This is a genomic window from Bradyrhizobium sp. USDA 4474, assembly GCF_054057515.1.
Genome location: NZ_JBSRZJ010000002.1, coordinates 7,260,446 through 7,318,116 on the forward strand (window position 1 = coordinate 7,260,446; position 57,671 = coordinate 7,318,116).

43 protein-coding genes and 1 tRNA gene (2 of these 44 running past the window's edge) are annotated in these 57,671 nt (G+C 64.1%); 23 read left to right on the forward strand and 21 right to left on the reverse strand.

Annotated elements, in window-relative coordinates; translation table 11 throughout:
- On the reverse strand, positions 1–13,571 hold the 5' portion of the coding sequence (locus tag ACVW16_RS35800) for a VCBS domain-containing protein (RefSeq protein ID WP_456802605.1). The gene continues 4,555 nt to the left of window position 1, outside the view; only the first 13,571 of its 18,126 coding nucleotides appear in the window; it begins with the start codon at positions 13,569–13,571; its stop codon lies beyond the left edge, outside the window.
- Here ACVW16_RS35800 and ACVW16_RS35805 point away from each other — a divergent pair.
- From ACVW16_RS35805 to ACVW16_RS35825, 5 genes are all read left to right on the forward strand, one after another.
- Positions 13,537–13,749, forward strand: a complete 213-nt coding sequence (locus tag ACVW16_RS35805) for a hypothetical protein (protein ID WP_456738334.1) — start codon at positions 13,537–13,539, stop codon at positions 13,747–13,749. The genes ACVW16_RS35800 and ACVW16_RS35805 overlap by 35 nt on opposite strands.
- An 842-nt stretch (positions 13,750–14,591) precedes the next feature.
- Positions 14,592–15,992: an SLC13 family permease gene (locus tag ACVW16_RS35810; RefSeq protein WP_456735139.1), complete on the forward strand. Its 1,401-nt coding sequence runs from the start codon at positions 14,592–14,594 to the stop codon at positions 15,990–15,992.
- 26 nt (positions 15,993–16,018) lie between these two features.
- A complete protein-coding gene (locus ACVW16_RS35815) occupies positions 16,019–17,296 on the forward strand; it encodes a CaiB/BaiF CoA transferase family protein (RefSeq protein WP_456735140.1) in 1,278 nt (425 codons plus the stop codon).
- Between the two features lie 15 nt (positions 17,297–17,311).
- Positions 17,312–18,145 (forward strand): citryl-CoA lyase, encoded by an 834-nt coding sequence (locus ACVW16_RS35820; RefSeq protein ID WP_456735141.1) that lies wholly within the window; start codon positions 17,312–17,314, stop codon positions 18,143–18,145.
- The gene (locus ACVW16_RS35825) at positions 18,142–19,194 is read left to right on the forward strand and encodes an amidohydrolase family protein (protein WP_456735142.1); all 1,053 of its coding nucleotides are present in this window, start codon (positions 18,142–18,144) and stop codon (positions 19,192–19,194) included. Before ACVW16_RS35820 ends, ACVW16_RS35825 begins: the two co-directional genes overlap by 4 nt.
- Here ACVW16_RS35825 and ACVW16_RS35830 read toward each other — a convergent pair.
- Positions 19,148–20,140, reverse strand: a complete 993-nt coding sequence (locus ACVW16_RS35830) for a LysR family transcriptional regulator (protein ID WP_456735143.1) — start codon at positions 20,138–20,140, stop codon at positions 19,148–19,150. The two genes, ACVW16_RS35825 and ACVW16_RS35830, sit on opposite strands and share 47 nt — an antisense overlap.
- A gap of 136 nt (positions 20,141–20,276) precedes the next feature.
- On the opposite strand from ACVW16_RS35830, the gene ACVW16_RS35835 reads away from it, so the two are divergent.
- Entirely contained in the window at positions 20,277–21,575 is a 1,299-nt protein-coding gene (locus tag ACVW16_RS35835; RefSeq protein WP_456735144.1) for an MFS transporter, read from the forward strand.
- A gap of 1,045 nt (positions 21,576–22,620) precedes the next feature.
- On the opposite strand, the gene ACVW16_RS35840 is transcribed toward ACVW16_RS35835, so the two are convergent.
- Both ACVW16_RS35840 and ACVW16_RS35845 read right to left on the reverse strand, forming a co-directional pair.
- Positions 22,621–23,025, reverse strand: a complete 405-nt coding sequence (locus tag ACVW16_RS35840) for a phage integrase central domain-containing protein (RefSeq protein ID WP_456735145.1) — start codon at positions 23,023–23,025, stop codon at positions 22,621–22,623.
- Between the two features lie 159 nt (positions 23,026–23,184).
- Positions 23,185–23,274, reverse strand: a tRNA-Ser gene (locus ACVW16_RS35845).
- A gap of 247 nt (positions 23,275–23,521) precedes the next feature.
- Between ACVW16_RS35845 and ACVW16_RS35850 the strand changes: the two genes are divergently transcribed.
- On the forward strand, positions 23,522–23,704 hold the full coding sequence (locus ACVW16_RS35850) for a hypothetical protein (RefSeq protein WP_456735146.1): 183 nt from the start codon (positions 23,522–23,524) through the stop codon (positions 23,702–23,704).
- An 853-nt stretch (positions 23,705–24,557) separates the two neighbouring features.
- Positions 24,558–24,761 carry a hypothetical protein gene (locus ACVW16_RS35855; protein ID WP_456703588.1) on the forward strand — a complete coding sequence of 68 codons (204 nt, stop codon included), beginning with the start codon at positions 24,558–24,560 and terminating at the stop codon, positions 24,759–24,761.
- A 1,195-nt stretch (positions 24,762–25,956) separates the two neighbouring features.
- Here ACVW16_RS35855 and ACVW16_RS35860 read toward each other — a convergent pair.
- From ACVW16_RS35860 to pncA, 7 genes are all read right to left on the reverse strand, one after another.
- Entirely contained in the window at positions 25,957–26,592 is a 636-nt protein-coding gene (locus ACVW16_RS35860) for a phosphatase PAP2 family protein (RefSeq protein ID WP_456735147.1), read from the reverse strand.
- Between the two features lie 148 nt (positions 26,593–26,740).
- Positions 26,741–26,959: a ribbon-helix-helix domain-containing protein gene (locus ACVW16_RS35865; RefSeq protein WP_456703590.1), complete on the reverse strand. Its 219-nt coding sequence runs from the start codon at positions 26,957–26,959 to the stop codon at positions 26,741–26,743.
- Positions 26,960–28,564: 1,605 nt separating this feature from the next.
- A complete protein-coding gene (locus ACVW16_RS35870) occupies positions 28,565–28,891 on the reverse strand; it encodes a hypothetical protein (RefSeq protein WP_456703591.1) in 327 nt (108 codons plus the stop codon).
- Between the two features lie 240 nt (positions 28,892–29,131).
- A complete protein-coding gene (gene ilvD, locus ACVW16_RS35875) occupies positions 29,132–30,982 on the reverse strand; it encodes a dihydroxy-acid dehydratase (protein WP_456703592.1) in 1,851 nt (616 codons plus the stop codon).
- A 598-nt stretch (positions 30,983–31,580) separates the two neighbouring features.
- Positions 31,581–33,614, reverse strand: a complete 2,034-nt coding sequence (locus ACVW16_RS35880; protein WP_456703593.1) for an NAD(+) synthase — start codon at positions 33,612–33,614, stop codon at positions 31,581–31,583.
- Positions 33,615–33,741: 127 nt separating this feature from the next.
- Entirely contained in the window at positions 33,742–34,860 is a 1,119-nt protein-coding gene (locus tag ACVW16_RS35885; RefSeq protein ID WP_456735148.1) for an alpha/beta fold hydrolase, read from the reverse strand.
- A 13-nt stretch (positions 34,861–34,873) separates the two neighbouring features.
- On the reverse strand, positions 34,874–35,512 hold the full coding sequence (gene pncA, locus ACVW16_RS35890) for a bifunctional nicotinamidase/pyrazinamidase (RefSeq protein WP_456735149.1): 639 nt from the start codon (positions 35,510–35,512) through the stop codon (positions 34,874–34,876).
- 258 nt (positions 35,513–35,770) lie between these two features.
- Between pncA and glk the strand changes: the two genes are divergently transcribed.
- The 3 genes from glk (at position 35,771) to ACVW16_RS35905 (ending at position 37,390) form a co-directional block, all read left to right on the forward strand.
- Entirely contained in the window at positions 35,771–36,739 is a 969-nt protein-coding gene (gene glk, locus ACVW16_RS35895; RefSeq protein ID WP_456705283.1) for a glucokinase, read from the forward strand.
- Between the two features lie 146 nt (positions 36,740–36,885).
- Positions 36,886–37,089 (forward strand): hypothetical protein, encoded by a 204-nt coding sequence (locus ACVW16_RS35900; RefSeq protein WP_456735150.1) that lies wholly within the window; start codon positions 36,886–36,888, stop codon positions 37,087–37,089.
- Between the two features lie 151 nt (positions 37,090–37,240).
- Positions 37,241–37,390, forward strand: coding sequence for a hypothetical protein (locus ACVW16_RS35905; protein ID WP_456741708.1), 150 nt, complete (start codon positions 37,241–37,243; stop codon positions 37,388–37,390).
- Between the two features lie 101 nt (positions 37,391–37,491).
- Here ACVW16_RS35905 and ACVW16_RS35910 read toward each other — a convergent pair whose 3' ends face one another.
- Both ACVW16_RS35910 and ACVW16_RS35915 read right to left on the reverse strand, forming a co-directional pair.
- Positions 37,492–37,869 carry a response regulator gene (locus ACVW16_RS35910; protein WP_456703598.1) on the reverse strand — a complete coding sequence of 126 codons (378 nt, stop codon included), beginning with the start codon at positions 37,867–37,869 and terminating at the stop codon, positions 37,492–37,494.
- Between the two features lie 111 nt (positions 37,870–37,980).
- Positions 37,981–38,802: a Spy/CpxP family protein refolding chaperone gene (locus tag ACVW16_RS35915; RefSeq protein ID WP_456735152.1), complete on the reverse strand. Its 822-nt coding sequence runs from the start codon at positions 38,800–38,802 to the stop codon at positions 37,981–37,983.
- Between the two features lie 474 nt (positions 38,803–39,276).
- Here ACVW16_RS35915 and ACVW16_RS35920 point away from each other — a divergent pair, with 474 nt between their 5' ends.
- The 6 genes from ACVW16_RS35920 (at position 39,277) to ACVW16_RS35945 (ending at position 45,430) form a co-directional block, all read left to right on the forward strand.
- Positions 39,277–40,617 carry an ABC transporter substrate-binding protein gene (locus ACVW16_RS35920; RefSeq protein ID WP_092237175.1) on the forward strand — a complete coding sequence of 447 codons (1,341 nt, stop codon included), beginning with the start codon at positions 39,277–39,279 and terminating at the stop codon, positions 40,615–40,617.
- 140 nt (positions 40,618–40,757) lie between these two features.
- A complete protein-coding gene (locus tag ACVW16_RS35925) occupies positions 40,758–41,696 on the forward strand; it encodes a carbohydrate ABC transporter permease (RefSeq protein ID WP_456703600.1) in 939 nt (312 codons plus the stop codon).
- Entirely contained in the window at positions 41,696–42,601 is a 906-nt protein-coding gene (locus tag ACVW16_RS35930; RefSeq protein ID WP_456735153.1) for a carbohydrate ABC transporter permease, read from the forward strand. The genes ACVW16_RS35925 and ACVW16_RS35930 overlap by 1 nt, the downstream gene beginning before the upstream one ends.
- Positions 42,602–42,621: 20 nt before the next feature.
- On the forward strand, positions 42,622–43,722 hold the full coding sequence (locus ACVW16_RS35935; RefSeq protein WP_456703601.1) for an ABC transporter ATP-binding protein: 1,101 nt from the start codon (positions 42,622–42,624) through the stop codon (positions 43,720–43,722).
- A gap of 34 nt (positions 43,723–43,756) precedes the next feature.
- Positions 43,757–44,746: a hydroxyacid dehydrogenase gene (locus tag ACVW16_RS35940; protein WP_456735154.1), complete on the forward strand. Its 990-nt coding sequence runs from the start codon at positions 43,757–43,759 to the stop codon at positions 44,744–44,746.
- 168 nt (positions 44,747–44,914) lie between these two features.
- Entirely contained in the window at positions 44,915–45,430 is a 516-nt protein-coding gene (locus ACVW16_RS35945) for a hypothetical protein (RefSeq protein ID WP_456735155.1), read from the forward strand.
- Here the strand turns inward: ACVW16_RS35945 and ACVW16_RS35950 are convergent, their stop codons facing one another.
- Positions 45,431–45,928, reverse strand: a complete 498-nt coding sequence (locus ACVW16_RS35950) for a DUF1993 domain-containing protein (protein ID WP_456705284.1) — start codon at positions 45,926–45,928, stop codon at positions 45,431–45,433. It lies immediately after the preceding gene.
- A gap of 114 nt (positions 45,929–46,042) precedes the next feature.
- On the opposite strand from ACVW16_RS35950, the gene ACVW16_RS35955 reads away from it, so the two are divergent.
- From ACVW16_RS35955 to ACVW16_RS35965, 3 genes are all read left to right on the forward strand, one after another.
- Entirely contained in the window at positions 46,043–46,825 is a 783-nt protein-coding gene (locus tag ACVW16_RS35955) for a transporter substrate-binding domain-containing protein (RefSeq protein WP_456703604.1), read from the forward strand.
- Positions 46,826–46,981: 156 nt separating this feature from the next.
- Positions 46,982–47,881 carry a DUF2147 domain-containing protein gene (locus ACVW16_RS35960; RefSeq protein ID WP_456735156.1) on the forward strand — a complete coding sequence of 300 codons (900 nt, stop codon included), beginning with the start codon at positions 46,982–46,984 and terminating at the stop codon, positions 47,879–47,881.
- 177 nt (positions 47,882–48,058) lie between these two features.
- Positions 48,059–48,415, forward strand: coding sequence for a hypothetical protein (locus ACVW16_RS35965; protein WP_456735157.1), 357 nt, complete (start codon positions 48,059–48,061; stop codon positions 48,413–48,415).
- Between the two features lie 13 nt (positions 48,416–48,428).
- On the opposite strand, the gene ACVW16_RS35970 is transcribed toward ACVW16_RS35965, so the two are convergent.
- The gene (locus ACVW16_RS35970; RefSeq protein WP_092237153.1) at positions 48,429–48,833 is read right to left on the reverse strand and encodes a (R)-mandelonitrile lyase; all 405 of its coding nucleotides are present in this window, start codon (positions 48,831–48,833) and stop codon (positions 48,429–48,431) included.
- An 18-nt stretch (positions 48,834–48,851) separates the two neighbouring features.
- Positions 48,852–49,550, reverse strand: coding sequence for a ribonuclease activity regulator RraA (locus tag ACVW16_RS35975; protein ID WP_456703607.1), 699 nt, complete (start codon positions 49,548–49,550; stop codon positions 48,852–48,854).
- Between the two features lie 232 nt (positions 49,551–49,782).
- Here ACVW16_RS35975 and pxpB point away from each other — a divergent pair, with 232 nt between their 5' ends.
- Genes pxpB through ACVW16_RS35990 form a run of 3 tightly spaced genes read left to right on the forward strand, consistent with a single transcriptional unit; the run spans position 49,783 to position 52,347 of the window.
- On the forward strand, positions 49,783–50,514 hold the full coding sequence (gene pxpB, locus ACVW16_RS35980; protein ID WP_456735158.1) for a 5-oxoprolinase subunit PxpB: 732 nt from the start codon (positions 49,783–49,785) through the stop codon (positions 50,512–50,514).
- The gene (locus ACVW16_RS35985; RefSeq protein ID WP_456735159.1) at positions 50,511–51,548 is read left to right on the forward strand and encodes a 5-oxoprolinase subunit C family protein; all 1,038 of its coding nucleotides are present in this window, start codon (positions 50,511–50,513) and stop codon (positions 51,546–51,548) included. Before pxpB ends, ACVW16_RS35985 begins: the two co-directional genes overlap by 4 nt.
- Positions 51,549–51,576: 28 nt before the next feature.
- Positions 51,577–52,347 (forward strand): LamB/YcsF family protein, encoded by a 771-nt coding sequence (locus tag ACVW16_RS35990; protein ID WP_456735160.1) that lies wholly within the window; start codon positions 51,577–51,579, stop codon positions 52,345–52,347.
- Here the strand turns inward: ACVW16_RS35990 and ACVW16_RS35995 are convergent, their stop codons facing one another.
- From ACVW16_RS35995 to ACVW16_RS36015, 5 genes are all read right to left on the reverse strand, one after another.
- Positions 52,348–52,521: a hypothetical protein gene (locus tag ACVW16_RS35995; protein WP_456703611.1), complete on the reverse strand. Its 174-nt coding sequence runs from the start codon at positions 52,519–52,521 to the stop codon at positions 52,348–52,350.
- Positions 52,522–52,709: 188 nt separating this feature from the next.
- Positions 52,710–54,320, reverse strand: a complete 1,611-nt coding sequence (locus ACVW16_RS36000; RefSeq protein WP_456703612.1) for a sulfite reductase subunit alpha — start codon at positions 54,318–54,320, stop codon at positions 52,710–52,712.
- Positions 54,317–56,113, reverse strand: a complete 1,797-nt coding sequence (locus tag ACVW16_RS36005) for a NirA family protein (RefSeq protein ID WP_456735161.1) — start codon at positions 56,111–56,113, stop codon at positions 54,317–54,319. The genes ACVW16_RS36000 and ACVW16_RS36005 overlap by 4 nt, the downstream gene beginning before the upstream one ends.
- A 13-nt stretch (positions 56,114–56,126) precedes the next feature.
- Complete coding sequence (locus ACVW16_RS36010; protein ID WP_456735162.1) at positions 56,127–56,957, reverse strand: formate/nitrite transporter family protein; 831 nt, start codon at positions 56,955–56,957, stop codon at positions 56,127–56,129.
- 349 nt (positions 56,958–57,306) lie between these two features.
- A protein-coding gene (locus ACVW16_RS36015) for a CmpA/NrtA family ABC transporter substrate-binding protein (RefSeq protein WP_456735163.1) crosses the window boundary here: on the reverse strand, positions 57,307–57,671 show its final stretch. 799 nt of this gene lie beyond the right edge of the window; 365 of the gene's 1,164 nt are visible here — the last part of the coding sequence; its start codon lies off the right edge, out of view; its stop codon occupies positions 57,307–57,309.

Sequence of the window (57,671 nt, forward strand, 5' to 3'; positions counted from 1 at the left end):
CTGTCGGGGCTCGTCGAGCCGGTCTGCCCCGTCAGCTCGCTCAGCGCCGCGCCCTGCGCGCTCGAGGTGATCACCGGCTGATCGTTGGTCCCGGTGATGGTGATCACCACGTTCTGGCTGGTGGTCCCGCCATGGGTGTCCGCCACCTGCACCGTGTAGGTCAGCGTCACGCTCTCGCCCTGGGCCAGATAGTCGAAGCTCTTGTCCTGCGCCGCAAAGCTCCAGCCATCCGAGCCGGTCACCCCGCCCGTGGCGTCGCTCAGTGCGCCGAGCGACAGCCAGCTTTTCACGGTGGCGTTGTCGGCAAGCCCGCTGGTCACCCCGCTCGACGTCACACCCGTGATGGTCACGCTGTGCGTGTCCGACAGATCCGCGTCGCTGAACGTCACCGCGCCGCTCGCGGTATCGTTGGTGGTCGAGCCGGTCTGGCCCGTCAGCTCGCTCAGCGCCGCGCCCTGCGCGCTCGAGGTGATCACCGGCTGATCGTTGGTCCCGGTGATGGTGATCACCACGTTCTGGCTGGTGGTGCCGCCATGCGTATCGGCGACCTGCACCGTGTAGGTCAGCGTGACCGTCTGACCGGCCGCCAGATAGTCGAAGCTCTTGTCCTGCGCCGCGAAGCTCCAGCCATCCGAGCCGGTCACCCCGCCCGTGGCGTCGCTCAGTGCGCCGAGCGACAGCCAACTCAGAAGCGTGGCGTTCGTCGGCAGGCCGGAGGTCGTGCCGGAGGTGGTCACCCCGGTCACCGTCGCGATGTGGGTATCGCTGAGATCGGAATCGGTGAAGGTCACCGCGCCGCTCGCGGTATCGTTGGTGGTCGAGCCGGTCTGGCCCGTCAGCTCGCTCAGCGAGGCGCCCTGCGCCCTCGAGGTGATCACCGGCTGATCGTTGGTCCCGGTGATGGTGATCACCACGTTCTGGCTGGTGGTGCCGCCGTGGGTGTCCGCCACCTGCACCGTGTAGGTCAGCGTCACGTTCTCGCCCTGGGCGAGATAGTCGAAGCTCTTGTCCTGGGCCGAGAAGCTCCAGCCATCCGAGCCGGTCACCCCGCCCGTGGCGTCGCTCAGCGCGCCGAGCGACAGCCAGCTTTTCACGGTGGCGTTGTCGGCAAGCCCGCTGGTTACCCCGCTCGACGTCACACCCGTGATGGTCACGCTGTGCGTGTCCGACAGATCCGCGTCGCTGAACGTCACCGTGCCCGTCGCGCTGTCGGGGCTCGTCGAGCCGGTCTGGCCCGCCACCTCCGTGATCGCGCCGGTCTGTGCGCCGCTGGTGATCACCGGAGTGTCGTTGGTCCCGGTGATGGTGATCACCACGTTCTGCGACGTGGTCCCGCCATGGGTGTCCGCCACCTCAACCGTGTAGGTCAGCGTCACGCTCTCGCCCTGGGCCAGATAGTCGAAGCTCTTGTCCTGGGCCGAGAAGCTCCAGCCATCCGAGCCGGTCACCCCGCCCGTGGCGTCGCTCAGCGCGCCGAGCGACAGCCAGCTTTTCACGGTGGCGTTGTCGGCAAGCCCGCTGGTTACCCCGCTCGACGTCACACCCGTGATGGTCACGCTGTGCGTGTCCGACAGATCCGCGTCGCTGAACGTCACCGTGCCCGTCGCGCTGTCGGGGCTCGTCGAGCCGGTCTGGCCCGCCAACTCCGTGATCGCGCCGGTCTGTGCGCCGCTGGTGATCACCGGAGTGTCGTTGGTCCCGGTGATGGTCACCACCACGTTCTGCGACGTGGTCCCGCCGTGGGTGTCCGCCACCTCAACCGTGTAGGTCAGCGTCACGCTCTCGCCCTGGGCGAGATAGTCGAAGCTCTTGTCCTGCGCCGAGAAGCTCCAGCCATCCGAGCCGGTCACACCGTTGGTCGAGTCGGTGAGCGTTCCCAACGTCAGCCAACTCAGAAGCGTGGCGTTCGTCGGCAGGCCGGAGGTCGTGCCGGAGGTGCTCACCCCGGTCACCGTCGCGGTGTGGGTATCGCTGAGATCGACATCGGTGAAGGTCACCGCGCCGCTCGCGGTATCGTTGGTGGTCGAGCCGGTCTGGCCCGTCAGCTCGCTCAGCGCCGCGCCCTGCGCGCTCGAGGTGATCACCGGCTGATCGTTGGTCCCGGTGATGGTGATCACCACGTTCTGGCTGGTGGTGCCGCCATGCGTATCGGCGACCTGCACCGTGTAGGTCAGCGTGACCGTCTGACCGGCCGCCAGATAGTCGAAGCTCTTGTCCTGCGCCGCGAAGCTCCAGCCATCCGAGCCGGTCACACCGCCCGTGGCGTCGCTCAGCGCGCCGAGCGACAGCCAACTCAGAAGCGTGGCGTTCGTCGGCAGGCCGGAGGTCGTGCCGGAGGTGCTCACCCCGGTCACCGTCGCGGTGTGGGTATCGCTGAGATCGGCATCGGTGAAGGTCACCGCGCCGCTCGCGGTATCGTTGGTGGTCGAGCCGGTCTGGCCCGTCAGCTCGCTCAGCGAGGCGCCCTGTGCGCCGCTGGTGATCACCGGAGTGTCGTTGGTCCCGGTGATGGTCACCACCACGTTCTGCGACGTGGTGCCGCCATGGGCGTCCGCCACCTGCACCGTGTAGGTCAGCGTCACGCTCTCGCCCTGGGCCAGATAGTCGAAGCTCTTGTCCTGCGCCGCGAAGCTCCAGCCATCCGAGCCGGTCACCCCGCCCGTGGCGTCGCTCAGCGCGCCGAGCGACAGCCAGCTTTTCACGGTGGCGTTGTCGGCAAGCCCGCTGGTCACCCCGCTCGACGTCACACCCGTGATGGTCACGCTGTGCGTGTCCGACAGATCCGCGTCGCTGAACGTCACCGTGCCCGTCGCGCTGTCGGGGCTCGTCGAGCCGGTCTGGCCCGCCAACTCCGTGATCGCGCCCGTCTGTGCACCGCTGGTGATCACCGGAGTGTCGTTCGTCCCGGCGATGGTCACCACCACGTTCTGGCTGGTGGTCCCACCGTGACCGTCATTGATGCTGACGGCATAGGTCACCGTCAGGGTCTGGCCGGCCGCCAGGAAGTCGAAGCTCTTGTCCTGGGCGCTGTAGCCCCAGGCCACGCTGCCCGAGCCGGAGCCGGTGCTGTCCGTCTTGGTCAGCGTCAGCGTGCTGGCCGCGGTCAGCGCGCTGATCTGGCCCGCAGTCAGGCTGCCGCCCGACCAGGCGAAGCTGGGCGTGCCCTGGCTGACCGTGTGGCTATCCGACAGATCGACGTCGGCAAACGCGATCGAACCCGACGCACTGTCCGCCGTGGTCGAGCCGGTCTGCCCACTCAGCTCGGAGAAGGCACCGGTCGCCGTGGTGGAGCCGGCCACAATGCTCGGCGCGTCATTGGTCCCGGTGATGGTCACCACCACGTTCTGGCTGGTGGTGCCGCCGTGGGTATCGGCCACCTGCACCGTGTAGGTCAACGTGACCGTCTGACCGGCCGCCAGATAGTCGAAGCTCTTGTCCTGCGCCGCGAAGCTCCAGCCATCCGAGCCGGTCACGCCGTTGGTCGAGTCGGTGAGCGTTCCCAACGTCAGCCAACTCAGAAGCGTGGCGTTCGTCGGCAGGCCGGAGGTCGTGCCGGAAGTGCTCACCCCGGTTACCGTCGCGGTGTGGGTATCGCTGAGATCGGCATCGGTGAAGGTCACCGCGCCGCTCGCGGTATCGTTGGTGGTCGAGCCGGTCTGGCCCGTCAGCTCGCTCAGCGAGGCGCCCTGCGCGCTCGAGGTGATCACCGGCTGATCGTTGGTCCCGGTGATGGTGATCACCACGTTCTGGCTGGTGGTCCCGCCGTGGGTGTCCGCCACCTCAACCGTGTAGGTTAGCGTCACGCTCTCGCCCTGGGCGAGATAGTCGAAGCTCTTGTCCTGCGCCGCAAAGCTCCAGCCATCCGAGCCGGTCACACCGCCCGTGGCGTCGCTCAGTGCGCCGAGCGACAGCCAGCTTTTCACGGTGGCGTTGTCGGCAAGCCCGCTGGTCACCCCGCTCGACGTCACACCCGTGATGGTCACGCTGTGCGTGTCCGACAGATCCGCGTCGCTGAACGTCACCGCGCCGCTCGCGGTATCGTTGGTGGTCGAGCCGGTCTGCCCCGTCAGCTCGCTCAGCGCCGCGCCCTGCGCGCTCGAGGTGATCACCGGCTGATCATTGGTCCCGGTGATGGTGATCACCACGTTCTGCGACGTGGTCCCGCCATGGGTGTCCGCCACCTCAACCGTGTAGGTCAGCGTGACCGTCTGACCGGCCGCCAGATAGTCGAAGCTCTTGTCCTGCGCCGCGAAGCTCCAGCCATCCGAGCCGGTCACCCCGCCCGTGGCGTCGCTCAGCGCGCCGAGCGACAGCCAGCTTTTCACGGTGGCGTTGTCGGCAAGCCCGCTGGTCACCCCGCTCGACGTCACACCCGTGATGGTCACGCTATGCGTGTCGGACAGATCCGCGTCGCTGAACGTCACCGTGCCCGTCGCGCTGTCGGGGCTCGTCGAGCCGGTCTGCCCACTCAGCTCGGAGAAGGCACCGGTCGCCGTGGTGGAGCCGGCCACAATGCTCGGCGCGTCGTTGGTCCCGGTGATGGTCACCACGACGTTCTGGCTGGTGGTCCCGCCGTGGGTGTCCGCCACCTCAACCGTGTAGGTTAGCGTCACGCTCTCGCCCTGGGCGAGATAGTCGAAGCTCTTGTCCTGCGCCGCAAAGCTCCAGCCATCCGAGCCGGTCACACCGCCCGTGGCGTCGCTCAGTGCGCCGAGCGACAGCCAGCTTTTCACGGTGGCGTTGTCGGCAAGCCCGCTGGTCACCCCGCTCGACGTCACACCCGTGATGGTCACGCTATGCGTGTCGGACAGATCCGCGTCGCTGAACGTCACCGTGCCCGTCGCGCTGTCGGGGCTCGTCGAGCCGGTCTGCCCACTCAGCTCGGAGAAGGCACCGGTCGCCGTGGTGGAGCCGGCCACAATGCTCGGCGCGTCGTTGGTCCCGGTGATGGTGATCACCACGTTCTGGCTGGTGGTCCCGCCGTGGGTGTCCGCCACCTGCACCGTGTAGGTCAGCGTCACGCTCTCGCCCTGGGCGAGATAGTCGAAGCTCTTGTCCTGCGCCGCGAAGCTCCAGCCATCCGAGCCGGTCACACCGTTGGTCGAGTCGGTGAGCGTTCCCAACGTCAGCCAACTCAGAAGCGTGGCGTTGTCGGCAAGCCCGCTGGTCACCCCGCTCGACGTCACACCCGTGATGGTCACGCTGTGCGTGTCCGACAGATCCGCGTCGCTGAACGTCACCGTGCCCGTCGCGCTGTCGGGGCTCGTCGAGCCGGTCTGGCCCGCCACCTCCGTGATCGCGCCCGTCTGTGCGCCGCTGGTGATCACCGGCTGATCGTTGGTCCCGGTGATGGTGATCACCACGTTCTGGCTGGTGGTCCCGCCATGGGTGTCCGCCACCTCAACCGTGTAGGTCAGCGTCACGCTCTCGCCCTGGGCCAGATAGTCGAAGCTCTTGTCCTGCGCCGCAAAGCTCCAGCCATCCGAGCCGGTCACACCGCCCGTGGCGTCGCTCAGCGCGCCCAGCGACAGCCAGCTTTTCACGGTGGCGTTGTCGGCAAGCCCGCTGGTCACCCCGCTCGACGTCACACCCGTGATGGTCACGCTGTGCGTGTCCGACAGATCCGCGTCGCTGAACGTCACCGCGCCCGTCGCGCTGTCGGGGCTCGTCGAGCCGGTCTGGCCCGCCACCTCCGTGATCGCGCCCGTCTGTGCGCCGCTGGTGATCACCGGCGCGTCGTTGGTCCCGGTGATGGTGATCACCACGTTCTGGCTGGTGGTGCCGCCGTGGGTGTCCGCCACCTCAACCGTGTAGGTCAGCGTCACGCTCTCGCCCTGGGCCAGATAGTCGAAGCTCTTGTCCTGGGCCGCGAAGCTCCAGCCATCCGAGCCGGTCACACCGTTGGTCGAGTCGGTGAGCGTTCCCAACGTCAGCCAACTCAGAAGCGTGGCGTTCGTCGGCAGGCCGGAGGTCGTGCCGGAGGTGCTCACCCCGGTCACCGTCGCGGTGTGGGTATCGATGAGATCGGCATCGGTGAAGGTCACCGCGCCGCTCGCGGTATCGTTGGTGGTCGAGCTGGTCTGGCCCGCCACCTCCGTGATCGCGCCCGTCTGTGCGCCGCTGGTGATCACCGGCTGATCGTTGGTCCCGGTGATGGTGATCACCACGTTCTGGCTGGTGGTGCCGCCGTGGGTGTCCGCCACCTCAACCGTGTAGGTTAGCGTCACGCTCTCGCCCTGGGCGAGATAGTCGAAGCTCTTGTCCTGCGCCGCAAAGCTCCAGCCATCCGAGCCGGTCACACCGCCCGTGGCGTCGCTCAGTGCGCCGAGCGACAGCCAACTCAGAAGCGTGGCGTTCGTCGGCAGGCCGGAGGTCGTGCCGGAAGTGCTCACCCCGGTTACCGTCGCGGTGTGGGTATCGCTGAGATCGGCATCGGTGAAGGTCACCGCGCCGCTCGCGGTATCGTTGGTGGTCGAGCCGGTCTGGCCCGTCAGCTCGCTCAGCGAGGCGCCCTGCGCGCTCGAGGTGATCACCGGCTGATCGTTGGTCCCGGTGATGGTGATCACCACGTTCTGGCTGGTGGTCCCGCCGTGGGTGTCCGCCACCTCAACCGTGTAGGTTAGCGTCACGCTCTCGCCCTGGGCGAGATAGTCGAAGCTCTTGTCCTGCGCCGCAAAGCTCCAGCCATCCGAGCCGGTCACACCGCCCGTGGCGTCGCTCAGCGCGCCCAGCGACAGCCAGCTTTTCACGGTGGCGTTGTCGGCAAGCCCGCTGGTCACCCCGCTCGACGTCACACCCGTGATGGTCACGCTGTGCGTGTCCGACAGATCCGCGTCGCTGAACGTCACCGCGCCGCTCGCGGTATCGTTGGTGGTCGAGCCGGTCTGCCCCGTCAGCTCGCTCAGCGCCGCGCCCTGCGCGCTCGAGGTGATCACCGGCTGATCATTGGTCCCGGTGATGGTGATCACCACGTTCTGCGACGTGGTCCCGCCATGGGTGTCCGCCACCTCAACCGTGTAGGTCAGCGTCACGCTCTCGCCCTGGGCCAGATAGTCGAAGCTCTTGTCCTGCGCCGCAAAGCTCCAGCCATCCGAGCCGGTCACCCCGCCCGTGGCGTCGCTCAGTGCGCCGAGCGACAGCCAACTCAGAAGCGTGGCGTTCGTCGGCAGGCCGGAGGTCGTGCCGGAGGTGCTCACCCCGGTCACCGTCGCGGTGTGGGTATCGCTGAGATCGGCATCGGTGAAGGCCACCGCGCCGCTCGCGGTATCGTTGGTGGTCGAGCCGGTCTGGCCCGTCAGCTCGCTCAGCGCCGCGCCCTGCGCGCTCGAGGTGATCACCGGCTGATCGTTGGTCCCGGTGATGGTGATCACCACGTTCTGCGACGTGGTCCCGCCATGGTTGTCCGCCACCTCAACCGTGTAGGTCAGCGTCACGCTCTCGCCCTGGGCCAGATAGTCGAAGCTCTTGTCCTGCGCCGCAAAGCTCCAGCCATCCGAGCCGGTCACGCCGTTGGTCGAGTCGGTGAGCGTTCCCAACGTCAGCCAACTCAGAAGCGTGGCGTTCGTCGGCAGGCCGGAGGTCGTGCCGGAGGTGCTCACCCCGGTCACCGTCGCGGTGTGGGTATCGCTGAGATCCGCGTCGCTGAACGTCACCGTGCCTGTCGCGCTGTCGGGGCTCGTCGAGCCGGTCTGCCCACTCAGCTCGGAGAAGGCACCGGTCGCCGTGGTGGAGCCGGCCACAATGCTCGGCGCGTCGTTGGTCCCTGTGATGGTCACCACGACGTTCTGGCTGGTGGTGCCGCCATGGGTGTCCGCCACCTCAACCGTGTAGGTCAGCGTCACGCTCTCGCCCTGGGCCAGATAGTCGAAGCTCTTGTCCTGCGCCGCAAAGCTCCAGCCATCCGAGCCGGTCACCCCGCCCGTGGCGTCGCTCAGCGCGCCCAGGCTCAGCCAGCTTTTCACGGTGGCGTTGTCGGCAAGCCCGCTGGTCACCCCGCTCGACGTCACACCCGTGATGGTCACGCTGTGCGTGTCGGATAGATCCGCGTCGCTGAACGTCACCGTGCCCGTCGCGCTGTCGGGGCTCGTCGAGCCGGTCTGCCCCGTCAGCTCGCTCAGCGCCGCGCCCTGCGCGCTCGAGGTGATCACCGGCTGATCGTTGGTCCCGGTGATGGTCACCACCACGTTCTGCGACGTGGTGCCGCCATGGGTGTCCGCCACCTCAACCGTGTAGGTCAGCGTCACGCTCTCGCCCTGGGCCAGATAGTCGAAGCTCTTGTCCTGCGCCGCAAAGCTCCAGCCATCCGAGCCGGTCACGCCGTTGGTCGAGTCGGTGAGCGTTCCCACCGTCAGCCAACTCAGAAGCGTGGCGTTCGTCGGCAGGCCGGAGGTCGTGCCGGAGGTGCTCACCCCGGTTACCGTCGCGGTGTGGGTATCGCTGAGATCGGCATCGGTGAAGGTCACCGCGCCGCTCGCGGTATCGTTGGTGGTCGAGCCGGTCTGGCCCGCCACCTCCGTGATCGCGCCCGTCTGTGCGCCGCTGGTGATCACCGGCTGATCGTTGGTCCCGGTGATGGTGATCACCACGTTCTGGCTGGTGGTCCCGCCATGGGTGTCCGCCACCTCAACCGTGTAGGTCAGCGTCACGCTCTCGCCCTGGGCGAGATAGTCGAAGCTCTTGTCCTGGGCCGCGAAGCTCCAGCCATCCGAGCCGGTCACCCCGCCCGTGGCGTCGCTCAGTGCGCCGAGCGACAGCCAACTCAGAAGCGTGGCGTTCGTCGGCAGGCCGGAGGTCGTGCCGGAGGTGCTCACCCCGGTTACCGTCGCGGTGTGGGTATCGCTGAGATCGGCATCGGTGAAGGTCACCGCGCCGCTCGCGGTATCGTTGGTGGTCGAGCCGGTCTGGCCCGCCAACTCCGTGATCGCGCCCGTCTGTGCGCCGCTGGTGATCACCGGAGTGTCGTTGGTGCCGGTGATGGTCACCACCACGTTCTGGCTGGTGGTGCCGCCGTGGGTGTCCGCCACCTCAACCGTGTAGGTTAGCGTCACGCTCTCGCCCTGGGCCAGATAGTCGAAGCTCTTGTCCTGCGCCGCAAAGCTCCAGCCATCCGAGCCGGTCACACCGCCCGTGGCGTCGCTCAGTGCGCCGAGCGACAGCCAGCTTTTCATGGTGGCGTTGTCGGCAAGCCCGCTGGTCACCCCGCTCGACGTCACACCCGTGATGGTCACGCTGTGCGTGTCCGACCGATCCGCGTCGCTGAAGGTCACCGTGCCCGTCGCGCTGTCGGGGCTCGTCGAGCCGGTCTGCCCACTCAGCTCGGAGAAGGCACCGGTCGCCGTGGAGGAGCCGGCCACAATGCTCGGCGCGTCGTTGGTCCCGGTGATGGTCACCACGACGTTCTGGCTGGTGGTCCCGCCGTGGGTGTCCGCCACCTGCACCGTGTAGGTCAGCGTCACGCTCTCGCCCTGGGCCAGATAGTCGAAGCTCTTGTCCTGCGCCGCAAAGCTCCAGCCATCCGAGCCGGTCACCCCGTTGGTCGAGTCGGTGAGCGTTCCCAACGTCAGCCAACTCAGAAGCGTGGCGTTGTCGGCAAGCCCGCTGGTCACCCCGCTCGACGTCACACCCGTGATGGTCACGCTATGCGTGTCGGACAGATCCGCGTCGCTGAACGTCACCGTGCCCGTCGCGCTGTCGGGGCTCGTCGAGCCGGTCTGCCCACTCAGCTCGGAGAAGGCACCGGTCGCCGTGGTGGAGCCGGCCACAATGCTCGGCGCGTCGTTGGTCCCGGTGATGGTGATCACCACGTTCTGGCTGGTGGTCCCGCCGTGGGTGTCCGCCACCTGCACCGTGTAGGTCAGCGTCACGCTCTCGCCCTGGGCGAGATAGTCGAAGCTCTTGTCCTGCGCCGCGAAGCTCCAGCCATCCGAGCCGGTCACACCGTTGGTCGAGTCGGTGAGCGTTCCCAACGTCAGCCAACTCAGAAGCGTGGCGTTGTCGGCAAGCCCGCTGGTCACCCCGCTCGACGTCACACCCGTGATGGTCACGCTGTGCGTGTCCGACAGATCCGCGTCGCTGAACGTCACCGTGCCCGTCGCGCTGTCGGGGCTCGTCGCGCCGGTCTGGCCCGCCACCTCCGTGATCGCGCCCGTCTGTGCGCCGCTGGTGATCACCGGCGCGTCGTTGGTCCCGGTGATGGTGATCACCACGTTCTGGCTGGTGGTCCCGCCATGGGTGTCCGCCACCTGCACCGTGTAGGTCAGCGTCACGCTCTCGCCCTGGGCCAGATAGTCGAAGCTCTTGTCCTGCGCCGCGAAGCTCCAGCCATCCGAGCCGGTCACACCGTTGGTCGAGTCGGTGAGCGTTCCCAACGTCAGCCAACTCAGAAGCGTGGCGTTGTCGGCAAGCCCGCTGGTCACCCCGCTCGACGTCACACCCGTGATGGTCACGCTGTGCGTGTCCGACAGATCCGCGTCGCTGAACGTCACCGTGCCCGTCGCGCTGTCGGGGCTCGTCGAGCCGGTCTGCCCCGTCAGCTCGCTCAGCGCCGCGCCCTGCGCGCTCGAGGTGATCACCGGAGTGTCGTTGGTCCCGGCGATGGTCACCACCACGTTCTGGCTGGTGGTGCCGCCGTGACCGTCATTGATGCTGACGGCATAGGTCACCGTCAGGGTCTGGCCGGCCGCCAGGAAGTCGAAGCTCTTGTCCTGGGCGCTGTAGCCCCAGGCCACGCTGCCCGAGCCGGAGCCGATGCTGTCGGTCTTGGTCAGCGTCAGCGTACTGGCCGCGGTCAGCGCGCTGATCTGGCCCGCGGTCAGGCTGCCGCCCGACCAGGCGAAGCTGGGCGTCCCCTGGCTGACCGTGTGCGTATCCGACAGATCGACGTCGGCAAACGCGATCGAGCCCGACGCACTGTCCGCCGTGGTCGAGCCGGTCTGCCCACTCAGCTCGGAGAAGGCACCGGTCGCCGTGGTGGAGCCGGCCACAATGCTCGGCGCGTCGTTGGTGCCGGTGATGGTCACCACCACGTTCTGGCTGGTGGTGCCGCCATGGGTATCGGCCACCTGCACCGTGTAGGTCAGCGTGACCGTCTGACCGGCCGCCAGATAGTCGAAGCTCTTGTCCTGCGCCGCGAAGCTCCAGCCATCCGAGCCGGTCACACCGTTGGTCGAGTCGGTGAGCGTTCCCAACGTCAGCCAACTCAGAAGCGTGGCGTTGTCGGCAAGCCCGCTGGTCACCCCGCTCGACGTCACACCCGTGATGGTCACGCTGTGCGTGTCCGACAGATCCGCGTCGCTGAACGTCACCGTGCCCGTCGCGCTGTCGGGGCTCGTCGCGCCGGTCTGGCCCGCCACCTCCGTGATCGCGCCCGTCTGTGCGCCGCTGGTGATCACCGGAGTGTCGTTGGTCCCGGCGATGGTCACCATCACGTTCTGGCTGGTGGTCCCACCGTGACCGTCATTGATGCTGACGGCATAGGTCACCGTCAGGGTCTGGCCGGCCGCCAGGAAGTCGAAGCTCTTGTCCTGGGCGCTGTAGCCCCAGGCCACGCTGCCCGAGCCGGAGCCGGTGCTGTCGGTCTTGGTCAGCGTCAGCGTGCTGGCCGCGGTCAGCGCGCTGATCTGGCCCGCGGTCAGGCTGCCGCCCGACCAGGCGAAGCCGGGCGTGCCCTGGCTGACCGTGTGCGTATCCGACAGATCGACATCGGCAAACGCGATCGAGCCCGACGCACTGTCCGCCGTGGTCGAGCCGGTCTGCCCACTCAGCTCGGAGAAGGCACCGGTCGCCGTGGTCGATCCGGCCACGATCGTGGGCCCGTGGTTCGGCATCCCAAATGTCAGGGTGGTCGAAGTGACAAATCCATTCTGATCGAGGGTTGAAAGCGTAAACACGTCAGTGGCTGTCGTGAAAGACGTCACCGTATAGCTATAGGTTCCGTCGGCGTAGACCGTGAGTTTTCCATCTGTCCCTGCCACCGTGTAGGAGGTCGGCAGGCTCGCTGTCCCTTGGAGATACTGCGCCACGTTGAGCGACGGATCCAACGAGGTCGCGGTCGGAGCACCGTTGCCGGCAGCAACGCCCACGATTTTGAATGTGTCGGTGAAGCTGGTCGAGCTGGTGCCGAGCGTGTTGGTGAAGAGATTGAGGCTATTGAGCGAGCCGCTGCTCGAAGTCGCGCCAACAGCCAGACCAATCGTACCGGGATTGACGATTTGAACCTGGAGCGCCTCCCAACCATTGAGGACGAGGCCGCCCCCGCTGGTCGAGGCACCGGTGCCGGAGGTTCCCGCGGCGAAATTGAAGGAATAGCTCGCGCTACTGCATTGGTTCGCGGCCAGCCAGTTCGCATACTGTGTCAGTTGCGATTTGATGAGCGCGTATTCATCCGCAGTAACGACGATACGAATCGTATCAGTGCCGCCCCCGCCATTATACTTGTCCACGTCGCCCGCCAGCGACTGCAACTGCGATGAGCCGCCTACGTTGACCACCTTGTAGTGGTCGGAAAGGGCATAGATCGCGAGATCGCTGCCGTTGCCCGCACTGATGACATCACTGCCGGAGCCCGCAATGATGACATCGGTGCCATTCCCGACATTGATCGTGTCGTTTCCCGCGCCGGCATAAATGATGTTGGCGCCGTTACCGCTAACGATCGTATCTGTCCCGCTTCCAGCAACGATGACATTGGTCCCGTTGCCATCGCTGATGCTGTTCGTGCCGCTGGTCCCGGCCGCATAGATCAGGTTGCCCCCATTGCCATCGCTGATGGTCGCGTTGTTGCCGCTGGCGATGATCGTGTTGGAGCCATTGCCATCGCTTATGACATTGTTGTTGCCTGTAACCGTTATCGTATTGGTGCCGTTGCCGTCGCTAACCGAATCATTGTTCCCGGTCACAGTGATGGCGTTGGTTCCGTTACCGTCAGAGACGGTGTTGCTGTTGCCCGTTACGGTGACGGTATTCGTTCCGTTGCCATCGCTGATCTTGTCATTGCTTCCAGTGACGGTCAGTGCGTTGGTGCTGTTGTTTCCAGAAATTGTGGTGTTGCTGGTGTCCAGCACGCCCGCATATGCCCGCTGCCCCTTGGTCGTGATCGGCGGCTGACACGGCGCCATAGTTGCGATCGAGGCGAGTTCCCAACGTCCACCACGCGCGGCGGCGCCGACGCGCCGCTCGGATGCCGCTACCTTGGCTCCGGTTACGTTCGCGAGCGCGCGGACGAACGCTGCGCCCTGCTCGCTTCGCGCCACCGCACAGCTCCACAAGCGGAGTTCTCCGCGCTGTCCGATAGCGTCGCCGAGAAGAACCAGCTCACCGGCTTCCCGGTCAATCGTATCAAGCGAAAGCAATCCCGCCGAGAAAGCCAGCTCACCCGGTCGTCCGTGAGCGATAATGTGGATCGCTTCCAGTCCTCTGCTGCCTCGGATCGCTCGCGCCATCTGGCGGGAAGCCGGTTCATCGCTGGAGAGCAAGATCGGTTCAACGTCTGACCGGATGCCGTGAAGCAACGTCTCTAGGTCCTCGACACCGGGGTCGATGAAGGCGATCTCGCGCTTGCTGGTAGGCGTCATCGACGAACTCTCCACTGAAACGAATGCCTGGAATGCCCCCGGCGCTCAGCCCTCGACAAAAAGCTTGATTGTCTTGGTGGCATGGCAGTCGGACCTGACCGCACCTGCGCGAACGGATCGTGCGATCGCAATGTCCTCACCAACTCCGCGTGCAGGCGCGAACGGGCAATCGATCTGAGCGGGCGGACAAATTTTCAGGATTGATGGGGAGCCCATAGAAATGTCGCGCGACCAGGGCCAGTTCGAAATTTGCGGGAGGCACGCTTGAAATTCGAATGGGTTGACCGGTGGTCCGGCCATCCCGGTACGACTAATGCGATTCACTGCACACTCCCCCCAACTCTGCTAAGGGCAGGGCACCCCCAATGTGCCGAAACACGGTTGGAATACGCCGCGGAAATCACTCCATCCAGCACAACCCCGGGCTACCCATTCCGGATAACCGGACTCGCACGGGCCCACGAAAACGAGTTGATTTCTCTGTATACGGGTGCTTGAGCGGATCCTGGAGGGACCCGGCGTATGCGAGAGGATACTCCCTCCTCCGCATTGCCTTGAATGCTTCGTGTTTTTCGGCGCACGCCGCGATAGCTACGGCCGTAATCTACGATCTTGGTCTCGAAATGCGCGCTACGAGGTCGTCCGAGCGATTCATGGTAGCGGAGATCGCCGGGCTTGGCCGCTTTCGCCTCCTTATGACCGATCCATCCCTGCCACACGGCGGAAGAGATGTCGGCTGTCAGGGGTAGACCACGCCGTCGAGCCAAACCGTCGCGATTGACCCTTTGCGACCTCCTCGCACCGTAACGGGACGCCAGCCTTCGCGACATTCCTGCCAGTTATGATTTCCTGAAAACTTGCGATTGGACGCTGGTTCAGTGCGCGAGCTATCCCATCGTGAAGCACGGCTGCAAAACCTGATGGCATCGACCATCGCCGCATGCGTCCTATGGGAGGAAACACGTGTCATCTCACGCCCAAGTGGAGAGCAGCGCGTACGCGTCCGGCTCCCTGGAGGCCATGCTGAAGGCCATTGGCGTTCCCCTCGCCATCATGGTCGCAGCCGCGATCTGGTTTGCGCCGACACCCACCGAACTATCGTTGCAAGGCCACAAGGCGCTGGCGCTGTTCGGCGGCATCTTCTTGCTGTACCTGACCGAAGCGATACCGCTCGCGATTGCGAGCCTGCTGGTGATCCCCCTCGCGGTGCTGTCTGGCACCGCCAATCTCCGCACCGCCCTCGACGGCTTTTCCGCCTCGCCTGTCTATCTGATCATCGGTGCCTTCATCCTCGCGACCGCGATGGTGAAGACCCGGCTTGCGGAGCGCATCACCTACATCATTCTGGCAAAGTTCGGTAGCGCGCCGTCAAGAATCACGCTGGGCATCACGCTGATCAACGTTGTGCTCGCCTTTCTGGTTCCGTCCTCGACCGCACGCACTGCGATCCTGCTGCCGGAATGCCTCAGTATCTTGACCATCTTCGGTATCGCCGCACGTTCACCGTTCGCGATCAACCTGCTGCTGACGCTGACAATGACCAACGCCACCATCGGCGCCGGGGTCCTGACGGCGACGGTGCCCAATCCCGTGACAGTTGAATTCATCGCCAAAGCCAGCGGACACACCATCACCTATGCCGAATGGCTGCTCTATGGTTTTCCGCCGGCGCTTGTGATGACCTTCTTCACCTGGTGGCTGATTCAGCGGGTGTTTCCGCCTGAATTCGCTTCCGGCCATGAACAAGTCGAGGGGCGGATTTCACAAAACCTCGGCTCGATGGGCCCTATGTCATCCGCCGAATGGCGCGCGCTGATCGTGTTCGTGCTGGTGACGTGTCTGTGGGCGACACAGGGCCTGACTGGGCTCGACACCACGGTGGTCTGCCTGATGGGCGCCTGCCTGCTATTTCTGCCGGGTTTCGGCGTGATGGACTGGAGCGACGCCAACAAGGGCGTCTCTTGGCAAGTACTCTTGATTGCGGGCGGCGGGGTTTCGCTCGGCGACATCCTCCTGAAGACCGGCGCCGCCAACTGGCTCGCCAATTCCATCTTCCATGCTCTCGGTCTCGCCGGCGCGTCGGCGCTGATCGTGATCGTGGTGGTGATGCTGATCGTGCAGTTCATGCACGTGATCTTCGTCGGCACCACGGCCATGGCGACGAGCTTGTTGCCGATCATTCTGGCAATGGCCGGCACCGCCGGGGTCAATCCGGTCGCGCTGGCGCTGCCAGCCGGCATGATCATCGGCGGCTATCCGCTACTAATGTTCTACAACACGCTGCCGAGCATCCTCGTCTACGGAACCGGGCGGCTGCGCGTTGGTGATTTTCCCAAAGTCGGCATCATCGCTTGCCTTGTCGCCTGTCTGATTTACGCCCTGTGCGCCGCCACCTGGTGGCACTGGCTAGGCCTCGTTTGACATCAAGCATCCCCCGGAGGAACACCATGGCACTGCCACTCGCCGGCATTCTCGTCCTCGACCTGTCTAATGTCCTCGCCGGCCCGTTCTGCGGCTATCACCTCGCGCGTCTCGGCGCCGAAGTGATCAAGGTCGAAAATCCCAAGGGGGGCGACCTGGCGCGCCGGCTCGGCGCTGATCCCGCGATGGCGAAGAACCTGATGGGCCTGTCGTTCGTCGCCGTAAATGCCGACAAGCAATCGGTCGCGATTGATTTCAAGGCCGATGACGGCAAGGAGATATTTCTCCGCTTGGTCGAAAAGGCCGACGTCGTGCTGGAGAATTTCCGTCCCAAGGTAATGGAGCGGCTCGGGCTCGGCTACGACGTGCTCGCGAAGCGCAATCCGCGGATCGTGTATTGCGCGATCTCGGGGTTTGGACAGGACGGTCCATGGGCGGGCCGCCCCGCTTACGATCAGATCGTGCAGGGATTGTCCGGCGTGATGAGTGTCACTGGCGATTCCGAGACCGCGCCGTTACGCACGGGATTTCCGATCGCCGATACGATTGCGGGCCTCACCGCATCCTTTGCCATTGCAGCAGCGCTGGTCGAACAGCGGCAGACCGGACGCGGCCGGCGCATCGATGTCTCGCTGCTCGAAGCGACGCTCGCCGCCATGGGCTGGGTGGTCTCGAACCACCTCAATGCCAATGTCGATCCCCGTCCGATCGGCAACGAGAATTTCACCGCGGCGCCGTCAGGCACGTTCGCGACCGGTTCCGGCCCCCTGAACATCGCAGCCAATGAGCAGAAGCAATACGAGGCACTGTGCGACATCATCGGCAAGCCTGAAATGAAATCCGATCCGCGGTTTCGCGAGCGTCAATCGCGCAAGGATCATCGTGCGGCGCTGAAGCAGGAACTGGAAGTCGCCCTCGCCGCCAAACCCGCCGTCGAATGGGAGGCGCTTTTCAACGCCAAGGGCGTTCCGGCCGGTTGCGTGCTGAGTGTGCCCGAGGTGCTGAGAGAGCAACAGGTCACCAGCCGCAAGTTCGTCGAGAGCCTGAAGGCAAACGTAACGGGCGGTCAGACCATGCGGGTGACGCGTCCCGGTTTCCTCCTTGAGAGCGATTATCCCGAACCGTCGCCGCCACCGAGTCTCGGCCAGGACACCATGAAATGGCTCCGGCAGATCGGCTTCAAGGACGCCGAGATCGAAACTTTCGGCCGGCGCGGCGTCATCGCCTTCGACAACCGGCCGACGGTTAAGGATACCGCCAGGATGCCCGACCTGAAGGCGCGCGCCGAAACATCGAGCACCTGAGAGAGGAGAGCAACCGTGACTGATCAAACTGCCGCCGATATGCTGCAAAAGGCTACCCAATGGTGGTCGACCGACATCATCGACATGAAACCGGGCGTGATCCGCTTTCGCGGTTTTCCGATCGAACAACTGATCGGCCGGGTGTCGTTTCCGCAAATGATCTGGCTGATGCTGAAGGGCGATCTGCCATCCGCCGAACAGGGGGCGCTGCTGGAGGCCGCGCTGGTCTCCGCTGTCGATCACGGCCCGCAAGCCCCATCGATTGCGATCGGACGCATGGCCGTGACCTGCGGCCTGCCGCTCAACGGCGCGATGGCCTCTGCCATCAACGTGCTCGACGACGTCCACGGCGGCGCCGGCGAGCAGTGTATGGAGCTTTACGCCGACATCGCGACCCGTCAGGATGCGGGCGCAACGCTTGACGCCGCCGTTGAGCAGGCGCTCGATGCCTTCATCGCGACGAGCGGCAAGATCGTGCCCGGCTTCGGTCATCGCTTTCATCCCGTCGATCCGCGGTCGCCGCGGTTGCTCGAACTGGTCGACGGCGCACGCAAGATCAAGATCGTATCCGGCCGCTTCGCCGACATCGGCCGCGGCGTCGAGGACCTGATGCAGCGGCGCAAGGGCCGCAAGATTCCGATGAACATCGATGGCGCCACCGCCGTCATCTACTCCGAACTAGGCTTCTCGCCGGCGCTCGGGCGCGGCCTCTTCATTCTCTCCCGCTCGGTCGGAATCCTCGCCCATGCCTGGGAACAGTCGCAGCAGGGCGGCCGCATCAAGGGCCCGATGCCTCCCGACATCCCCTACCGCTACACCGGACCGGCGCCGCGGGATTTCGCGAAATGATCCAGCCGTCACCGTCAGGGACCAGCAACTATCTGGCGGTGCGGCCTGACTGGCTCGCGCGCGGCGTCGAGGCAGCGCTGGAGCCCGAGCTTCCGATCATCGACGCCCATCATCATCTCTGGGACCGGCCGAACTGGAAGTACCTGTTCGACGAATACAACGCAGACATTGCCGCCAGCGGACACAACATAACGGCCAGCGTCTTCATGCAGTGCCAGGCGATGTACCGCAGCGACGGTCCGGCCGAAATGCGGGTGATCGGCGAGACCGAGTTCATCAACGGCGTTGGGGCGATGAGCGCGAGCGGCAACTACGGCCCGCGGGGTCTCTGTGCCGGCATCATCGGTCATGCTGATCTGCGGCTTGGTGACGCTGTCGCACCGGTCCTGGAGGCACATCTTGCCGCTGCGCCCAATCGTTTCCGCGGCATCCGGCATATCACTGTTTGGGATGCTGACCGAAGCCTGATGAATCCGCTCAGTGCCGGACCGCCCGCCCTGCTCAGCGATGAAACATTCCGCAAGGGGTTTGCGCGCCTCGCGCCGCTCGGCCTTGTCTTCGATGCCTGGCTATTTCATCCGCAAATTCCTGAATTGACCGCACTCGCCCGGGCGTTTCCGCAAACCACGATCGTGCTCGATCATCTCGGCGGCATCGTCGGGATCGGCGCCTACCAGGATCGCCGCGACGAAATCTTCGCCGGCTGGTCGCGCTCGATCCGCGAACTGGCCACCTGCCAAAACATTTGCGTCAAGCTCGGCGGCCTCGGCATGCGCATCAATGGCTTTGGTTTCGAAGCTCAAGACGCGCCGCCGAGTTCGGAAGTCCTCGCCGAAACGTGGCGGCCCTACGTCGAAACCTGCATCGAGGCATTCGGGACGCAGCGATGCATGTTCGAGAGCAATTTTCCGGTCGACAAGGGATCCTATTCTTACGGAACTGTCTGGAACGCATTCAAGCGCCTGACCCGACAGGCTGGCGACAGCGAGCTAACCAGCCTGTTCAGTGCGACTGCCGCACGCGTTTATGGGCTCGCTCCGCGGGGCTGACGATGACCCCAGGCGTCTGGGCTTCGGTCATGCCCGGCAGCGTGACCTGATCGAGGAAGTCGCGGCCCTTCGCCTTGAGCAGTGCGACGACGCGCTGCGCCGCCGGCGAGAGATAGCCGTCGCGTCGGATGACGAAGCCGAGCGGCCGTCGCATCGTGGTAGTGTCGATCATCAGCCGGGCGAGCTGGCTGCCGAGCCGCAGCGGATGCAGGTTTCGGGTCGAGGTGAAGCTTAACAGCGCTGTGTCGGCGATCAGTTTCGGTAATGTCGTGATCGAGTTGGTTTCAATCTGGACCGACGGCAGCGGCAGCCCGTGGGCCTCGAATACATGGTCGATCCATTGGCGCATCGCGACGCTGCGCGCCGGCAGCACCCATTTCGAGCTGGCAAGATCGTTGATCGTGAGCGGCTTCCCGCACAGTGGATGATTTTTTGCTGCCACGACGACGACTTCATCGATGCCGAAGGCTTCGTGCCGGAATTCCTGCTCGTCGGAGGCAAGCACCGGTCCGATAGCAAGATCGAGCACCCGCTCGCGCAGCGCCGTCCGCAGTACGCCGCTCATTCCGATCTGGATTTCGATCGTCAGCCCCGGCGCGTCGCCGATGATTGCCCGGCAGATCTGCGGCAGCAGGTATTCGCCCATGGTCGCGCCGCAGCCGATAGCGACGTGCCCAGCGGCCCCGGCGGCGAAATCCGTCACTTCTCGCAACGACTCCTCCATCGCCTCGCGCATGCGACGGGCACGGGTGAGCAGGACCTCGCCCACCCGCGTCAGCGTGATGCCGCGCCCCGTCCGCTCAAACAGGTCGGCGCCGACTGTCTCCTCGAGCCGCTGGATGCATTTTGTGAGTGCGGGCTGGGTGCGGCCCAGCTTATCCGCGGCCCGGCCCATGTGGCCCAGATCGGCGATCACCTCGAAATACGCGAGGTCGCGCAGGTCCATTACTTCCTCCCGGTTATAGGTCCTTGAAAATTAGCAATTGGACCGTTGTCGACACCGTCTGGCATCTTGAGCCTAACACGGCTGGCTCGCCTCGGAAATCGAGGCTCTAGACACAGCCCATGACCGGGAGGACGAGATGACCGATGTCACGGCCAATGCAGTTGGCGGCGCTGGTTCGGGGCTGTTGGCCACCGCCGTTTCCAAGAATACCTGGCGCCTGGTGCCGCTGCTCGGTCTCGCCTACCTCTTCAACTATCTTGACCGCACCAGCGTCGGCTTTGCTGCGCTGCAGATGAACAAGGCCATCGGCCTCAGCTCCACGCAATTCGGCTGGGGCGCCGGCATTCTGTTCCTCAGCTATTGCCTGCTCGAAGTTCCAAGCAACATGATGATGTACCGCTTCGGCGCCCGCCGCTGGCTCGCGCGCATCATGATCACCTGGGGACTAGCGGCAGCCGCGACCGCCTTCGCCGTCGGCCCTTCCAGCTTCTATCTGATCCGCTTCCTGCTCGGCGTGTTCGAAGCCGGCTTCTTCCCTGGCGTGATCTGGTACATCTCGATCTGGTTTCCGGCAAAGTACCGCACCAGCGTGCTCGCCCTGTTCATGGCGTCGACGCCGCTGTCCTCGCTGCTCGGCAGCCCGATTTCGGCGGCGCTCCTCGGCATGGACGGACTGTGGGGCCTTGCTGGTTGGCAATGGATGTTCCTGATTGAGGGCCTACCCGCCTGCGTGCTCGGCGTCCTCTGCCTTTTCCTGCTGGCCGACACGCCAGATCAGGCCAAGTGGCTGACCACAGAAGAGCGTCAGGCGCTGCTCAACGAACTCGCCAATGACAAGCACGACAAGCCCAAAAAGGACCTGTGGGCGGCGATGAAGGACACGCGCGTGCTGATGCTGACCGCGATCACCTTCGCCTTCACCATCGGCTCCTACGGCGTCGGGATCTGGCTGCCGCTGATCCTGAAGAACCATGGCCTTACGAACATGGAAGTCGGCTGGCTGAGCGCGGTGCCCTATCTGTTCGCCACTATTGGCATGCTGTTCTGGGCGCGCCTTGTCGATCGCAGCGGCCAAAAGATCTATAATCTGATCGCGGCCCTGATCCTCGGCGCGTTGGGGCTCGCGCTGTCGGTTGTCTTCACATCGCTCATTCCGGCGCTTGCCTGCCTGACCTTGGCACTGATTGGCACGATTTCCGCGCGGACGGTCTTCTACACCATCCCGCAGGGCTTCTTGACGGGCGCCGCAGCCGCCGGCGGGATCGCATTCATCAACTCGGTCGGCGCGTTCGGTGGCTTCGTCGGCCCGTACATGGTCGGCTTCCTAAAGGACGCGACCGGTTCGTTCGATGCCGGCATGATCGGAATGGCTATGATCTTGATCGCCGCTACCGGTATCGCGTTTGCTTTCAAGGTGGTGGTGCAGAACAAGTGAAGGAGAAGATGGACCACCCCGCACGGAGCCTGCTTCTAGCCCACCTGCGAAGTTGCGGCGCGTCTGACAGAGGTCCCGCTCATCGCGGCAGAGCGGACCAGATTTGCTCAACCTAAGTTCTTCGCTTGTGACCCGAAGCAGGCGTTGGCATGGCTCGATGTCATCGAGCCATGCCGTCTTATGCGGTGAGTGGGCGTGGTCTACCGGCGACTTTCGGCGACTTGCTTTTCCCCCGGCAACTTGCCCCCAGCTTGCAGGCTGCTGCAAAGCCACCGGGACTCCTTGCCGGTCGCGCCGAGCAAAGTCTTGGTTTCGATACAGTGCGCATAAGTGTTGTAGTTCAGCGTGTCCCGGCACGTTGTCGAGAACGGGCCGATATCGCGTTCGCCACTCTGACTACATCCCACCCAGGGAGCGTTGCCAACCCGGTAACTAACTTCGCAGCCACCGTTACAGCTGCTGGCCGATCTCTCCAGCTTGGCAATCTTGCCCAAGACTGTATTCGGCCCGAATACCGACCCTTCACCTTGAGCCGTTGACGAGCCCGGCGCACGTTGGCGGTGGTGCGAGGTCACGGTGGTTGGCCTCTGCGTCGGCACGACGGTTGTTCTCGCCTTCGGCGCTTCGACCGAGACGGGGGGAAGCGAGGAGTTTGGGGTGGGTTGCGACGATGCGGTGCCTGACGAACTGCACAGCATAACAGTTGACAAAGTAAAGACGATGGACGGCACGGCGAAGCCAAACGACGATCGCATAGTTACCTCCAGAAAATGACGGAAATTCTCTTCCGACAGCTCTTGGTTGTATCACACAAGTTGGAACCAGCAATTCGGAATGGCAGTGACAGACCTTGGACGAGCGGTCTTGACAAACCTATGGAGAAAAACCTGAGGTTGGCCTGACGTCAGGTCATGGCCCCCAACCGACATCGAGCGGACGGCGAATTTCAACGCTCCGCGCGGTGACAGATTTGCGTCGGTTCAGGACCGTGGCCACGGAGGCACCTTGTAGTCCTTACGCTTGCCTTGGCTCAGCTCGAAGGCCCCTATCCTACCCTCCGATCGCCCAATGAGATTCCCTTGGTGCCAGTCGGCAATGCGGCCCAATCTTTCATCAGTGCTCGTCGGTTCTCGAGTTTCTGGCCACGTTGATAGGCCGCAGTCGTCTCGCTCTTGTGAGGGATCGTCAGCTTGCCGATGATGGGATAGGCGTAACGCTTGAGGGAAGATGGCCACTGATCGCGATGCTTCTCGCTCCAGCTCGACCAGTTGGCCCCGATGTATGCTTCCGCGCATTCCTCGAACGTCGACAACACCGCCTCGGTCTCGACCGCTTTCGCCTCTTCGCGTGCGTTTCGTCGTTCTTGGACGATGTAGAGACCTTCGCCGTCGGCGTATTTGCCGGGCTTGTTTTGGCGCTCTACGTCAAACGGTTTCAGCCTTCCAGCCATTGTTCTCCGGCAAAACGTCCTCCGAACCCACGCTCTAAAGCTACGGTCAGCGGCCCGATCAGGGAGAACACCGGGGAACTGCGAAGTACAGTCTTTCGGCCCAAGTCACTGATTTTGCTGTGGAGTTCGAACGACTGCGAACAGTGGAGAACAATATTCTGGCGGAAGGGGTGGGATTCGAACCCACGGTACCCTTGCGGGCACGCCGGTTTTCAAGACCGGTGCCTTAAACCACTCGGCCACCCTTCCAGCGCGGGAAGATCAGGCACTTAGCTAAAGGCGGCATCGAACGCAAGGCGAACTTGGACCCAAACTGGCCTGGGCCATTCTGGAGGTGCCGCAGCAGCCGCGCAACATCAACAGGCACCTGCTGTGGCTTGCGAGCGAGTGGGGTTTAGACGCGCCCCCGAAGGGGGCCGGACAGCATCGGAGGCGCTGAGCGGCTACTTGCCAGCGTCACCGCATCAGCTTCGACTGGATGCTCACTGGCTGTCCCGTGGATCTCAAGAAGATGGTCGACGAGCGCCGCGGGCGGCAGGCCGCACTACCAAGCACCGCGACCATTGTGGCGAAGCATGCCCAGTTCACGATCGGGCAACAGGCGATCGTGACGCGGAGATCAGGCGCATACGGGTGGATCGCACATGAAGGGCCGCCGCCGAACCCACTGGAAGCGTGACCGGCACCGGCTTCATGACTCACCGGCTACGGCTGAAGCGATAACGGCCAAGGGCCTGCCGGTATCCAAGTCGGCGGGCTTCTCTCTTGCGGCCCTCTCGGGCGGCCAGTTTAATGCTCTCGATCACTGGGAGGATTGCGATGCAGAAATTGATTACGGCGGCCGCATTGGCTGCCGCGCTTGTACTTGCAGCATGTGGGAGAGAGCCCGGGCCAAAGGGTGATCCAGGACCTCAGGGGCCGGCCGGCCCGCAAGGTGCCCAAGGGATTCAAGGTGTGCCAGGACCCCAGGGGCCAGCAGGAGCGCAAGGACCCCAAGGACCGCAGGGACCGAAAGGTGACAAGGGAGACAAGGGCGATGCCGCGCCGGTCAATATCCGAGCGGTGGAGGCCGACGGCGCGGTCAATTGCGACGGCAGCGAAACGCTTGTGTCGGTCTTCTGCCCCAGTGGCGGCAGCGCGGATGGCGCAAAGTGCAGCACTTCGCCGACAATTGGTCTTTGCCTGAAAAAGTGAAACTGGAGCAGCGCCCGCCGGTTCGCGCCGGCGGGCTACTTCTCATGCAAGGCAGGACACAATCGCTAAAACAACGTCGGCGCCCAGGTCTGCGGAATACGCCGAAAACACGACGCCGGCGATGAGCGCGACAGCAATCACTTTGAAAACAATCATTTGGAATTCCCCTCTTCAATTCAGGTGCGCAAGGTTAGGCCGGATCCGTTTCCGTCGTGCTTCACGGACACACCGAATGACTTCGTACACGTGGTCGTGATGAATCGGGAAAAACAGGCAATTTTTCAACGCGCGTGCTACTATGCAACCTATTTTAGAGGTTTGCATTAGGAGCTACCCCATTGCCAGCAAGTATCGAATCGATTGTTTCTGCCTATGTGCGTTTGAAGAACCGGCAAGCCCTGGAAGACATGCGAGAGCTTCGGCGCCAGTTGCTCGACGCGCTTCACTCAACATCCAGCATCAACACGGATCAGTCTCGAGATTCGATCCTCGAAGATCTCCGCGTGATCGAGGATGGCCTAGAGCAGCTCCAGCCGCGCTAGTCGAAAACCCCCGCAGCATGCGGCAGGATGCGCTCAAGCGGGCAGACCCAAGCGGACAGACCAATGCCGCTTCAGCTCAGAGAAAAAGGCCCCAGCTTCACCAAAGGAAAAGTGAGCTGGGGCAAGGTCACCTTCTTGCCCAGGTTCTTGATCCTGGGCTATCGGGGAAACTTGGCAAGCTCACCGGCGTTCCGCGACCGAGAATTGGCCTTGGAACGCACACTACAAATGTTGGTTGAAGGGCTGCAGATACGCGCAGCGGGGCGGCCATGTGTAACAAGTGTACCGAGCTAGACAGCAAGATCGCACACTACCAAGCGATGCTGTCCCGCGTTACCGACAAGACGACTCTGGACGGTATAGCCGAGCTGATTGCTCAGCTGCTGGCAAAGAAGGCCGAACTCCACCCCGAGACTGAGGAGTAAAGCGCCGCCTGTCAGGCTCGCATTCCGGTGAAGGACGGCCCTGCCATGCAACAGCTAGCGTCTTCCTCCGCTTACGAAGCCAAAGCGAGGAGCCGCCCGTTTGTCGGGTGGGACGCGAACTGGTGTGGATTTGGCATCAATCCGGCGCGCGCGCTTGCAGTTCGGGCAGATGAAAAGGTGCGCGATCATCGACACTCGGCTGTCTTGCACCAACTGCGAGCGAAACCACCTCATGGCAATTTGGCAGTTTGGGCACTCCGGAGCCTCCAAGTGCTCCACCGCGTGTTTTGGTCTGTCCATACTCGCCTCTTGTTCAGAGACAGTAGCTGGGCACGAGCGGCGGCGGTATATCAAATGTGGGCTCGCTTAGATCATTTCGGTAGAACGTACCGGCGCAAGGTGAACTGAGGCCGCCTCGCTTGAATGGCTTGCTCGGTGCCGTCGCTGCTGGCGACAATGTTGGACCGCGCATGCCGCAGACTGTGCAGACAAACCGGGGCTCGTATCCTGATCTCATCCGGCCATCGGTCGACGTAGTCAGCCGTAAGCTTGAGTTGTGGCTGCAGCGATAGTCCTGGCAGAACACGAGGGGATCGCGCACACCTGTTGACCGGAGCTCGCCCAGCGTGATCTTGAGCAGGCGGCCGTCATGTTCGGTGCGGTCCTCGAGCCAAGGGCGTGACATGCAGCCGTGGAAGCGCGGCGCCGATCGCATCGAGCGCGAGCACCACCGGAACCGACTACGTGGCGTGCGAGAGGATTTGAGGGAATTATCGGTTGAAGCCGATGAACAGATGAAGAATGGCCATGCCGAAACGTCTGGTGATCTGGAAGGCGCCCGAAATTTCGGCCAGCCCGATAAAGAACAGCCCATAAAAATAAGGCGTATAGCGCGGCTCCAATGCAAGGATCGGCGCTGCGAACCGTCTCCTGACCGGTTCGCGGTTGATAACGATGCTGGTTGCGATGCCGATCAAGGCGCCGACAAGCACGTCGCTCGGATAGTGGATGCCGAGGTAGACCCGCGCCACCGCAACGAACGTGGCGAATAGTCCGAAGAACAGGCCCCACCATCGCGAAATCAGCCAGAAGCTGGCGGCGATGGCAAAGAGATAGGTTGCGTAGTCACTCGGGAAGCTGCTCCAGTTTTCGAGGTCTGGGTGCCAGGGCGATGCCATGCTCGGCGGGTTGGCCCCGATGCTGTACATCGGGCGCTCGCGAAAGGGCACCAGCGTGGATAGCGCGCGATTGATGATCAGCGATGCGGCGACCACCAGCAACATGGTCAGAACCGTTTCGCGCCGCCGCGGCATTTCCTTGTCAGGCCGGTACCACAACAGGCCCACGATGCCCATGAAGAGCGCACCCTTGAGTATGTCAATACTGTTAACGACGATCCGGTCCAATGCCGGACTCCAGCCGCAGAAATCGTTCAAGGCTCGGAAGATCGAGACGTCGAGTCCGACTAGAAAATCTGTCACAGGTTGCCTTGCCTCCGCGTCGACCAAATGATCTAGATCAATCGAAGAAAGCACCCAGGGCGCCCCGCGCGGATTAGGCGTGGCTCTTGAACCAGTCGAGCACGAACAGCCGGATCGCGAACGACAGGTTGCCCTGCTGGCGGTTGCGGTCAATGTCACTAACCAGATCCGATAGTGTCATGTTGCGCTGGCTGGGAATCTCCTTCATGCCCGTCCAGAACGCCTCTTCCGGGCTGACACCGGACTTATGGCCGCCGACGACGATCGATCGTTTCACGATGGGCGATCTCATGCCTATTCCTCGCGCTCGACATGCGGGAATCTATTTCGGCGAGCAGTCGAAAAGCGGCCCGCCGGTTCACGCTGGCGGCCCCTCCGAACAGGCGTCAGTTCTGGCTCGGCGGTGCAGGGCCTCGATGGCTTTCCGATAATACTCTGCCACGCTGAGAAGAGCCTCTCGCTCGAGATCGAGGGAAGCGATGACCGCATGTTCTCTGCATGCCCTTTCGAGCCTGCGGAATTCCTTCAATTCCCGCTTCAACGCTAGCTCCAAGCCCGAGGCGACACGTCCAGAATTGAAACGTCAATCTAGCCAATTGCCGAAAATTCCCGCAACACAAATATCAACCATGGCGCGAAACGTCGCACCGCCAGGTCGGCTCGCGGAGCCAAATTGAATCCGGCCAGGCCGCCTAGCCTCGGCGATGGCCGCCGCGGCACGCTCCAAGAGAGCTTCCGTTTCGCCGAGCCATTCCCTGTTATTAACATGGGTTAAGACCGGTTCCCGAGCTCGATCACGCGGGGCCGCTTCGGTTGAACTTCTTTGCATTCCATCTTCCCCGAGGGGAAGACCGAATGAGGCGCCTGACCCGGCAGATTATTGTTACGACAGCCGATGGGGTCCGTACCATATCGATGGATGGGACGATGCCGTCAGGCGCTTGTGGTTCACGATCTTCCCTGGCCTCCTTGAAAGTTGATTGCGCCGCATATGCATGACGAGAGTGCTCGGATCCGGGGCTTACGGTGACAGTGCACCCAACTCACAGCATCCGACTGCGGCTTGGCGGTCTAGCGTTGAGAGTTGTGTGCTGAGCCAATGAGGATTTCGTAGGCTCGTTCGGCTTGTTCCTTCGTCAAGTTGGCTGCTATGTCCGTTCCGATCAGCGCCGGTCCCTTGCGCTCTCGATCGTAGACCATCCAACCGAGACCTCCCATCCGAACGAGAAATCTGCGCGCTGGCAGTGCATTTTCACTCACCATAACCCCTTGACCCACTTCCCTGACGGTCTGGCGAGTAGACGGCGCGCATTTTCAGATTGCATCAATGTATGTGAATCCAACTTGGGAAAATTAGGCAAGGGAACTGTGCGAAAGCGAACGGAGCCGGCCTTCGATCTGCGTCTAGGCTGGTCCCTGCTTGGTGCAAGCTAGCCAAGCACCTCCAGCGGCCCCGGCCTCTACCTCAAAGCCCCCCACCGTGGCCGGGGCCGTCCTGCCTGTCATTCTGGTAGGCGATGATTGCAAGCCGTGCGTCCCCCCGGCTCGACGTCGGGCCGAACTCGGCGGCTCAACTGTCGCAGCCTCGCAGACGAGGCGTCGGTGATGCAAGGCAACGCGACGTTATGGATGTCCGTATCGGGCTCCGCCCTCACCTCACCCTGTCAGGCAAGCGTCAGGCTGGTGCTCTAGTTTCAAACTGCACTTGGGGCCAGTCATCGCAGCTGCCCCGTCAGCCATGCCTGATATCGGCGACACCGCCCAGGGTGTCGCTGGTGGCGAGGCCCGGTTGGATTCGCCTCCATTTCCGGGCCTCGTTTGGCTTCTCCGCAAAAGAAAACGCGGCGCCCCGAGGGACACCGCATGAAGTCTGTTTGTTGCGATCTGTTGCGTTGGCTCAGTAGCCGCAATGGCCGCAAGCAGGCTGCACCGGTGCGTAATAGGAATAACCCGGCGAGACCATCTCGGTGCGTTGGCGCGTGGCGTATTGCGGGGGGATGTGCTCGTACTGGACACCAGGGGGCGCCACCATCACGGTCTGCGGAACCATCACGGTGCGGTACTGCGCCGGCGTGCGGTGCGCGACCGTCGCACCTGGCGACACCATCACGGTCTCGTCGACGGTGCGGTATTGCGGAGCGACGTATTGCTGCTGATAGCAGGTCTGGCACGGCGGCGGCGGTGCGTAGCAATTGTAGCAGCCGGCGGAGGCAGCGCTCGTCATCGCAATCGCGGCGACGGCGGCAGAGAAAACGACAGCAAGAGTACGAGACATTGTGGTGGTGCCCCAATTGCCCGAAATGGATTTGCGAAGCTCGCCGCAGTATACGCCGCAAAATCCGGATCTGCCGAAGTTCGTCGGGGCATCCTTAATGCGAACGGCCGGCTTGCGCCGGCCGTTCAGGACTCGTTGACCATGCGACCCCGCGTGACCGCGAAACTCGCGATCGCGCGCGCCTCGGGTCTACTTGCTGCGACGCTTCACTTCGCGCACGGCACCGCGCGCAGCACTCGTGGTGAGCGCGGCGTAGGCCTGCAGCGCGGTGGAGACATTGCGCTTGCGCGCAGCCGGCTGCCAGGCGGCATCGCCCTTCGCCTCCTCCTCCGCGCGGCGATTGGCAAGCTCCTCATCGGAAACCTCGAGCGTGATGCTGCGGTTCGGGATGTCGATCGCGATGCGATCACCGGTGCGGACGAGGCCGATGTTGCCGCCTTCGGCGGCTTCCGGCGAGAGATGGCCGATCGACAGACCGGAGGAGCCGCCCGAGAAGCGTCCGTCGGTAACGAGCGCACAGGCTTTGCCGAGCCCCATCGATTTCAGATAGCTGGTCGGATACAGCATTTCCTGCATGCCGGGACCGCCGCGCGGGCCCTCGTAGATGATGACCACGACCTCGCCGGCGACGACCTTGCCGCCGAGGATGCCGTCCACCGCGGCGTCCTGGCTCTCGAACACGCGCGCGGGCCCGGAGAATTTCAGGATCGACGAGTCGACGCCCGCGGTCTTCACGATACAGCCGTCCTGCGCGAGGTTGCCGTAGAGCACGGCGAGGCCGCCGTCCTTGCTGAAGGCGTGCTCGAGATTGCGCACCACACCCTTCTCGCGATCGCTGTCGAGCTCGTCGTAACGGCGCTCCTGGCTGAACGCGACCTGCGTCGGGATGCCGCCCGGTGAGGCGCGATAGAAGGTTCTGATAGCCTCGCTCCTGGAGCGCTTGATGTCCCAGCGCTCCAACGCCTCGTTCATGGTCGGCGCGTGCACGGTCGAGACCGAAGTGTCGATCAGCCCGGCGCGATCGAGCTCGCCGAGAATGCCCATGATGCCACCGGCACGGTGCACGTCCTCGACATGGACATCGGCGACCGACGGCGCAACCTTGCAGAGCACGGGCACCCGACGCGATAGCCGGTCGATGTCCTGCATGGTGAACTTGACCTCGCCTTCATGCGCCGCCGCCAGAAGATGCAGCACGGTGTTGGTCGAGCCCCCCATCGCGATGTCGAGCGTCATCGCATTTTCGAACGCCTTGAAATTCGCGATGTTGCGCGGCAGCACGGATGCATCGTCCTGTTCGTAGTAGCGGCGGACGAGATCGACGATGGTGTGGCCGGCCTCGACGAACAGGCGCTTGCGGTCGGCGTGGGTGGCGACGACCGTGCCATTGCCTGGGAGCGCCAGGCCGAGTGCCTCGGTCAGGCAGTTCATCGAGTTGGCGGTGAACATGCCCGAGCACGAGCCGCAGGTCGGGCACGCCGAGCGCTCGATCACCTTGACGTCGTCGTCGCTGACCCTGGAGTCCGCCGCAGCGACCATGGCGTCGATCAGATCGACGGCCTTGGTCTTGCCAGCGAGCTTGACCTTGCCGGCTTCCATCGGGCCGCCCGAGACGAACACGGCGGGGATGTTGAGCCGCAGCGCCGCCATCAGCATGCCGGGCGTGATCTTGTCGCAATTGGAGATGCAGACGAGGCCGTCGGCGCAATGCGCGTTGGCCATGTACTCGACGCTGTCGGCAATCAGCTCGCGCGACGGCAGGCTGTAGAGCATGCCGTCATGGCCCATGGCGATGCCGTCATCGACAGCGATGGTGTTGAACTCTTTTGCCACGCCGCCGGCCTGCTCGATCTCGCGGGCGACGAGCTGGCCGAGGTCCTTGAGATGGACGTGGCCGGGCACGAACTGGGTGAAGGAGTTCACGACCGCAATGATCGGCTTGCCGAAATCGCCGTCCTTCATGCCCGTCGCGCGCCAGAGGCCGCGCGCGCCCGCCATGTTGCGGCCGTGGGTCGTGGTGCGGGAGCGATAGGCTGGCATGGCGGTTTCCGTCCTCGGGTTTGGCTGCCTGAGCGGGAAAATATGGAGCCGCCTCAGGCCGTTCGGCCGGATAGCGCACAGGCCCGGCGCGCGCAACGGGAACTTGTCGTCAACCGGCCGGGATCGGCCGATCGCAGGCCTCCCCTGCTCCCGACGCGGTCCCGTTGCTAACCCGAATGAAGCGCAGCGCGATCCGGGGCGCGCCGCTTTCGCTATCGCAGGATCGCGATAGCGAAAGCGGAGCGCGTGAAGCTGCAAGGCGCGATCTTCTCGCCGGGCCGAGCGCGCGCAGGCTCACGCATTCGCGCGCCGATCAAGCGCATTTTGGTCCGTAGTGCTCCGGAATGGAATCCTATCGAGACCTCGCGTACATCACGCTCATCGATCGGCGGCCACTTCCAAGGGCATCACCTCTGATCGCGCTACATGGGGTTGGGGGACCGCATGGGGCGGGGGTTGAAGGCTGGGGCAAGGTGACGAGGTCCGGACTCCTAGGCACTCCGGACCTCGGTACTTTCTACATCGCAACTTCGCGCCGCCGGCTTGATCAGCCGTGCGGCGCGAAGTCGTTTTGGGGCCGCCCCATCCGATATCGGGATTACTTCGGCACGTTCCGCTCGAGATCCTCGAGCCACGCCGCCGCGCTCGAATCCGAGGGCGCCCGCCAGTCCCCACGCGGCGACAACGAGCCGCCGGCCGAAACCTTTGGCCCGTTCGGCATCGCCGAGCGCTTGAACTGGCTGAAGGCGAAGAAGCGGCGCAAGAACACCTCAAGCCAGCGCCGGATTTCCGGGAGATCGTACGCCTTACGCTTGTCGGCTGGGAATGCCGGCGGCCATTCGCCCTTTGCGACGTCCTTCCAGGCCTGCAACGCCATGAAGGCGATCTTGGACGGCCGCAAGCCGAAGCGCAGCGTGTAGAACAGGTTGAAATCCTGCAGTTCGTAAGGCCCGACGGAGGCTTCCGTGCTCTGCGGCTTCTCGCCCGGCTTGACCGGAACCAGCTCCGGCGAGATTTCGGCCGACAGGATCGAGGCCAGCGTTCCGTTCACATCGCCGCTGAACTGTTTCGAGCCGATCACCCAGCGGATCAGATGCTGGATCAGCGTCTTCGGCACGCCGGCGTTGACGTTATAATGCGCCATCTGGTCGCCGACGCCGTAGGTGCACCAACCGAGCGCGAGCTCGGAGAGATCGCCGGTCCCGATGACGATGCCGCCGTGATGGTTGGCGAGCCGGAAGAGATAGTCCGTGCGCAGGCCCGCCTGAACGTTCTCGAAGGTGACATCGTAGACCTTGTCGCCCGAGCCGAAGGGATGGCCGATGTCCTTGAGCATCTGCGTGGCCGTGGTGCGGATGTCGAGTTCCTGCCAGGTCGTCTTGAGCGCCTGCATCAGCGCCAGCGCATTGGTCTTGCTCTCGCTGCCGGTGGCAAAGCCAGGCATGGTGTAGGCCAGAATGTTCTCGCGCGGCAGGCCGAGCAGGTCGACGGCCTTGGCGGCGACGATCAGCGCGTGCGTGGAGTCGAGACCGCCTGAGACCCCGATCACCACGCGCTTGGTGCCGGTGGCGCGCATGCGCTGCACGAGGCCCGCGACCTGGATATTATAGGCCTCGTAACAATCCTGCTCGAGCAGGCTCTCGTCGCTCGGCACGAACGGGAAGCGCTCGACCTTGCGCAGGAAGCCGATGTCGGCCGCCGGCGGATTCAGGGAGAACGTGATCTTGCGGTAGAAGCCCTCGCGCTGGCGGCGGTTGTCGTCGAACGTGCCCATCAGGGCGCGCTCCTGCCTGAGCAGGTCGAGATCGACGTCGGCCAACGTGATCTGGCCGTCCTGCCTGAAGCGCTCGCCCTCGGCCAGCAGCACGCCGTTCTCATAGATCGAGGTCTGGCCGTCCCAAGCGAGGTCGGTGGTGGATTCCCCTGCCCCCGCGGCGGAATAGACATAAGCCGCGAGGCAGCGCGCGGAGGTGGACTGACACAACAGCGCACGCGAGCGCGCCCGGCCGATCGTGATCGGGCTGCCCGAGAGGTTGATCAGCACGCTCGCGCCCGCCAGCGCAAGCTCGGAGGCCGGCGTCACCGGGATCCACATGTCCTCGCAGATCTCGACGCCGACGGTGAGGCCGGGAAAGTCCTCCGCCGCGAACAGCAAGTCGGTTCCGAAGGGTGCGTTCAGTCGGCCGAACGCGATCATCTCTCCCGCAATCCCGGCGCCGGAGGCGAAATGACGTCCCTCGTAGAATTCGCGATAGGTCGGCAGATAGCTCTTGGGCACGACGCCCAGAATGCTGCCGCGATGGATGACCACGGCGCAGTTGTAGATGCGATGGCCGAAGCGCAGCGGCGCACCGACGATCAGCACGGTCATCAGTGGCGCGGAGGCCTCGACGATCGATGCCAATCCGCGCTCGACCGCATCGAGCAGCGGATCCTGCTTGACGAGGTCCTCGATGGCATAGCCTGAGAGGCACAGCTCGGGAAACACCGATACAGCAACCGATCGCGCGTCGCAGGTTTTTGCTGCCGCGATCACTGCCTTCGCATTGGCCGAGGGATCGGCCACATGGGAGGTGGTGACGCAGGCTGCCACCCGCGCAAATCCGTGGGCGTAGATCGAGTGGAAGCTCATCGCGCAAAGGACCCTTGACCTTGTCGGACCGGCCGCCGCCGGCTCCAGCCTCTATGTAGCCCATCGACGGGGTCCCGTGCAGGCCATCGGCCATCATGCATAACGGGCTTGCAAGCCACGCCTGATGTCAGGCGCTGCGCGCCAGCGCGCTGGAGAGGTCGTTGTGCAGCCATTCGGCGATCCGGGGCCAGGCATAGGCGTGCGTCCGCGCGCCCATGAACAGGCCGAGATGGTTGCTGGGCTCCGAAGCCGCGGCAATGAAAGCCGGTGGCGTGCCCACGAGTTTGACCGTGGCGAGCGCCTGCGCGGGCGGCACGACATCGTCGTCCAGTCCGGCCAGTAGGAAAATGGGCGCCTTGATGTCGCTCAGGTCGATCGCATGGCCTAGCGCCGTGAAACGCCCCGATGCGATGCGGTTCTCGCGGAAGATCCAGTTGACGATCTGGAGGTAATAGGTCCCCGGCAGATTGAGCGTCTCGGCGTTCCAGCGATCGAAGCGCGCCAGCAGGGCCGCGCCCTCCTCGTCCGAGAGGTCTTGCTGCAAGGCCGCCGCGATGTCGTCGCGCTCAGGCGTCTTCGACCAGACGTGCAGCATCTCGTCGCCGCTGACATTGCCGCCGCCGCGCGCGACGAGCTGATCATAGACCATCTCCGGCGCGTTGCGGGCGAGTTGCGACAGCCTGGACTTGACGGAGAGATCGACCGGCGCGCCTGCCAGCACCAGCCGCCGCACCTTGGCGGGGAAGCGCGCCGCATAGAGCAGCGACAGCCAGCCGCCCTGGCACAGTCCGATCAGATCAACGGGCGCGCCGATCTCGTCGATGGCGATGTTGAGATCCGACAGATAGCTGTCGATCGAGAGATAGCGCATGTCAGGGGTGGCCGAGCGCCAGTCGGTGAGATAGACGCGATCGATGCCGCCCTGTTGCAGCGATTGCACCACGCTGTGGCCGGGCGCAAAATCGGCGATCAGCGCCCGATGCAGCGCGTAAGGCGCGCAAACCAGGACTGGCTGGCCGGATCGCGCCCGCGCGCAATCGCGCAGCCGCATGGTGGCAAGCTCCAGCGCCACCTTGCCCGGCGTGGTCCAGGGCAGCTCGCTCTCGCCTTGCTCCACTGAGCCGCGCTCCAGCCACCAGAAGCAGGCGTCCATGGCCAGCCGTGCCGCCGCAAACGGCCACAGCACGGGGTCGCCCTGGACTTGGTCCGATCCGCCGGGCTGCCGGCCGGTTTTCTCCACCGCCATCACGCCGTGATCCTCACAGGAATGCCTCCAGGCTGACGACGGAAATGCCGAGTTGCTTGAAACTGCGATGGGTCGCCGCAACCGAGCCATCGAGATCGATGCCGCGGCAGGCATCCTCGATGACGGCAACCTCGAACCCCGCCTTGCGCGCATCCTCGGCGGAAAAGCGCACGCAGAAATCCAGCGCAAGACCGGCGACGAAGACGGCCCCCAGCTCGCGCTCGCGCAGATAGCCGAGCAGGCCGGTCGGCGTCCTCTTGTCGTTCTCAAGCAGCGCGGAATAGGAATCGATCCCGCGGCGAAAGCCCTTGCGCACCACCAGGTTGGCGCTGGTGACATCGAGATCCCGATGGAATTGGGCGCCCGCCGTACCCTGCACGCAATGCGCCGGCCACAGCACCTGGGTGCCGTAGTCGAGCTCGATGGTCTGAAACGGCTGCTTGCCCTGATAGTTCGGCGCGAACGAGACATGGTCGGCGGGATGCCAGTCCTGCGTCAGCACGACGTTGGCGAATTTTTGGGCAATGCGGTTGATGGCGGGCACCACCTTCTCGCCGCCGGGGACCGCCAGCGCCCCGCCCGTGCAGAAATCGTTCTGCACGTCGATCACCAGCAGCACGTCGCGATCGGATATCTTCATCGCTGGCCTCATTTGGTCCGCCCGGCGCAATGGGCGCCGGCCGTTCTCGTCAATGTCGATCTTCCCGCGCTGCTTCGCAACCGCTGCCATCCCTGCAACGATGTCCGGGCGCGGCCGGGCACTCGGCCCCCGGGTGCAACGCTTTGGCGCGGTCCGTGTTACTAATTGTACCCCAGCGCGGATTCTCTGGTATCCGCGACATCAGGATTGGATCGAAGGACGGGAGGAGAAAGGTTCCGCGGCTTGCACGGCCACGGCAGCCTGATGGTCATGAGTTTCGGCAAGGCAGGAAACATTCTTCTCGCCGATATCGGCGGCACCAATGCGCGCTTCGCGCTGAGCAATGGCGAGCAGATCGGATCGATCGACTATGTGAAAGTCGCCGACCATCCGACGGTTCGCGAGGCCATCAGCGACGTGCTCCGGCGGGCCGACAGCGACAGGCCGGTCCGGGCGGTGCTTGCCGTGGCCGGTCCCGTGACCAATAACCGCTGCGTCATGACCAACAGCCCCTGGGTCATCGACGGCAACGAGCTCCAGCCGGCGCTCGGCTTCGACAGCGTCCATGTGCTCAACGATTTCGAGGTGGTGGCCTGGTCGCTGCCCGCTCTTCAGCCGGCCGACCTGATCCCGCTCGGCGGACAGGATGGCATGTCCGGGGAGCCGCTGCTGGTGGTCGGGCCCGGGACCGGTTTCGGCGTCTCCTGCCTGGTCGAGCGCCACGGCTCCCGGCTCGCCGTGGTCACGGAAGCCGGTCACGCGACCCTGCCGGCCGAGAATGAGCGCGAGGAGCGGGTCATCGCCGCCATGCGCCGGCGCTTCGGCCATGTCTCGATCGAGCGCGGCGCCCTCTCCGGCTCCGGGCTGCAATCCCTCTATGAGGCCATGGCCGAGATCGATGAAGCCCAGGTTCCGCAACGCGATGCGGCTGGCATCACCAGGGCGGCGCTGGACGGGAGTTGCGCGCTCAGCCGCGCGACGCTCGAGATGTTTTGCGCCATCCTCGGCTCCGTGGCCGGCAACCTCGCGGTGACCTTTGGCTCCAGGGGCGGCGTCTACATCGCCGGCGGGATAGCGCCGCGCTTTCCGGAGTTCCTCGCGGCCTCCGCCTTCCGCGCGCGGTTCGAGGCCAAGGGGCGGTTCCAGGACTATCTCCGCAACATCCCGACGCGCCTCGTCATGAAGACCGATGCCAGCTTTATCGGCCTGAAGATGTTCGCCGATCACAATCTGGATTGAGCTGAGCCCGCCTCAACTTCCTGCCGGTCTCGCAATTCACAGCTGGTTGCACTCAAACTGCGGTTCGGCGCGAGATTGCGCTTGCCCCTCAGTTTCCGATGGGAAACAATTCTCGCTGATGTGGCGCAGGTATGCGGGGGCGTGACATGCGTAAGCAGGATGCGGGCTTCGACTATCACCGATATCACCGGCTGCTGACCGAGGCTGACGATGACGACAAGCGGATGGCGCTGATCGAGCTGTTGATCGGGGAGAAGGCCCGGGACCGGTTGGCCGCGCAGCGCGCATCGGACCGCGCCGCCATGACGGCCCATACCATTGCAAGGGTGCTCAAGGCTGGCCGCAACTAACGCTTGCACGGCCCGGCCTCGGTGGCGAGACGTCGGCAATCGATGGCGATTCCGTTAAGGATCCCTGGCAATCCTGCGTCAAACTTTTTGCTCTAAGAATCCCTCACCTGATGCAGTTTCAGGATCAACAAAGGGGGGAATGAACATGAGCATGATTTCGCTCGCCGAAATGCCGGCTGCCGTCCAGACCCGGTCGACCGATCATTCTTTTAAATCCATTGCCACCTTCTGCTGCCTGGGCCTCATTGCCTCGTTCAGCCTGATCGCACACGGCGTCGATCTCACCGCCGGCCTGATGTGAAACACTGACGGATCCTCCGTCGCAAGATGGCCGTCCCTTCCGGGCGGCCATGTTCGTTCACGCCGCCTCCATCATCGAATAGGTCGGAGCGACGCCGTCGATCAGTGCGGAATTTTGGCCGCCGCATCGGGAAACAGCGAGTCGATCATGATCTTGAGCTGGTCCATCGCGATCGGCTTGCGCAGGATCGGCCTGCGCCGCAGCAGCGACGGCAGCAATTCCGGCCCATAGCCGGTGGCGAACAGGAACGGCTTGCCGCGCCGCTCGATCAGATCGGCAACGGGATCGACGTAAACCCCCATCAGATTGATATCGAGAATGGCGAAGTCGTACTGCGCGGTCATCGCGAAGGCGCTCGCATCTCGTACATTGTCCGCTTCCGCGACGACATGGTGGCCGAGTTCCACCACCATGTCGGCGATCATCATCCGGATCAACGCCTCGTCTTCGACCAGGAAAACGGAGAGTCCGTCCGCCATATCAACCTCGCAGCCACCTTGCGAAGGTAACCATATCCCAAATGCAGGAAGGGTTCACGAATTCGTGGCGCGCGCCGTTAATTTCGGCGCGCGCAATCCGATCCAACTTGATCAATCCAGCCCGCGCTCATGGCTGAGGCGAACCATCTCCTGGATGAATACCTCCTTTTGCTTGTCATCGAGGCTCGAATACAGTGGTTCGGCGGCGTCGGCGACGTTGCGCTGGTCGGCGGCACGGTCGATCAGGAATTGCGCCTCATTGCGCATCTGCTCGATGATGTCATCGGGCGGATCCCGCTTGGCCCGCTCAACGCGCAGGTTGAGCCGCTCTGCGCCGTTGTGCCCGAGATAATGCATGGCGCTGGAGAAGCCGAACCAGTGCTTCTCCTGATCCGGTGTGAGGTTCAGTTCAGACTTGATCCGCTCGATGTAGGAGTCGCTGTTGGCGACAATCTGCTCTGCGGTCAGTTGCGGCGCAGCGGTCTGGGTCAGGACCGTGACATCCTTGTCCTTGGCAGTATCAGCAGGCGCATTCTTGGCCTCCTTGCTGGCTTTGGCTCCCTTGGCGGCCTTTGCCGTCTTGGCATCCTTGTCCTTGTCCTTGGCCGGGCCGGCCTGCTTGGCGTCTTTCGCATCCTTGGACGCGTCCTTGTTGGCGTCCTTGTTCGAGTCCTTGGCAGCCGGCTGCTGGCCGTTATTATTGCCGACGCCGAGCACACCGGTGAAGACACCGACGACGCCGCCAATCGCGCCGCCGAGCACGCCACCGACAGGGCCGGCAGCCTTGTTGCCCGCCGCAGCCCCGTCCTGGACGCCCTTGACCAAACCTTGTGCATCCGCAACCGCGACCGCGCCAATCAGCGCAGTCAGGACGGACCCGAGCGCGAGCCAGTGTCGCAGGCCAAGCCGCCTGGGCGGCGCCGGGGTGATCATATCGGTCTCCATGTCGATCTGTGTGCCTACTTGCGAAAGGCAGGCCTCCTGCCGGTTGCAACTCTACCGTTTTCGCCACGTCGAGGTCTAGGCGCGGACAACGCTGTCCCCGTTTGAAAGCTGTTCTCGGGCGAAGCGGTGATGCAGGCTCATTCGGAACTGCGGCGTAATTCCGCATGGATTGCTCGCGTCGAGGGCGCGATGTGTGCGTCGCAATAAGAGCAACCAAATCTCATCGCTGCGCGCGCTGCCGCCTCTGCATACACAACGTTAGTTCTAGATAGCGCGGCATCAGGCTTTCTCGACAGAGACAAGCAATCATGATCTGATCGCGCTACCAATTTGCTGCGTCTCCTGCGTTATTTGCCGCTGGGACGACGGCCAACAAGAAACGTCCGACAACAATCAAAAACAAACTCGGGAAATTCAGAGGAAGCGACAGAATAATAAAACAAACCAGGACGAGGAAACGAGATGTCACGAAAGACACTGACGCGACGCCAATTTGTAGCGGCCACTGCAATGTCCTCCACGGCGCTGATCGCGGCGCCCTATGTCCGAGGCGCTTACGCCGCCGGCAAGCTCTCGATCGGCTTCTGGGACCACTGGGTGCCCGGCGCCAATGACGCCTCCACCGCGCTGGTCAAGGAATGGGCCGACAAGGAGAAGGTCGAGGTCTCGATCGACTACATCACCAGCAACAACAAGAAGATCGAGCTGACCGCCGCCGCCGAAGCGCAGGCGAAATCCGGTCATGACATCCTGCAGATGCCGAGCTGGTGGCCGCACGCCTATTCCGAGAATCTCGAGCCGCTCAACGACGTGATGGAGCCGCTCATCAAGCAGAATGGCGAGGTCAACGGCACCGTCAAATATCTGGCGCAGTCGGGCGGCAAATGGCTCGCCGTGCCTGCGACGCCGGGAAGCCAGATCAAGGGCCCCTGCTCCCGCATCGATCTCATGAAGAAGCATGCGGGGATCGACGTGCAGGAGATGTATCCGGTCGGCAGCCCGCCAAAAGACGACAACTGGAACATGGAGACGTTCCTGAAAGCGGCGGAAGCCTGTCAGAAGGCCGGCTTCCCGTTCGGCATCGGACTGGGTGAGACCACCGACAGCGTCGACACGGCGGGTGCGATCTTCCAATCGTTCGGCGCCGAGCTCGTCAACGCCAAGGGCGACGTCACCGTCAAGACCGACGAGGTGCGTCAGGCCCTCGAATACTACAAGAAACTGATCGCCGTGCTGCCGGCGGACGCCCCGTCATGGGACGACGCCTCCAACAATAAATGGCTGATCTCGGGCCGCGGCGCGATGATCCTGAACCCGCCGAGCGCCTGGGCGGTGGCCAAGCGCGATGCCCCCCAGGTCGCCGAACAGTGCTGGACGCATGGCATGCCCGCTGGCCCGAAGGGCCGTTTCGCGCCGTTCCTGCCCTATTTCTGGGGAGTCTGGAGCTTCGGCAAGAACAAGGAGGCGGCCAAGAGCCTGCTCGTCCATCTGTCGTCGCCTGCGGCGATCGAAAAATTCGTGGTGGCCAGCGGCGGGTATGATCTCCCTGCTTACGCCAACATGACGAAGTTCAAGACCTGGGCCGAGGAAGGGCCGCCGAAAGGCACACTGTTCAGCTATCCGGATCCCTATCATCGTCAGACCCTGTCGATTGCCGCCTCGCCGGCGCCGCCGAAGATCGCCCAGCAGATCTACTTCCAGGCCACGCTGACCAAGATGGCGCTGCGCTTTGCGCAGGGCGAGAAGCTGGAAACGGCGCTCGCCTGGGCCGAGGACGAGTGCGAGGGCTTTATGCGAACCTGAGCCTGTCCTGTGCCATGGCGGTTCACGCTTTCGGGCGTGAGCCGCCGGGGACGGGCGCGCTCACTCCCGCATGCCAACGAAGCCGACCGGTTTGCCGGCTTCGCAGTTGAATCGTCCGTTTGCGCTGGAGAGTCTGATCCATGGCCGATGTCATCGTTGAGCAAGGTCGCCTCGCCGGTTCCGCTCGCTCCCGAAAAGGTACGAGCCTGCGCAATCTGCTTGGCCGGAAATCGACCATGGCGTTCCTGCTGACGCTGCCGCTGATCCTCCTGATCGCGCTGCTCGTGCTCTATCCCGCGTTCTATTCGCTCTATCTGGCGACGCTGAACAAGGCGATGACCAAATTCGTCGGCCTCGGCAATTTCACCTTCCTGTTCAAGCGCGAAACGTTCTGGATGGTGGTGAAACAATCCTGCATCTTCGCGATCACCGCCGTGGTCTTCAAGGCGCTGATCGGCTTCATCGTCGCGCATTTCGTCCACAACATTCCCGGCAAGAAGCAGCGCAAATGGCGCGGCATGCTGCTGGTGCCCTGGGTCATTCCGCCGGCGATGAGCACGCTGGCCTGGCTGTGGCTGTTCGACCCCTCCTACAGCGCCTTCAACTACACGCTCTCGTTCTTCGGTGTCGGCCCGATCCCCTGGCTCGGGGAGACCTTCTGGGCGCGCTTCTCCGTCATCCTCGTCAACGTCTGGTACGGCGCGCCGTTCTTCCTGATCATGTACCTGGCCGCGCTCAAATCGGTCCCCGACCAGCTTTACGAGGCCGCCGCGATCGACGGCGCCAACTGGTGGCAGAAGATCTGGTACGTCACGCTGCCGATGATGCGCAACATCATCGCCATCACGACGCTGTTCTCCCTGATCGTGACCTTCGCCAATTTCGACATCGTGCGCATCCTGACCTCGGGCGGCCCGCTGGATACGACGCATCTGTTCGCCACCTGGGCGTTCCAGGTCGGCATCCAGAGCAGCGACATTCCGCTCGGCGCCTGCGTCTCGCTGTTCATGGTGCCGATCCTCGCCGTCGCGGCGATCTTCATCCTGCGCGACGTCAGCAAACGTGGGAACGAAGCCTGATGAGCACGCTGGCGATCGACAAGGCCGGACCAACCCGCAAGCTCGGCAGCATGAGCCGGGACCGCGCCTGGGCGCTGCGCTGGTCCTATTTCTTCCTGGTGCTGTTTGCGATCTTCTTCCTGACGCCGCCGGTCTACATGGTGATCACCTCGCTGAAGAGCAGCGCGGAGATTTCGGCGGCGACCAATCCGTGGTGGGTGTTTCATCCCACCCTGTCGAACTATGTCGAGCTATTGACCTCAAACCAGTTTCTGCGCTTCTTCTGGAACTCGTCGATCATCTCGATCGTGGTCGTCTTCGTGACGATGCTGATCAGCATCCCCGCGGCCTTTGCATTGGCCCGGATGAAGTTCTGGGGCTCGGCGACGCTCGCGACAGGCGTCTTCCTCACCTATTTGATCCCGGACAGCCTGCTGTTCATTCCGCTGTTCAAGATGCTGGCGGTGATCCAGGACTTCACGGGCATTACGCTGCTGAACCGGTGGTACGTGCTGGTTTTCATCTATCCGACCCTGACCGTGCCGTTCTGCACCTGGATCATGATCGGCTATTTCGCCTCGATCCCGAAAGAGCTCGACGAGGCCGCGATCATCGACGGTGCTTCCTGGCTGCAGACCCTGTTGCGGATCTTCATTCCGGTGGCGCTGCCCGGCCTCATCGCGGCGACGATCTTCGCCTTCACCGTGTCCTGGGCCCAGTTCCTCTATCCGCTCGTGTTCACGACATCGGTCGACCAGCTGGTGCTGCCGGTCGGCATCACCACGACGCTGATCAAGGGCGACGTCTTCAACTGGGGGCAGATCATGACCGGCGCGCTGCTCGGCGCGGCGCCGCCACTGATCATCTACGCCTTCCTGATGGACTACTACATAGCCGGCCTGACCGCCGGCGCGACGAAGGGCTGAAATCGAGGGGTTGAAGTGCAATGGCCGACGTTTCCCTGCGTAAGGTGATCAAGCGTTATGACGATGTCGAAGCGGTGCGCGGCATCGATCTCGATATCGCGGACCATGAGTTCATCGTGCTGGTCGGCCCCTCCGGCTGCGGCAAGTCCACCACGCTGCGCATGATCGCGGGCCTCGAGGACATCAGCGACGGCGACATCATGATCGGCGGCGACGTCGTCAACGACGTGCCGCCGAAGGATCGCGACATCGCCATGGTGTTCCAGAATTACGCGCTCTACCCCCACATGACGGTCGCCGAGAACATGTCGTTCGGGCTGCGGCTGAAGCACTATCCCAAGGCCGAGATCAAGGCGCGGGTGACGGAAGCTGCCCGCCTGCTCGACATCACCGACCTGATCGACCGCAAGCCGAAGCAGCTCTCCGGCGGCCAGCGACAGCGCGTCGCAATGGGGCGCGCCATCGTGCGTAATCCAAAGGTCTTCCTGTTCGACGAGCCGCTGTCCAATCTCGACGCCAAGCTGCGCGTGCAGATGCGGATCGAGATCAAGAAAGTGCACCAGAAGGTCCGCACCACGACCGTCTACGTCACGCACGATCAGGTCGAGGCGATGACCCTGGCCGACCGCGTGGTGGTGATGAACAAGGGGCGGATCGAGCAGATCGGCACGCCCAACGAGCTCTACCACAAGCCGGCCACGCGCTTCGTCGCAGGCTTCATCGGCTCGCCCGCCATGAACTTCATCCCGTGCCGGCTGGAAGATGCCGCCGGCACGCTCCGGATCCGCCTGACCGACCGCATTGCCTTTGCGCTGCCGCCGGCCCGCGCCGCGCGTTACAACACGCTGCCACGCACCGACAAGCTGCTGCTCGGCATCCGCCCCGAGCATCTCACCGAGGCGCGCGCGCATCTGGATCCCGGCGTCGAGACCTTCGACACCGTGCTCGACGTCACCGAGCCGATGGGAATGGAGACGCTGGTGTATTTCGGGCTCGACGGCACGCCGGTCTGCGGCCGCGTCAATCCCGGTGCCGGCGCCAAGGACGGGGCACCCATGCGTTTGGCGATGGACCTCAACAACATGCACCTGCTAAACGAGGAGACCGGCGTCGTGCTGTGACGCCGGCTCGAGAAACGCGAGCAGGCGGGGAGCGATGGCGACCAACAAGAAGAAGATTTTCGTTACACAGACTTTGTCGCAAGGGGCACGCGCCCTCCTCACCCAGCGGGACGATATCGAGCTCGTCGAATTTCCGAACCTGATCTCCGCCGCGGATTTCGAGGCTCTGCTGAAGAGCCATGCGCCGGTTCATGGCGTCGCGCTCGGCGCCACCGCCTTCGGGGAGACCGAGCTCGAAGCGGCCAAGGACATGAAGGTGGTGACCCGCATCGGCGTCGGCTACGACGCCGTCGACGTATCAGCCCTGTCGCGTCGCAAGGTGCCGCTGATGGTGGCCGGCAGCGCGAACTCGCCGTCGGTCGCGGAAGCGGCGCTGTTCATGATGCTGACCTTGGCCAAGCGCGCCAACGAGTTGCACGCATGCGTCAAGGACGGCAAATGGGCTGGCCGCCTCGCCATGCTGCCGTTCGATCTCTACGGCAAGACGGTCCTCATCATCGGCTTCGGCCGCATCGGCACCCGCACCGCCAAACGCTGCCAGGCGATGGAAATGAACGTGCAGGTCTACGATCCCTACAAGGGAGCCGCCGACATCAAGGCTGCCGGTTGCGAGCCGGTCACCGATCTCGACGCGGCGCTCTCCAACGCCGACTTCGTCACAATCCACTGCCCTAAGACGCCTGAGACCGTCGGGCTGTTCGACGCTGACAGGATCGGCCGGATGAAGCCGAGATCCTATCTCATCAACACCGCGCGGGGCGGCATCGTGAAGGAAGCCGCGCTGTACGACGCACTCGTCTCCGGCAAGCTCGCCGGCGCCGGCATCGACGTGTTCGAGGTTGAACCGCCGCCCGTCAGCAATCCGCTGTTCGCCCTGCCCAACGTCATCATCGCCCCGCATGTTGCCGGGGTCACGGTCGAGGCCGTGAGCCGCATGAGCGAGCAGACCGCGCGCAACATCCTGAGTGTGCTGGACGGCGACCCCATCAGGCAGAACGTCATCAATCAGGACGTGCTCAGTTGAATTGAATCCGAAAGGCGGCCGATTTGCCCGCCTTCGGATGGCCAGAATGCGTCCCATTTTGGTGCAGATGAGGCCCCAACTCAGCCTTAATCGAACCCGCGTAATGTATCCGGCCGCGGCGGCAGTGGGACGGAGTTTGCCGGCCGCGTCGAGCTGGAGGATGGACCCTTGTCAGAGATCGACCCGACTGACCACGCGCTGGCGACCATCGCCAGCATTTTGGAGCACCCCGAGTCGACCCTGGTCGTCCGCGAAACCGAGACCATCCGCGAGACGGAGATCGTCGTCGTCGGTGAGCACGCGGCCGTTGAAGACCATCCTATGGTCGACGAGCATCCCATGGTCGACGAGCATCCTATGGTGGACGAGCATCCCATGGTCGAGGAGCAGCCGCTGGTCCCCGACCACACCGACGCGGACGGCTACAGCAAGGTCGGCCCCGGCCCCATGGTGGCGATCCGGCTGAAATGGACGGTTCATCGCGGCGACGATGGCCAGTATTACGTTCACGAGACCATCGGCGAACAGTCCACTCCCGTGATCAGCGGCCCGATGTCGAGCGAAGCCGCTGTGCGTTTCGTCGACGAGCACGAGGACGAAGCGCATCGGCGGTTCGAAGCTCTGCGCAGCGAGATCGCCGGCCGCAGCTCGCTCGCCGATTACGAGCGCAAGGGCGAGGCGTAATTACTTCCGGCCCAGGAAATCCTTCTTCACGAGTTCGACGCCCGCGTGCCGCAGCAGGTCGTACGCGGTCGTGACGTGAAAGAAGAACTGCGGGACGCTGTTGGTCAGCAGCAGCGTCCGCCCGGTGAAGGGCAGCTCGGTTCCGTTCTTCAGCTTGAAGAAAACCTTCAACTCCGCGGCCGCATCGATCTCGGCGCGCGGCAGGCTTTCAATGAATTCGATTGAGGTTGCAATCCGCGCCTGAAGCCCGGCCATGTCGTGCTCGAGCGGCGGCAGCGCGACCGGTTCGCACTGCGCCAGCAAGGCCGGAGCCACCGTGGCATGACGGCAGGCTTCGCCGACCTGCTGCGCCAGATCGTACATGTTCGGCGCCAGCCGCATCCCGAGCAGGACCGCCGGATTGAACTTGCGGGTTTCGGCATAGGCAACGCCCTTGTCCAGCAGGACAGACAGGTTGCGCAGGTAAGGCACGAAGAGGCCGACCGAGGCCTCATACATCGAGATCGCCACGCCAAAATCCTTTCAGTTCCGCCTCGCCAGAAACTTGCATCTGGTCTAAATCCACGTCTGAAGAAGCTGTACAATGACAGCTCGGGCATGGGTGGAAAAGAGATGATCGTTCGAATCTTCGCAACGTTGGCCGTTGCGCTCCTGGCAAACGTCTCGGCTTACGCGCAGCAGCCGGCCTCCTCGCGCCTCGACGAGATCATCAAGCGCGGCACGTTGCGCGTCGGCATGACCGGCGACTACAAGCCCTTCACCTATCTGGACAAGGCCACCCAGCAGTTCTCCGGCTTCGACGTCGACATGGCAGAGGCGCTGGGCAAGGCGCTCGGCGTCAAGGTCGAATTCGTGCCCACGGCCTGGCCGAAGCTGATGAAGGATTTCGAGGCCGACCAGTTCGACATCGCGATGGGCGGCATCTCGGTGACGCTCGACCGCCAGAAGAAGGGCTACTTCACAGTGCCGATCATGCGCGAGGGAAAGACGCCGATCGCGCGCTGCGCCGACACCGCCAAGTACCAGACGCTCGCCGACATCGACAAGAAGGGCACCCGAATCATCGTCAATCCCGGCGGCACCAATGAGCGTTTCGCGCGCGCCAACGTCAAAGACGCCGACATTACCGTGTTCCCCGACAATACAGCGATCTTTGATGAGATCGCCAAGGGCAATGCCGACCTGATGATGACGGATGCCTCCGAGACCCGCTATCAGCAGAAGCAGCATCAAGGCGTGCTCTGCGCCGTGCATCCCGACAAGCCGTTCGACTTCTCCGAGAAAGCTTACTGGCTCCAGCGCGACGTGGCACTGAAGGCCTTCGTCGACGAGTGGCTGCACATCTCCATGGAGGACGGCAGCTACAAGAAGATCTATGCCGCCTGGTTCGACTAAGCCGCGTCATGATGTGGCTTGCCCCGGCCACTCTCGGGATATTGAACCCCGAACCTGATGCGGACGACTCATACGGTAACAGTGATCTAGATCACTTTTCGCGGTCGGACCGGCGCGTATTGCCGGGTGCGCGGACCACCTGTTCGGGAGATGGAAATGAGGAAGCTGTTGGCGACGGCTGCATTCCTTTTGGCGAGCACCGCTGCGCAGGCGCAGTACACCTTCGAATATGGCGGGCGCACCATCCGCCTCGATCCCGAGCGCGGCACGGTGCAAATTCCCGGCGTGTACGACAACACCGGCCAAGGCAAGCCCAGGAAGGCCAAGAACGACGCCAGGAACGACGCCAAGAACGATACAAAGAACGATACAAAGAACGACACGAAGGGAAGCCCGAAAGCCGAACCGCAGGCTCCTCAGCAGGCCAAGGTCGATCCACGGACGTCAGCTGCACCGGCGCCGGCCCCCGCTCCTGCCGCCGCCCCGCCCACACCGGAGCAAACGTCCGCGCCACCCGCTCCCGCAGCCGCAGCGGCGCCTCCGGCTCCGCCGCCCCCAGCGCCTCCGCCTCCGGCAGCAAGCGCCAGCACCGCTCCGGCCGAAGATGCGATGGTGCCGCCGCCTCAACCGGCGCCGAGTGCGGCGCCGGCGGTGGCCGCTGTGCCGTCCGCGCCGCCTCCGCCGCCTGCGCCGGCTCCCGTTCAGGCCGCGGCTGTCGCGCCGCCGGCGCCAGCCGCCGCGCCCGCGCGCGAGCTCAATTCACCGGTCGGCGTCTGGCTCACCGAGGAGAAGGAAGGCAAGGTCCGCATCGAGCAGTGCGGCACCAATCTCTGCGGCTATTCGGTCGACAGCAAGTCGAACCAGAATGGCGAACAGGTGCTGATCAACATGAAGCCCGGCAAGGACCAGAAATGGTCGGGCCGCATCCTCGATCCCAACAACGGTTCGACCTACGAGTCCACGATCTCGCTGAAGGGCGGCGACCGCCTGCACGTGCAGGGTTGCGCCTTCGGTGGCATGTTCTGCGGCGGCCAGACCTGGACGCGCGTGAACTAGGTTCAGGCGCGACGTTGCAAGGCAGACAAGGGGCCCGTGATCCGGGTCCCTTTTTGCTTTTGCGTGTCATGGTGTCGCGATGTGCGAGACCTCACGGAGCATCTCGCGTGACGACCCTCACATCGCCGGTTCCGCGCCCGTGACACGCTCCCGGCATGGTCAACACAGGGGCGTGCCATGAACGGACTTCGCAGGCGGTTCTTCGCTAGTGCTATCGCCATTCTTGTCCCGCTCACGCAGGCGGCTGCTGCGGGCTCGACCTTCGACGGCGCATGGAATGTGCGCATCTCGTCATCGAGCGGCACCTGCGGTAACGGCGCGACGGTCGCGATCGGAATCAGCAACGGCCAGATCGCCTCGAGCAGCGCCGCGGTGACGGCGTCAGGCCGCGTCGCGGATGCCGGGAGCATCAACGTCAGCTTAAGCACCGGCATCAAGCACGCCGTGGGCTCAGGCCGGCTCAGCGGCACCACAGGCTCCGGCACATGGCATGGTGCCATGTGCTCGGGCACGTGGACCGCGGAGCGGATATAGGCCGGCTGCCGCGTTAACCGAGCGCTGCGCCGTACTCGGCGTCGGTGACCGGCTCGAGCCAGGTGGAATAGACGCCGTCGAGCGCTTCCTGCATGGCGATGTGGCACATGCTGTTGCCCGGCGAGGCGCCGTGCCAGTGCACTTCATTCGGCGGAATCCAGACGGTATCGCCCGGGCGGATCTCCTTGACCGGGCCGCCCTTGGTCTGGACGCGGCCAACGCCGGAAATCACGTAGAGCGTCTGCCCGAGCGGATGGTGATGCCAGTTGGTGCGGGCGCCAGGCTCGAACGAGACGCGCGAGACGTTCAGCCGCGCCGGCGCGGGCGCCATGTTGATGGGGTCCTGCAACACGGTGCCGGTGAAGTTTTCCTTGGGCGCGCGGCGGGTCGGCCGCGCACCTGCGAGGGTGATGTCCATGGGGCTCCTCGTTTCCTGTTACTTCTTACTGGCGGCGTAGCGCGCCTTGGTCTCGGCATTCATGGGATAGAGGCCCGGCAGCACCGCGCCGTTGTTCACCTCGTTGACGATCCAGGCTTCCATCCGTTCCTGCTCGACGCCCTCGTTGAGCACGTGATCGAGCATCGCCGCCGGGATCAGGACGCAGCCGTCCTGGTCGGCGACGACGATGTCGTTCGGGAACACGGCGACGCCGCCGCAGCCGATCGGCTCACCCCAGCCGACGAAAGTGAGACCCGCAACCGACGGCGGCGCGGCATAGCCGTCGCACCAGACCGGCAAATTGGTGCCGAGCACGCCTTCGACGTCCCGCACCACGCCGTCGGTGACGAGCGCGGTAACGCCGCGCTTGACCATGCGGGCGCAGAGGATGTCGCCGAAGATGCCGGCGTCGGTGATGCCCATGGCGTCGACCACGGCGATGCAGCCTTCCGGCATCGCCTCGATCGCGGTGCGGGTCGAGATCGGCGACGACCAGGATTCCGGCGTCGCCAGATCCTCGCGCGCCGGCACGAAGCGCAGCGTGAAAGCCGGTCCGACCAGCCGCGGCAGGCCCGGGCGCAGCGGACGCGCACCGCGCATCCAGACATTCCGCAGGCCCTTCTTCAGCAGGACCGTAGTGATGGTGGCGGTGGTGATGCCGGCGAGGGTCTTGCGGGCTTCGGGGGACAGCGACATGGACGAGAACGAGCTCCGAGATGCGGGAAAGAACACGCGCATCTTGCGAGCCGGGAGCTGGCCGTCAAGGGCCAAGAACGCGGCCCTGCTGGCCTTTATGCGCCGCGATAACAAGGCTTTATCGCCACCCCCGGCATTAATTTATTGGACTTGCGGACGCATTTACGCGAAGCAATGGCATTGCGGAACTCAAGGCTGAGCCCGCTTTTCTCAAGACCGATTTCGAGAGGTCATGGCCGCGACGCTCCCCCCGCCCCGCCTCCTTCCCAGTGGCGACAGTGCCGTCACGGTCGAGTTCAGCCGCACCATCGACGACGCCGCCAACGAGCGCGTGCTCGCGCTCGACAAGGCGCTCGCATCAAGCCCCATCGAGGGCATCTCAGAGACGATCCCGACCTATCGCTCGCTGCTGGTGCATTACGATCCCGGCAAGATCGGCTTTGACGCGCTCGGCGAAAAGATCCTGGCGATCGCCTGCCGACCGCTGCCGCCGGCAAGCAAGACGCGGCGCTGGCGCATTCCCGTCGCCTATGGTGGCGAGCACGGCATCGACCTCGAGGATGTCGCGAAAGCACTGAACACCACGCCGGACGACATCGTCGCCCGTCACGTCGGCGGCGACTATCGCGTCGCCATGATCGGCTTCACGCCAGGTTGGTCCTATCTCAGCGGCCTCGACAAATCCCTGCACATGTCGCGACGCCAAAGTCCCCGGCTGTTCACGCCGGCAGGCACGATCTCGATCGGAGGCATCCAGGCCGGCATCCAGTGTCTGGCGGCGCCCAGCGGCTGGCACCTGCTCGGCCGCACGCCGGTGCGAACCTATCAACTCCACCGCAACCCGACCTTCCTCACCGAACCCGGCGATCGCGTGACTTTTTTTGCCATCGACCACAAGACGTTCGAGGAGCAGGATCGTGCCGCGGAAGCCGGCGCGATCATCGCCGAGCGGGTGGACGCATGAGCCGGCTCGTCGTCGCCAGCATCGGGCCTGCAAGCTCCGTCCAGGACGGCGGACGACGCGGCGCGCAGCGCTATGGCCTGACGGTCAGCGGTGCGATGGACCTGTTAGCGCTGGCCGCCGCGAACACGCTTGTCGGCAACGAGCCGTTTGCGGCCGCGGTCGAGATCGGCCCGTTCGGCGCGACGTTCACGGCCAGGGATGGCGCCGTGCGCGTCGGGATATCAGGTGCGCCACGCCCGGCGGACGTTGCCGGGCGGCCCGTGGCCATGGACAGCTCAGTCACGCTGAAGGACGGCGAGATGCTCGCGCTGGGCTTTGCCCGCGGCGGTGCCTTCACGTATCTCGCGATCGAAGGCGCCATCAAAGGCGAGCCGGTATTCGGCAGCCTCGCGGTGAATGCCCGCGCTGGCCTCGGCAGCCCCTATCCGCGCCCGCTCCAGGCCGGCGACGAGTTCTCGGTCGATGCCGCGAGCGGCGCGCCGGAGTTACGGATCGAATTGCCAAAGCCGGTCAGCGGCCCGATCCGCGTCGTGCTGGGTCCACAGGACGACGAATTCGATGATGCCAACAAGGCGTTGTTCCTCGACAGCGAGTGGAAGGTCTCGGCGACGTCGGATCGCATGGGCTACCGGCTCGAAGGCCCCGCCATCAAGCATCTGCACGGCCACAACATCGTCTCCGACGGCACCGTCAACGGCAGCATCCAGGTGCCCGGCAACGGCGCGCCGATCGCGCTGATGATGGATCGCGGCACATCAGGTGGTTATCCCAAGATCGCAACCGTGATCACGGCCGATGTCGGCCGCCTCGCTCAGACTTCGGCGGGCACGGCGTTCCATTTCAAGGCGGTCACCATCGCTGAGGCGCAGGACGAGGCGCGCAAGTTTCAACAGCTGATCCGCAACCTGCCCGATCGCTTGCGCTCTTCCGACGCGGTCGAGCTCAACATCGAGGCGCTGAGCGATGCCAACGTCGCGGGCTATGCGGTGAGTGCCATGGATGCCGGGACCTGGCAGGTCGCGGCGGAGCCTTAGACAACAAGACCAAAGGCGGAGAACAACCATGAAGACGATCGATCTCAATTGCGACCTCGGCGAAGGATTTGGCGCGTGGGAGATGGGCAACGACGCCGCCATGATCGAGGTCGCAAGCTCGGTCAACGTCGCCTGCGGCTTCCATGCCGGCGACCCCGACATCATGCGGCGGACGGTTGAGCTGGCGAAAGCGCGCGGCGTCTCGGTCGGCGCACATCCTGGCTATCGCGACCTGCACGGTTTTGGCCGGCATCCGATCGCGGGCCTCAGATCATCCGAGATCGAGAACCTCGTCGCCTACCAGATCGGCGCGCTGCAGGCGATCGCGACCGCGGCCGGTCACAAGGTGACGCATGTGAAGGCGCATGGCGCACTGTCGAATGTCGCCTGCGAGGACGACATGACGGCGAAGGCGATTGCCGCCGGCATCAGGGCGGTCGATCCCAGCCTCATTTTCGTCGTGCTCGCCAATTCAAAGCTGGTGAAGGCAGGCGAAGACGCCAACCTGCCGATGGTGCATGAGGTGTTTGCCGACCGTGCCTATGAGGACGACGGCAATCTCGTCTCGCGCAAGAAGCCAGGCGCGGTGCTGCACGATGCGAAGGCAATCGCCGAGCGCGTGGTGCGCATGGTGCAGGATGGCGCGGTGGTCTCCGTCACCGGCAAGGTCATCAAGGTGCGCATGGACACGGTATGCATCCACGGCGATACGCACGGGGCCGTCGACATCGCACGCGGCCTGCGGCAGGCGTTGAAGGATGCGGGGATCGAGGTCGCGCCGTTCAAGAGCGGGGCGTGATCAGAACGGGTGCACCGACAGCGTGCCGAAGACCAACACCGCGATGATCGCGCAAGCGCCATAGATCCCGATGTGATGCACGCTTGCCGCGGGTCTGCGCGAGAGCGAACGCGCATAAAGGTGAAGCCTGGCTTCCGCCGACAATTCCCGGATGGTCGATTTCCAACGCACCATGCGGCGAGTATGAACGATCGAGCACGACGACTGTAAGATCATTGCGCAAATAGCGATGGAAGCGCCTTTTTGCGCTGTTTCGCGGTCGAAAATTCTCTGTATCCGCGGGTTCCAAGAATATGATTCGTTAAACTCCACGGGAGATGGAACCGGTTCCAGGTTCCATCGTCCCGGGACGGCGCCGCAGCTCAATACACGTCAGCCTGGAAGCGCCCCTTCTTCTTGAGATCGGCGACGAAACTAACCGCCTCGTCGGTCGAACGTGCGCCGAACTGGGCCACGATGTCGACCAACGCTCGCTCGACGTCCTTGGCCATGCGCTTGGCATCGCCGCAGATATAGAGATGCGCGCCTTCGGCGAGCCACGTCCAGACTTCACGGCCGAGCTCACGCATGCGGTCCTGCACGTAAAACTTCTTCTCGCCATCGCGCGACCAGGCCAGCGACAGGCGCGTCAGAAGCCCTGAGGTCTTCATCGCGTTCAGCTCGTCGCGGTAGAAGAAGTCGCAATCGCTGCGCTGATGGCCGAAGAACAGCCAGTTTTTGCCTTGCGCGCCGGTGGCCTTGCGGTCGAGCAGGAAGGCGCGGAACGGCGCGATGCCGGTGCCCGGGCCGATCATGATCACAGGAATCTTCGGATCCTGCGGCAGACCGAAACCATGCGCCTTCTGCACATAGACCTTCAGCTTGTCGCCCTCCTTGATGCGCTCGCCGAGGAAGGTCGAGGCGACCCCGAGCCGTTTGCGCTTGCCGATCACGTAACGCACGGAATCGACCGTCAGCGACAGCTTGCCGGGCGTGGCATTGTGCGAGGACGAGATCGAGTAGAGCCGCGGCTGCAGCGGCTCCAGCGCCTCCACGAAGGCCTCGGGATGCGGCCGCGTGCCGGAAAACTTCTGCAGCGCGGCCATCACGTCGAGCGTTGCGGCATCGCCATCGGGATCCTCGCCCTGCGCCAGCGCCCTCGCCTTCTCGCGCTGCGCGCCGCCGGTGATGAAGGAGAGCAATTCGAACAGCTTGTCGGGCGCAGGCGACAGCGAGACGTCTTCGACCAGCGCCTCGCGCAGCGTCTTGTTGTTGACCTTGGTGGTGTGGGACGCACCGAGCAGCGCGATGATCTGGTCGACGAGGCCGAGGTCGTTGCGGGCGAACACGCCAAAGCTGTCGCCGACGACATAGTCGAGCCTGCTCTCGGAGAGATCGAACTCGACGTGATAGGTCTCCTTCTCCGAGCCGCCCTTGTTGAGCAGGCGACGCGACAGGAATGTCGCCTCGACAGGATTCTCGCGGGTACGGCCGAGCTCCGCCTTTACTTCCGGCGCAACCGGTGCGCTCGTGGCCGGAGCCCCTGGCGCGGGCTTCGCAGCCGGCGCCTTGTCGATCTCCTCGAACAGCTGCTTCAACATCCGCGCCGTCTCCTTGCCGCCGGGGGCGCAGAGGTTGAGGCGGGCTTCGCTCTTATTGGCGATCGAGTCCGAATAGTCGGCGCAATTGTAGCCGCACTGGCCGCAATCCTGCTGCGCCATCGCCGCCATCATGCGGCGGCGGAGCGGACGTCCTTCCGCGAGCTTCATGCGATCGGCGATCGCCATCGCCGGATCATGCCAGGGCGCCTCGCCGTCGTCGCCATCGCCCTGCGGCGCCAGCACGGCGCCGTTCTCGGCCGGCGACAGCGCCGTCGAGCCGTCGAGACCGAACATGCCGACCAGAAAACCGTTCAGCCAGAGACGCTGGCCTTCGGTGAACGGTGCATTGGCCGGAATGATCTCGATCTTGGGAGGCACGGTCATCTGGGTCATGCTGCTGCTTCCGCTTCGGCGAGTTTGCGCAAGGCTTCGCCGTCATGGCGACGGGAAAAGGTCAGGAACGTCTCTTCGGGTGAGGTCCGCTTGGCGAGATAGGCCTTCAAAAGCCCCTCGATCCTCTTCGGCACATCCTCGGCCTTCACGTCATGAAACACCTCCTGCCCGATGTCGGCATCGGGACCGAAGCCTCCGCCCGTGAACAGGTGATAGCCCTCGACCTGGTCATCCTCGCTCGCACCCGGGACCTTGGCCGCGATCAGGCCGATGTCAGAGATGTAGTGCTGGGCACACGAGTGATGGCAGCCGGTCAGATGGATGTTGAGCGGCGTGTCGAGATTGACGCGTTCGTCGCACCAGTCGCCGATCGCGGCGGCATGGCGCTTGGTGTCGGAAGCCGCGAACTTGCAGCCGGCATTGCCGGTGCAGGCGATCAGGCCGGCGCGGACGTTGGAGACCTGCGTCGCGAGGCCAAGCTTCTCGACCGCGGCGGTGACGAGCGCAACGCTCTCGTCACGCACCCCTGAGATCAGCAGGTTTTGCCAGACCGTCAGGCGGATATCGCCGTCACCGAGATCCTGCGAAATCTTGGCGAGCCCGCGCATCTGCTCGCCGGTGAGCTTGCCGACCGGCAGCGCCACGCCGACCCAGTTGAGGCCGGCCTGCTTCTGCTTGTGCACGCCGATATGGGCCGTGCGGTCAGACAAGGGACGCGGCAGAATCGCTTCGGCCGGCACGCGTGCGAACGGCTTCTTGAGGCGCTCCTCGACCAGCTCGAGGAAGCCGTCGTGGCCCATGGTGTCGAGCACGTATTTCAGCCGCGCCTTGTTGCGGTTGGTGCGATCGCCATGCTCGATGAAGACGCGCACGATGGCATCGGCCACAGCGGTCGCGTCCTCGGGGCGAACGACGATGCCCGAATACTTCGCAAAATCCTTGTGGCCGGTGATGCCGCCGAGGCCGAGCTTGAACCAGACACCCGGCTCGACGCCGTGGCCGTCCTTCACCTCGACCGCCGTGAAAGCGATGTCGTTGGTTTCCTCCAGCGCGGCGATCTTGCCGGCACCGTCGAAGGCAACGTTGAACTTGCGCGGCAGGCCGAACAGCGAGCGGTCGTTGAGGATGTGGTAGTGCCATTCGCGCGCATAGGGGCGCGTGTCGAGCAGTTCCTGCGGATCGATGCCCGCCGTCGGCGTGCCCGTGACGTTGCGAATGTTGTCCGCGCCGGCACCACGCGAGCAGAGGCCGATGTCCTGCACGCCCTCGATCAGCTTGACCGCGTTCTTCGGCTCGATCTCGCGGATCTGGAAGTTGGCCCGGGTGGTGACGTGGGTGTAGCCGCCGCCGCAGCTTTCGGCGATGTCGGCAAGGCCCGACATCTGCCAGTGCTTCAGAATGCCGTTGGGAATGCGCAGACGCGCCATGTACGAGGTCTGTGCCGGCGCGACCCAAAAGATGCCGTAATAGCGCCAGCGGAAATTGTCCGCCGGCGTCGGATTGGCATTGTTGCGGGCCTGGTCCTTCAGACGCTCATAGGCATCGAAGGGATGCATCTCGCGCTTGAACTTCTCCTGGTCGGCGAGCTTCTTGCCCGCGGCCGTGAGCTTGTCCTGCGCCTTGATCGCCGCAGCGTCCGGACCTGACGGTTCGGACGGTGCGGCTGCCGCGGGCGCGCCGCCGGCGGCAAAGGCGCGCCCGACACGTCCGACCTGCATGCCGGACATGAAGCCTTCGAGATAGCGCTTCTGCTCGTCGGAGAAATCGGCCGTGGGTGCGGTATCGAGTTTCATGAGCTGAATGGACCTACTCTGCTGCCTGGACCGCGACCTGCGCGACATCCGTTGCCGGCTTTGCAGGCTTGTACGTCGTGTAGAGCGCGAGACCGGTGAAGACGAAACCGCCGACGAGATTGCCCAGGGTCACGGGGATCTGATTCCACAGCCACCAGTCGGCAACGCTGATCTTGGCGCCGAGCATCATGCCGGTCGGGATCAGGAACATATTCACGACGGCATGCTCGTAGCCGAGCGCGAAGAACAGGAAGATCGGAAGCCATGTCGCTGCGATCTTTCCGACCGTGGAGGTCGAGGTCATCGCCATGACGACGCCGAGACAGACCAGCCAGTTGCAGAGCATCGCCTTGACGAAGACGGAGACCATGCCGGCGGTGCCGATCGCCGCGTTGCCGATGGTCTTGGCTTCGGCGACAGCAACGATCTTCGCGGCGACACCGGCGACCTCGACCTTGCCCATGTTGGTGAGCGAGATCGCGATCAGTGCGCCGACGGCGATGCTGCCGAGCAGGTTGGCGACGAACACCCAGCACCAGTTCGCGATGACCGCATTCCAGCTCGCCTTGCCTTCGAGGCGAGCCAGCGGCACGATGGCGAAGCTCCCGGTGACGAGCTCGAGCCCGAGCAGCACGATCATCACGAGGCTGACGGGAAAGATCAGCGCGCCGACGATAGGCTGCCCCGTCGTGACCGCGCCCGTCAGGGCCAGCGTCGTGGCAGCGCCCAACAATGCGCCGGAGATCGCGCCGCGGATCATGATGTCACGCGGGGCAAGTGCCAGCTTCTTCAGGCTGGCATCAACCATCGAGACCACGACGTCGGAGGGTTTCGCGTAATCCATATCGAAGCTCCAGCTTGCCGCGCGCAGGCGGCGTCAACGGGTGAAACGGACGTTGATCGCAGGGAGCCGGTTGGAAGCGCACACGCGCCTCGCCAGAGCCCGGAGCGATCCGATCAGCCTCGTTGCTGCGGAAATCCACTATGGACCTGAGCCGCCGGCGCCCATGCCGGGAGGCTGCGCTTCCTCTATTCAAGGAGTGTGCCAATGCAGCACAAACGGCGAAGTCGAATGAAATCAGAACGTTACATTTGTGTGCAGCGCATGAAGTGGATCAAGGTTCATGCTGCTTCGGGCAGCAATGGCCCAAATATTAAGCTTCGAATCAATGTGATTAATTCTTGAGCAGGCTTTAGAAAGCCGACCGGCCGACCTCAAACGAGGCGAGATATCCGGCGAGATCGCCGGGATCGAACGCCGGTCCGGCAAAAGCGCTGAAGGGGGCGCTGGCGTGCCCCTCTCCCACGCGCCCGATCGCGGCGTCGTAGAGGTCCGGCCGGAACACGGCCATCGCGGTCTTGAGCGCTTCCGGGCTGAGGGCTGTCTGCCTCCAGCGGACCATCTGCGCGTAGAGCCAGGCGGCCTGAACCGGATCAGGACGCCCTGCCCCTTCACGTCCGACCAGAAGATAACGGCCGCTCTCGCGCACCGCGCCATCGGGCGAGGTCTTGAGCCGCCCAGTGAGGGAGCGCTGGATGACGTCGGCATCGACACCGA

Coding starts and splice junctions, on each gene's coding strand:
- ACVW16_RS35960 (WP_456735156.1), top strand. CDS start 46,982: ATGAGGAAGCTGTTGGCGACGGCTGCATTCCTTTTGGCGAGCACCGCT.
- pncA (WP_456735149.1), bottom strand. CDS start 35,512: ATGAGGCCAGCGATGAAGATATCCGATCGCGACGTGCTGCTGGTGATC.
- ACVW16_RS35865 (WP_456703590.1), bottom strand. CDS start 26,959: ATGAGATCGCCCATCGTGAAACGATCGATCGTCGTCGGCGGCCATAAG.
- ACVW16_RS36010 (WP_456735162.1), bottom strand. CDS start 56,957: ATGGATTACGCGAAACCCTCCGACGTCGTGGTCTCGATGGTTGATGCC.
- ACVW16_RS35995 (WP_456703611.1), bottom strand. CDS start 52,521: ATGGTGCGTTGGAAATCGACCATCCGGGAATTGTCGGCGGAAGCCAGG.
- ACVW16_RS35840 (WP_456735145.1), bottom strand. CDS start 23,025: ATGGCTGGAAGGCTGAAACCGTTTGACGTAGAGCGCCAAAACAAGCCC.
- ACVW16_RS35835 (WP_456735144.1), top strand. CDS start 20,277: ATGACCGATGTCACGGCCAATGCAGTTGGCGGCGCTGGTTCGGGGCTG.
- ACVW16_RS35915 (WP_456735152.1), bottom strand. CDS start 38,802: ATGATCACCCCGGCGCCGCCCAGGCGGCTTGGCCTGCGACACTGGCTC.
- ACVW16_RS35870 (WP_456703591.1), bottom strand. CDS start 28,891: ATGACGAGCGCTGCCTCCGCCGGCTGCTACAATTGCTACGCACCGCCG.
- ilvD (WP_456703592.1), bottom strand. CDS start 30,982: ATGCCAGCCTATCGCTCCCGCACCACGACCCACGGCCGCAACATGGCG.
- ACVW16_RS35955 (WP_456703604.1), top strand. CDS start 46,043: ATGATCGTTCGAATCTTCGCAACGTTGGCCGTTGCGCTCCTGGCAAAC.
- ACVW16_RS35885 (WP_456735148.1), bottom strand. CDS start 34,860: ATGGCGGTGGAGAAAACCGGCCGGCAGCCCGGCGGATCGGACCAAGTC.
- ACVW16_RS35965 (WP_456735157.1), top strand. CDS start 48,059: ATGAACGGACTTCGCAGGCGGTTCTTCGCTAGTGCTATCGCCATTCTT.
- ACVW16_RS35985 (WP_456735159.1), top strand. CDS start 50,511: ATGAGCCGGCTCGTCGTCGCCAGCATCGGGCCTGCAAGCTCCGTCCAG.
- pxpB (WP_456735158.1), top strand. CDS start 49,783: ATGGCCGCGACGCTCCCCCCGCCCCGCCTCCTTCCCAGTGGCGACAGT.
- ACVW16_RS35935 (WP_456703601.1), top strand. CDS start 42,622: ATGGCCGACGTTTCCCTGCGTAAGGTGATCAAGCGTTATGACGATGTC.
- ACVW16_RS36000 (WP_456703612.1), bottom strand. CDS start 54,320: ATGACCCAGATGACCGTGCCTCCCAAGATCGAGATCATTCCGGCCAAT.
- ACVW16_RS35970 (WP_092237153.1), bottom strand. CDS start 48,833: ATGGACATCACCCTCGCAGGTGCGCGGCCGACCCGCCGCGCGCCCAAG.
- ACVW16_RS35880 (WP_456703593.1), bottom strand. CDS start 33,614: ATGAGCTTCCACTCGATCTACGCCCACGGATTTGCGCGGGTGGCAGCC.
- ACVW16_RS35975 (WP_456703607.1), bottom strand. CDS start 49,550: ATGTCGCTGTCCCCCGAAGCCCGCAAGACCCTCGCCGGCATCACCACC.
- ACVW16_RS35990 (WP_456735160.1), top strand. CDS start 51,577: ATGAAGACGATCGATCTCAATTGCGACCTCGGCGAAGGATTTGGCGCG.
- ACVW16_RS35920 (WP_092237175.1), top strand. CDS start 39,277: ATGTCACGAAAGACACTGACGCGACGCCAATTTGTAGCGGCCACTGCA.
- ACVW16_RS35900 (WP_456735150.1), top strand. CDS start 36,886: ATGCGTAAGCAGGATGCGGGCTTCGACTATCACCGATATCACCGGCTG.
- ACVW16_RS35805 (WP_456738334.1), top strand. CDS start 13,537: ATGAAGGCGATCTCGCGCTTGCTGGTAGGCGTCATCGACGAACTCTCC.
- glk (WP_456705283.1), top strand. CDS start 35,771: ATGAGTTTCGGCAAGGCAGGAAACATTCTTCTCGCCGATATCGGCGGC.
- ACVW16_RS35950 (WP_456705284.1), bottom strand. CDS start 45,928: ATGTATGAGGCCTCGGTCGGCCTCTTCGTGCCTTACCTGCGCAACCTG.
- ACVW16_RS35825 (WP_456735142.1), top strand. CDS start 18,142: ATGATCCAGCCGTCACCGTCAGGGACCAGCAACTATCTGGCGGTGCGG.
- ACVW16_RS35930 (WP_456735153.1), top strand. CDS start 41,696: ATGAGCACGCTGGCGATCGACAAGGCCGGACCAACCCGCAAGCTCGGC.
- ACVW16_RS35810 (WP_456735139.1), top strand. CDS start 14,592: ATGCTGAAGGCCATTGGCGTTCCCCTCGCCATCATGGTCGCAGCCGCG.
- ACVW16_RS35925 (WP_456703600.1), top strand. CDS start 40,758: ATGGCCGATGTCATCGTTGAGCAAGGTCGCCTCGCCGGTTCCGCTCGC.
- ACVW16_RS35815 (WP_456735140.1), top strand. CDS start 16,019: ATGGCACTGCCACTCGCCGGCATTCTCGTCCTCGACCTGTCTAATGTC.
- ACVW16_RS35910 (WP_456703598.1), bottom strand. CDS start 37,869: ATGGCGGACGGACTCTCCGTTTTCCTGGTCGAAGACGAGGCGTTGATC.
- ACVW16_RS35940 (WP_456735154.1), top strand. CDS start 43,757: ATGGCGACCAACAAGAAGAAGATTTTCGTTACACAGACTTTGTCGCAA.
- ACVW16_RS36005 (WP_456735161.1), bottom strand. CDS start 56,113: ATGAAACTCGATACCGCACCCACGGCCGATTTCTCCGACGAGCAGAAG.
- ACVW16_RS35830 (WP_456735143.1), bottom strand. CDS start 20,140: ATGGACCTGCGCGACCTCGCGTATTTCGAGGTGATCGCCGATCTGGGC.
- ACVW16_RS35905 (WP_456741708.1), top strand. CDS start 37,241: ATGATTTCGCTCGCCGAAATGCCGGCTGCCGTCCAGACCCGGTCGACC.